The following is a 56,932-nucleotide window of genomic DNA, read 5'->3' as shown; positions in this document are numbered from 1 at the left end:
AGCGTGTCGCGATCGCGCGGTCGCTCGCGATGAAGCCGAAGGCGATCCTCTTCGACGAGCCGACTTCGGCGCTCGATCCGGAACTCGTCGGCGAAGTGTTGAGCGTGATGCGCACGCTCGCGCGCGAAGGCATGACGATGCTCGTGGTCACGCACGAAATGGGCTTCGCGCGTGAAGTGGCCGATCGCGTTTGCTTCCTGCACGCGGGGCTCATCATCGAGGAGGGCAGCGCGCAGCAAGTGCTCTGCTCGCCGCGCGAAGCGCGGACGCGCGAGTTTCTGCGTCATGTGCTGACGAACCGCGTCGAAGCCCCACACGCGCCAAACGGCGCGACAGGAGCAGTGGCATGAACGGACGATTCGTGCGGCTCGGCGAAACCGGCCGCGAGAAAATCAGGCTGACGATCGACGGCGCGCAGGTCGAAGCGCTCGCCGGCGATACGCTGCTCACCGCGATGCTCTGCTCGGTGCGGCACGTGCGCCAGTCGGAGTTCGGCGATGAAAAGCGCGCGGGCTTTTGCCTGATGGGCGCGTGTCAGGACTGCTGGGTCTGGACGCACGACGGCGAGCGGCTGCGCGCATGCACGACCGTCGTCGAGGCGGGCATGCGGATCGTGACGACTCAACCGGAGGCGCAATGGGTGAATCTCGTATCGTGATCGTCGGCGCGGGGCCGGCCGGCGTGCGCTGTGCCGAAACGCTGCTGGCGGCGGGCGTTCGCCCGGTCGTCGTCGACGAGGGCCGCCGCGATGGCGGACAGATCTATCGGCGTCAGCCGGAGGGCTTCACGCGACCCTATGCGAAGCTGTACGGCACCGAGGCATCGCGTGCCGAAAGCCTGCACCAGACGTTCGAGCGGCTGCGCGGACGGCTGGACTATCGGCCGCAGACGCTCGCATGGAACGTCGCGCAGGGCAAGCTGCATATCGTCAGAGAGGGCCATGCGAGCACGCTGCCGTACGATGCGCTGATCCTGTGCCCCGGCGCGACCGATCGGTTGATGCCCGTGAAGGGTTGGCAGTTGGCCGGCACCTACAGCCTCGGCGCCGCGCAGATCGCGCTGAAATCGCAGGCCTGCGCGATCGGCCGTCGTGTCGTCTTCATGGGTACCGGGCCGCTGCTCTATCTCGTCGCGAACCAATATGTTCAGGCGGGCGCTGAAGTGGCGGCCGTGCTCGATACGTCGAAGACGAGCGCGCGGCTGCGTGCGCTGCCGAAGCTGCTCGCGCGCTTCGACGTTCTACGCAAGGGTAGCGCGCTCGTCTCGTCGCTCAAGCGTTCGGGCGTGATGATCGCGAACGGCATCGAGCCGGTCGAAATCGTCGGCGATCCGACCGATGGCGTGCGAGGCGTGCGCTATCGCGCCGCAAACGGTAACGTCGAGCAGATCGATTGCGATGCTGTCGGGCTCGGCTATCACCTGCGTTCCGAGACACAGCTCGCCGACCTCGCGCGCTGCGCGTTCCGCTTCGACGCCACGACGCGCCAATGGGTACCGCGGATCGACGAACTCGGCCGCGCGAGCGAACAGGGCGTCTACATCGCGGGCGACGGCGCGCGCGTGCTGGGCGCGGATGGCGCCGAGATCGCGGGGCGGCTTGCCGCCTATGCAGCGCTGATCGACCTCGGTCACGAGGTCCCGGCCGCGACGCTCGAGACACTCAAGCGCGAACAGCGCAAAATGGACCGGTTCCGGCTCGGTCTCGTCGAGGCGTTCGCGTGGCCCGTCGAGCAGGCGGCGCGGCTCAGCGACGACACTATCGTGTGCCGTTGCGAGGGCATCACGGCGGGCGAGCTGCGCCGCGTCGTGCGCGAGGAGGGCGCGCAGGAAGCGAACCGCGCGAAGGCGTTCAGCCGGGTCGGAATGGGGCGCTGTCAGGGCCGCTACTGCGGCCACGCCGGCGCGGAGATCATCGCGGCCGCGGCGAACGTGCCGCTCGAACAAGTGGGGCGATTGCGCGGGCAGGCACCCGTCAAGCCGCTCTCGATCGCGACCGTGGAGGACGCCGAATGAATACTCATCGCGCGCAAGCCGATGTCCTGATCGTGGGCGGCGGCTTCATGGGCGCCGCGACGGCCTTTTTCCTGAGAAAGCGGGGCCGTTCGGTGATCCTGCTCGAACGGCAGCTCGTCGGACAGCAGGCGAGCGGCACGAACTTCGGCAACGTCCGCCGGCAGGGGCGCTTTTTGCCGCAGCTACCGCTCGCTAACCGCTCGCGTGAAATCTGGGGACGTCTGCCCGAACTGATTGAGCACGATGCCGAGTTCCTGATGTCGGGCCACGTGCGGGTCTGCTATCGCGAGGAACAGGCGGACCAGTTCGAGGCGTATGCGAAGGAAGCGGCGCACTACGGCCTGAAACTCGACCTCATGCGCGGCGACGCGCTTCATCAGCGCTTTCCGTTCCTCGGGCCCGAAGTGCTCGCCGGTTCGTACTCGCAAATGGACGGCCACGCCAATCCGCGGCTCGCGGCGCCCGCGTTCGGCCGCGCGGCGGCTCGGCTCGGCGCACGGATCGTCGAGAACTGCGACGTCGTGACGGTCGAGAAGGAGGGCAACGAATTTCGCGCGACGAGCGCGGACGGCCGCACGTTTCACGCACCGGTGCTGTTGATCACCGCGGGCGCGTGGGGAAACCTGCTCTCACAGCAGTTCGGCGAGGCGGTGCCGATCGCAGTGAACGGTCCGCAGATGTGCGTGACCGAGCCCGTGCCATACGCGCTGCAGCCGGTCGTCGGTGTGTCGTCGCCGCACACCGAGGAAATCGTCTACTTCCGCCAGGTCACGCGCGGCAACATCGTGATCGGCGGTTGCGCGCGTGCGCCGGCATTTCTCGACGAACGTCGCGCGAAGGTGCTGCCGCAGAACACGCTGCTGCAGTTCCGCCAGGCGCAGCGCGTTGCGCCGATGCTGCGCAAGCTCAATATCATTCGCGTATGGAGCGGCGTCGAGGGCTATATGCCCGACGATCGGCCGATCATGGGCGCGAGCGGCACGACGAGCGGCCTCTTTTACGCGTTCGGTTTCTGCGGGCACGGTTTCCAGCTCGGGCCGGGCGTCGGCGACACGATGGCCGAGCTCATCGATACGGGCGCGACCAGCACGCCGATCGAGCCGTTCGACATCCGCCGCTTCGCGACGGGCGCCGCCGCCGCGCATGGGGACGCGGCAGGCCACTCGACGACGCGGGCCGCGTGAGCGTTGCGCGCGTGACTATTGATGCTGCCGTGAGAACAGCGACTCGAGCGGATACTCGGTCTTGACGAACGGCGTCTTGATGATCACGTAGCTGAAATACTTCTCGATGCCGATGTCGCGCTCGAGCAGCCCTTCGATGACGCTTTGATAGTGGTTGACGCTGCGGGTGACGAACTTCAGCAGGTAGTCGTAGCCGCCGCTCGCCAGATGGCATTCGACGATCTCGTCGACGGGGCGGATCGCCGCCTCGAACTTCGCGAAGTCTTCGCGGCGGTGGTCGGCGAGCGTGACCTCGGTGAAGACGATCTGCACGTCGCCGAGCTTCTGCAGCTGGATATGCGCGCCGTAACCGACGATATAGCCGGCCTTCTCGAGCCGCTTCACGCGGATCAGGCAGGGGCTCGGCGAGAGCCCCACGGCGTCGGCCAGCTCGACGTTGGTGATGCGGCCTCTCTTCTGGAGTTGCGAAAGAATACGCAGGTCGATTCGGTCCAGTTTCGTGTCACCGCTCATTGTCATCTATCGGTCTGCCTGTCGAAGGATTCGCTTCGCACCGCACGTCGTGTCGAGCAGACCGATGTTATCACGCGCCCAAGCGCGTCCAGCGCCCGCCGGGTCAGGCCGCCGCGCGGCTCGCGGAGCGTAGCGCCGCCCGCACTTCCGCTTCGTCGAGCACTTCGTCGAGCGTGCGCTCGAGACGCGCGAAGAGCTCGTCGAAGTCCGCCTCGGTATAGCAGAGCGCCGGCGCGAAACCGAGAATGTTGTCGCCGAACGCGCGGAATATGAGGCGGTTGCGATAGGCGGCCGCGGCGATGCGCTCGGGCAGTTTCAACGAGGCATCGAAGCGCGCGCGCGAATCCTTGTCGGCCACGAGCTCCAAGGCGCCGAGCAGCCCGCGGTGCCGCGAGTCGCCGACGAGCGGATGTTCGAGCAGTCCGTCGAGCCCGGCCGCGAAGCGCGGCGCCTGCGCCTGGCCGTTCGCGAGCAGTCCTCCCTCGTGATAGAGGCGCAGCACTTCGAGCGCGATGGCGGCGCTGACCGGATGCGCGGAGTAGGTCTGGCCGTGACCGACGACCGCGGTATCGCGCGCGTCGCCGGCAATGCCCTGGTAGATCTCGTCGGATATCAGCACGGCACCCATCGGGGCATACCCCGAGGTCAGCCCCTTCGCGACCGTCATCAGATCCGGCTCGACGCCTTCCGCCTCGCACGCGAAGAGCGGGCCCGTGCGGCCGAAGCCGGTGATCACCTCGTCGGCGACGAACAGGATGCCAAGGCGTCGGCACGCGTCGCGCATCGCTTTCAGCCAGCCGGCCGGCGGCACGATGACGCCGCCGGAGCCCTGGATAGGCTCGCAGAAGAACGCGGCAACGTTGTCGGCGCCGAGTGCCGCGACCTTCGCCTCGAGCGCCGCGACCGATGTCGCGATAAGCGCTTGCGGGTCGTCGCCGTTCGGCTGCCGGTACGCGTACGGCGACGGCAGATGATGCTGATGCGGCAGCGGCAAGTCGAAGTGGCGATGGAACGCGGGCAACGCGGTGAGGCCGGAGCCGACCGACGACGAGCCGTGATAGCCGCGCTCGAGCGCAATCATCTGTTTTTTCGTCGGGCGGCCCGTCGCGTTGAAGTAATGCGTGACGAAGCGGACCGCCGAGTCGATCGCGTCCGAGCCGCCGAGCGTGAAATAGACGCGCCGCAGCGAAGCGGGCGCGAGCGAGACGAGCTTCTCGGCGAGCTCGATCGCGGGCTCCGACGAAAAATGAAAATAGGTGGTCGCGTAGGGCAGCTTCGTCATCTGCCGCGTCGCCGCATCGACGATGCTTTGTTGACCGTAGCCGACATTGACGCACCAGAGGCCCGCGAATGCGTCGAGCAACTCGTTGCCGTCGATGTCGCGCAGGTACGCGCCGTGGCCCGACTCGAGCACGGTGGCGCCGCGCGCTTCGTGCGCGCGATAGTTGATGACCGGGTGAATGAGGTGCTTGCGGTCGGCGTCGATGAGCGATGAACTGGTCATGATGGGATTTCCCCCCTTATGAGATGGCACTGGACTGCTCGATGGTAGCGAGAGCGGTGTGCGCACCGCTTTGCCAAAAAATCCCCGAAAGAGTGCGCGCGTCGCGTTTTGCATCCGATTGACAGCATTTTGTGCTGCGGCCGCTTAATAGCGGGGCGGGACGCGGGCACTGAAGCTCGTGAGGTCGTGGTGCCAAGCGGGCCGGGCGCGAAGCGCACGGAGGACGATGCCCGAAACGGTGTGGCGGCGGCCCGCGGGGTGGCTTGCGGGTAAGGGTCAACGCGAGGTATGGCAAAACATGCTGCAAAGCCTACTCAAAACCGTCATTTCGAATGGTCGGACCCAGCGATATGCGACATATGCCATTTTTTGCGGTGCTTAAATCGATTCATGCAGCAGCGTCGGACCGCGACCAGCACGCGTGATCCGTCGAAGACCAAAGCTGGAAATCCCACGTCCCATTCTTCGAGTGAGGAGCCGTTCTCATGTACGACGACGAAATCGAAAAAGGCGGTATGAGCCGCCGCGAAGCGTTGCGTTTGCTGGCCGCGGGCGGCATGGCCGCCGTTGGTGCGGGGGGCTTGCTGGCGGGCGCCAAGTCCGCGTTCGCCGCCCCCACGCCGAAGAAGGGCGGCAAGATCCGGGTCGCGTATGACTCTTCGTCGACGGCCGATACGCTCGATCCGGCGAAGGGCTCGACGGGCGCCGACTACATCCGCTTTTTCATGTTCTACAGCAGCCTGACGCAGCTCGATGCCTCGCTCACGCCGCAGATGAATCTCGCCGAGGCGATCGATACCAGCGACGCAAAGACGTGGGTGATCAAACTGCGCAAGGGCGCGACTTTTCACGACGGCAAGCCGCTCGCGCCGGCCGACGTCGTCTACTCGCTGATGCGCCACAAGAATGCCGCGGTCGGCTCGAAGGTGAAGACGCTCGCGGACCAGTTCGCCGACGCGAAAGAGACGGGTCCGAACGAGGTGACGCTCACGCTCGTCTCCGCCAACGCGGACCTGCCGGTGATCCTCGCGACGCCGCAATTCGTGATCGTCAAGGACGGCACGACCGACTTTACGACCGCGAACGGCACCGGACCCTACAAGGTCAAGTCGTTCAAGCCGGGCGTGTCGACGATCGGTGTGCGCAACGGCAACTTCTGGAAGACGGGCGGCGGCCCGTACCTCGACCAGATCGAACTGATCGGCATTGGCGACGGCGCGGCGCGCGTGAACGCGCTGCTCTCCGGCGACGTGCAGCTGATCGCCGCGGTCGATCCGCGCTCGACGCAGCGAATCGCGTCGACGGAGGGCTACGAGGTGAAGGAGACTAAATCGGGCCTCTATACCGACCTCATCATGCGCCGCGACAATCCGCTGTCGGGGAACCCCGACTTCGTGCAGGGCATGAAATACCTGTTCGACCGCGATCAGGTGAGGACCGCCGTGTTCCGCGGCTACGCGGTGATCGGCAACGATCAGCCGATTCCGCCGGGTCACCGCTATTTCAACGCGTCGCTGCCGCAGCGCCCGTTCGATCCCGACAAGGCGAAATTCCATTTCCAGAAGGCCGGCGCGATCGGTACGGCGCTGCCGCCGATCTACGCCACGTCCGACGCGAACGGCTCGATCGAGATGGGCGAGCTGCTTCAGCAGGCGGGCGCGAAGATCGGCGTCAACCTGACGATCAACCGCGTACCGGCAGACGGCTATTGGTCGAATCACTGGATGAAGCACCCGCTCGGCTTCGGCAGCATCAACCCGCGCTCGAGCGCCGACGTTCTCTTCACGCAGTTTTTCAAGTCCGACGCGCCGTGGAACGAGTCCGGCTGGAAGGACCCCAAGTTCGATCAGCTGCTCGCCGCCGCGCGCTCGGAAACCGACGACGCGAAGCGCAAGCAGATGTACGGCGACATGCAGGCCCTCGTGTCCGAGCAGTGCGGCATCGGCATTCCGACGTTCCTGAGCTTGATCGATGCGAACGACAAACGCTTGCAGGGGCTCGCTTCCATCCCGAGCGGCGCGATGATGGGCTTCATGTTCGCCGAGCACGTCTGGTGGAACGCTTGATCCGTCCGCGGCGTAACGGCGGTTACCGCGGCGCATGGCGACACGGTAGTCCGCCGGATTTCCGTCCGGTTCGCCGCATGTTCTGATGAGCGCTGCGACGGAGCGGGCCGGAGATCTTTGCGCGCCCGCGCCTCGCGTTACCCATTCCAGGAGGGCCCCGTAGATGAACCGGAACATCGTCGAGCTGATCATCCGGCGCATCGCGGTCACCGCGCTGACGCTGGTGATCGTCTCGGCCATCATCTTCGTGATCACCAACCTGCTGCCGGGCGATGCCGCGCAGGCTGCGCTCGGCCAGTCGGCCACGGCCGAGACGATCGCGGCGCTGCGCCAGCAGTTCGGGCTCGATCAGCCCGCGTGGCAGCGCTATCTGCACTGGCTCGTCGGCCTTCTGCACGGCAATTTCGGCGTCTCGCTGTCGAACAACCTGCCGGTGACCGAATTGATCTCGGGAAGGCTGCCGAAGTCGCTGACGCTCGCGGCGATCACGACGGCCGTCTCCGTGCCGATCGCGGTGTCGGCCGGCATCGTCGCCGCAGTGAAGCGCGAGTCGCTCGTCGATCGGATCGTGAGCCTCGGGACGCTCTCGCTCGTCGCGACACCCGAGTTCCTGATCGCGACCGTCGCGGTGTTCGTGCTCGCGGTGAAGCTGCACTGGCTTTCCGCGCTCTCGTATAGCGGCGAGATCGACAGCCTGCACGATTTTCTGCGCGCCTATGCGATGCCCGTCGTCACGCTGTGCGCGGTCGTCATCGCGCAGATGGCGCGCATGACACGCGCGGCGGTGATCGAGCAACTGAGCGCGTCGTATGTCGAGATGGCGATGTTGAAAGGCGCCAGTCCCGCCCGCGTCGTGCTCCGGCATGCGCTGCCGAACGCGATCGGACCGATCGCCAACGCCATCGCGCTGAGCCTCTCGTACCTGCTCGGCGGCGTGATCGTCGTCGAGACGATTTTCAACTACCCCGGCCTGGCGAGCCTGATGGTCGATGCGGTCAGCAACCGCGACTTCCCGCTCGTGCAGGCGTGCACGCTGATCTTCTGTCTCGGCTATCTGGTGCTCGTGTTGCTGGCCGACCTCTGCGCCATTCTTTCGAACCCGAGGCTGCGGATATGACGATGCTTCGACCGTTCTCTCAGCAACCGAGGCGGCAGCCCGCCCGGCCGGATGCCGTCGATCCCGTGCAGCGCAGCAGCGCGTTGCCGCCCGGCGCCGAGCCGCCGCGGCCGTGGGGCGGCGGTGCGCCGATGCCGCCGCCGCGTGAGCCCGCGCGGCGCCGCAGGTTGACTCAGCGCATGGGCCTCTCGACGGGCGGCTGGATCGGCTTCGCGATGGTGTGCTGCGCGCTCTTCGTCGCGGCCTTCGCGCCGTGGATCGCGCCGCATCAGGTAGGCGCGATCGTCACGAACGACGTATTCGCGGGCTTCAGCGCGAAGCTGCCGCTCGGCTCCGACTACCTCGGCCGCGACATGCTGACCCGCATCATCTACGGCACGCGGCTCACCGTCGTGCTGGCACTTGCGTCGGCGTTGCTCGCGGCGATGACCGGCACGACGCTCGGTCTTTTTGCCGCGGTGGCCGGCCGCCGCATCGACGAGACGATGAGCCGACTGCTCGATGCGATTACGTCGATACCATCGAAGATGTTCGCGTTGATGATCGTCGCCGCGTTCGGCTCGTCGCTGACGCTGCTGATCCTGACCGCGGCGATCAGCTACATGCCGGGCTCGTACCGGATCGCGCGATCGCTCGCGGTCAACATCGGCACGCTCGAGTACGTGCAAGTCGCGCGGGCGCGCGGCGAGAGCGCGCTCTACATCGCCTGCTTCGAGATGCTGCCGAACATGATTCACCCGATGCTCGCGGATACGGGGCTGCGCTTCACCTTCGTCGTGCTGCTCTTAAGCAGCCTGAGCTTTCTCGGTCTCGGCGTGCAGCCGCCCTATGCGGACCTCGGTTCGCTCGTGCGCGAAAACATCGCGGGGCTCGGTGAAGGCGTGCCGGTCACGATCCTGCCCGCGCTTGCCATCGCGGTGCTGACGGTCGGCGTGAACCTGCTGATCGACGGTCTGCCGCATCGGGGCGCGCGTCGCAAAGAGGCTGAGAATACGGAAGGAGGGCACTGAATGAGCGACGAACTCTCGAATCTCGCCGCCGAAGCCGCCTTCCGCGCGAGCGGCAATCTCGTCGAGGTGCGCGGTCTGCGCGTAGCCGGGCACCGGGCGGGCGAGCCGGACACGACGATCGTCCACGACATCGACTTCGACATCGCGCGCGGCGAAGTCCTCGCGTTGATCGGCGAGTCGGGCTCGGGCAAGACGACGATCGCGCTGTCGCTGATGGGGCATGCGCGCGGCGGCTGCCGCATCACGGGCGGCTCGATTCGCGTAGGCGACACGGACGTGCGCGCGCTGTCGGCGAAGGGGCTCGCCGCGCTGCGCGGTCGCAAGGTCGCCTATATCGCGCAGAGCGCGGCGGCCGCGTTCAATCCGTCGCGCTCGATCATGGATCAGGTGATCGAAAGCGCGCTGATCCACGGCACGCTCGGCAAGCGGGCCGCACAGGCGAAGGCGATCGAATTGTTCCGCGCGCTCGCGTTGCCGGAGCCCGAGACGATCGGCCGGCGCTACCCGCACCAGGTGTCGGGCGGCCAGTTGCAACGGCTGATGGCCGCGATGGCGCTGATTACCGACCCTGAGCTCGTGATCTTCGACGAGCCGACCACCGCGCTCGACGTCACCACCCAGATCGACGTGCTGCAGGCATTCAAGCGCGTGATTCGCCAGTACGGCATGACGGCCGTCTATGTGTCGCACGATCTGGCGGTGGTCGCGCAGATGGCCGATCGCATCGTCGTGCTGAGCGACGGTGAGATCCGCGAAGTCGGCGCGACCGAGCAGATCCTTCACGCGCCGGCGCACCCCTATACGCGCAGCCTCGTCGCCGCCGTGACGCCGGTGACCTCCGAAGGAACCGCGGCGCCAGAACCATCGCCCGCGCCGTTGCTCGAGGTGCGCCGCCTGACGGCGGGTTACGGTCGCAAGGATGCGAAGGGTTGGCCGGCGAAGGTGATCCTGAACGAAGTGGACCTCGTGATTCGCCGCGGACAGACGGTCGGTGTGATCGGCGAGTCGGGCTCGGGCAAGACGACGATCGCGAAGGTGATCGCCGGGCTCGTGCCCATCGCGGGCGGCAGCCTGCTGCTCGACGGGGAACCGCTGGCGGGCGACTTGAGCCGCCGCACGCGCGAGCAGTTTCGCCGTATCCAGATCGTCTTTCAGAACGCCGACACGGCGCTGAATCCAGTGCATACCGTCGAGCGCACGCTCGCGCGGCCGCTCAAGTTCTACCACGGCATGAAGGGCGAGGCGGCGCGTCGCCGCGTCGCCGAGTTGCTCGAGCTCGTGCGCCTGCCGTCCGCGCTCGCGCAGCGGCGTACGGGCGAGCTGTCGGGCGGGCAGAAGCAGCGCGTGAATCTGGCGCGCGCGCTCGCGGCCGAGCCCGACCTGATCCTCTGCGACGAAGTGACCTCGGCGCTCGATACGGTGGTCGGCGCGGCGATCCTCGATCTGCTGCGCGATCTGCAGAAGAAGCTCGGCGTCTCGTACCTCTTCATCACGCACGACATCGCGAAGGTGCGCGCGATCAGCGACGACATCGTCGTGCTGTACGCGGGCCGTTGCATCGAGACCGGCGATCGCGACGCGCTTTCGGCGCCGCCGTACCACCCGTACTCGCATCTGCTCGTATCGTCGGCGCCGGAGCTGCGCGCCGGCTGGCTGGACGAAGCGAGCGAGCGCTGTCACCAGACGCTCGCGCCGATCGGCTCGCCCGCCGATGACCCAGAACTATGCACGTTCCTCGCGCGCTGTCCGATGCGCATCGACGGTGTATGCAACCGCACGGCGCCGACTCCGCGAACGCTCGCGAACGGCGCGCAGGTGCTGTGCCACCGCGGTGAGGACGAGCTCGAGCGATACCAGACATTGCCGCTCGCGGACGGCACGACGGCGGACGCATTCGCGCCGCGCGTGACGGTGCAGCAGCAATAGTCGGCGTTTCATGCGACGACCCGCCGCACCGGCCGAGCAGGCCGCGGCCGTAGCGCTCGCTCCAGCAGGCTTTGACCGCCGCCCCGAGGCATCTATCTCGGGGCAGGCAGTGACTCGTCCGGCGCAGGTCCAGGCCGGTCATCTTGCGAGGGTATTCATCGATGGGCTTGAGAATCGGAGTGGACATCGGCGGTTCGTTCGCCGATTTCGCGGTACTGAACGATGCCACCGGCGAGCTGAAGACGCTCAAGGTCTTCTCGCGACCGGACAGCCCCGGCAGCGAAGTGCTGCGCGGAATGGAGCAACTGCGTGAGCGCGATGGCATCGTGCCCGCCGACGTCGTGTATTTCACGCATGGCACCACCGTCGGCGTCAATGCGGTCGTGCAACGCAAGGGCCTGCGGCTCGGGCTCATCACGACGCGCCACTTCGAGGATGTGCTCGATCTCGCGCGACTGAAGGGCCCCGACATGTACAGCCTGCTGTCGAAGCGGCCCGCGCCGCTCGTGCCGCGCGAACGCGTGTTCGGCGTGATCGAGCGGCTCGCGGCGGACGGCAGCGTCGAAACGCCGCTCGACGAGGCCAGCGTGCTCGAGGCGATCGAACGCCTGAAACGCGCACGTTGCGAGGGTGTCGTCATCGCGCTCTTGCATTCGTATCGCAACCCGCGGCACGAGCACGCGGTGAAGGCGATCGTCGAGTGCGAGATGCCGGGATTCTTCGTGTCGTGCTCGAGCGATGTGTGGCCGATCATCCGCGAGTATGAGCGCACGTCGACGGCGGTGATCGGCGGCTATGTGCAGCCGAAAGTGTCGCACTACCTGAGCTCGCTGCAGCGCGCGCTCGTCGAGACCGGCATCGGTGCCGACATGAAGGTGACCAAGTCCAACGGCGGCGTGATGAGTGCCGAAGCGGGCAAAAGCAACTGCGTGCAGATGATCCTGTCGGGTACCGCGTCGGGCGTGATTGGCGCCGCGCATGTGGCGCGGCAAAGCGGCCTGTCGCGCTGCATGAGCCTCGACATCGGCGGCACGACGGCGGACGTCGCGCTCATCGTCGACGGCGAGCCGCAATATGCGAGCGGCGAGTACATCGGCGACTTCCAGATCCATATACCGTCTGTGTCGGTCTCGTCGATCGGCGACGGCGGCGGCTCGATCGCGTGGGTCGACGATTTCGGCGTGCTGAAGGTCGGCCCCGAAAGCGCCGGCTCGAATCCGGGACCCGTCTGCTACGGCCGCGGCGGCACGCGCGCGACGATCACCGATGCGTTCGTGGTGCTCGGCGTGATCGGTAATGCGAGCCTCGGCTACGACTCCGTGAAGGTCAACCACGACGCGGCGCACCGCGCGATCGGCGCGCTCGCGCACAAGCTCGGCATCGATGTGTACGCCGCGGCCGAGGCGATCGTCGACGTGTCCGTATCGGGCATGTACGCGGGCGTAAGCCGTATCGTGTCGCGCTTCGGCATCGATCCGCGCATCTTCGCGCTGCTGCCGTTCGGCGGCGCGGGGCCGATGCTCGCCTGCTATTTCGCACGGGCGCTCGGCATGGAAAAGATCGTCGTGCCGACCGCGCCGGGCGTGCTGAGCGCGCTAGGCGGCCTGATTGCCGACACCCGCAACGACTTCGTGAAAACGACCTACTACGACCTCGATACGACGACGCTCGCACGCCTTGCCGACGACGTGCGCTCGCTCGAAACGGCGGCGCGCGACTGGATGCGCGCGCAGACCGGCAACGACATCGACGCGAGCGTCATCGTTTCTGCCGATATGCGCTACAAGGGCCAGTCGTTCGAAATCGACACGCCGCTCGAGATGAGCTGGCTCGTTGGCGGCGACACCGCTCCGCTCGCCGAGGCGTTCCATCGCGAGCACGAGCGCCTCTATGGCCACCGCGACGAGCGAGCGAAGGTGCAGGTGGTGGCGCTGCGGCTCGTGATCAGCGCGGCGACCCCGAAACCGAAGCTGGTGACGATCGAAGCGGACGATGCGCCGCCGGTCCCGGCGGGCACGATCCGCGTGTACATGGACGGTGCTTTCCATGACGCGGCGCTTTATCGTCGCGCGGACTTGAAGGCGGGGCAGCAGCTCGACGGCCCCGCGGTGATCGCGCAGGACGACTGCACGACGAGCGTACTGCCCGGCTTCCGCGGCCGCGTCGACGCCTATGGCAACCTCGTTTTCACGCATCGCCAATGAATCCGCACGGAGCATCGCATATGCAATTCGACAAGGCAGTGCTTCAAATCTTCGCGAACTACTGTGTCGCGGCCGCCGAGAGCATGGCCTACACACTCGTGCGTACCGCGCATTCCACGTTCGTGAAGGAGACCGAGGACTTCTCGTGCGCGATCACGACGCCCGAAGGTCTCACGTTCGCGTCGCCGAAGACGCTCGGCGCGACCTGGTATGTCGGCCTCGATTACAGCTCGGTGATCGGCATGATCGATCACTATGAGCCGGGCGACATCGGCATGACCAACGACGCTTACAGCGGCTTCGTCGCGACCCATACACCCGACATCGTGCTCTGGAAGCCGGTTTTTCACGAGGGCGAGATCGTCTGCTTCGTTGGCGGCCATATTCACAACACCGATATGGGCGGCGCGGTACCGGCCTCGCTTTCGCGCACGCTGACCGAGATTCAGCAAGAGGGCATCCGCTTTCCGCCGTGCAAGATCGTGCGCAAAGGGGTGGTCGATGAGTCGCTGATCCGGCTGATGGCCACCAACGTTCGTGTGCCGGGACAGAACACGGGGGACTTGCATGCGCAGCTTGCCTCGCTGCATACGGGCGAGCGGCGCGTGCTCGAGATCATCGAACGCTTCGGCATCGACGGTTTCAAGGCCGGCATGCAGGCGCTGCTCGACTATTCCGAGCAACAGGCGCGCACGATCCTGCGCGGCATTCCGGACGGCGACTATTTTTTCTCCGAGTTCGCCGACGAAGACTCGGTGAACGGCAAGCCGATGCGCGTTGCGCTGACCGCGCGCATCCGCGACGGCTCCGTGGAGATGGACTATACGGGCAGCGATCCGCAGTTGCAGTCGTCGCTGAACATGCCGACGGGAGGCCACGAGCGGCATGCGCTTGCGCTGGTCGGGCTCGTCTACGTGCTCTACACGCTGAACCCCGAGATCCTGCTGAACTCGGGGATGCTGCGCGTCGCACGTTGCATTTTGCCGGAAGGGACCGTCGTCAATGCGCTACCGCCCTCGGCTGTCGGCATGCGCAGCCTGACTTGCAAGCTCACGCACCTGCTGACCTTCGGCGCGTTTTCGCGAGCCGTGCCGGATCGCCTTGGGGCCTGTCCCGCGGGCGGCCTGTCGATTCTCAGCGTGAAGACGATGGACCGCCACGGCGCGACGGTCATGGCGTCGATCGGGCCGATCGGCGGCGGCGCGGGCGGCGGCCCTGGCGACGATGGCGAGGACGGCTCGGGGGCGAACAATGCGTTTTTGCGCAATACGCCCGTCGAGATCAACGAGGCCGAGGTGCCGATCCGCATCCTGCGCTACGGTGTCGCGCCGGGATCGGGCGGCGCCGGGCTGTACCGCGGCGGGCAGGGGCTCGTGATGGAATTCAAGGTGTTCGCGCCGAACACGCTCGTCACCGCGCGCAACCGCGACCGTACGCGCTTCGCGTCATGGGGCGTGCGCGGCGGGCATGCCGGCGCGAATGCGCGCTTTACGCGCAATCCAGACACGCCGCGGGCGGAAGAGCTCGACAACAACGATCTCGTTGTCTGTATGCCGGGCGACGTCATCCGCCTCGTCGGCGCGGGCGCGGGCGGCTATGGCCGGCCCGTCGATCGTGAGGCGTTGCGCGTACGCGACGATGTTTTGCGTGGGTATGTGAGCGCGGATGAAGCGCGCGACGTCTATGGCGTCGTGCTCGACGGCGACGAGCTCGATGCGGCCGGCACTGAGCGGCTGCGCGATGCGCTGCGCGCTCGGCTCGCGGACGTCGCGGTGCCGGCGTTCTCGTACGGTCCGTATCGCGAGGCGTTCGAGGCGAAATGGACGCACGCTCGTTATGCGGCGTTGACGTCGATCCTCGCGGGTGTGCCGGTGCAGTGGCGCTTCTTCATCAAGCATCGGCTCTTCGAAGCGCTCGATGCGCGGCTCGCCGCGTTCGCCTCGCAGGGCGCGCACGACGATGGCGGTGCCGGGCTCGTGCATGAACTCTTCGCGGACCTTTGCGTGAGCTACCCGCAACTGAACGCCGCGCTCGTTTGATGCCGTGCGCCAGGCCGTGGACAGGTGATTCGCGGGTCATTCTCCACCGCCCTGGACGCTCAAGCGGGGTGAGCCGCTGGATCGCACCTCGATACGCTGTCCGTCTATCGCCGTCGACGGACCGCCGGCCAACCCGTTGTGGAGCGACATCGTCACGCGGCCCTGCATCCAGCCGAACACCATCATGGAGCCAACGATTCCCAGCGCGACGACGGCGCGCGCGAACCCCGGGAGCAAGCCGTTGGCGGAGCGGAGACGCTCGGAGAACGTGAGCTTCTCCACGCGAACGATGCGTTCGGTGCCGACGACCAGCGTGTCAAACGTTGCTGGGGCGGACGGTGCGGGCTGTGGGGCGTCCGGCGGTGCGGTGTCCGGCGCCGCATGGGCTGCGGCAACGCTCGCCTCCGAGCGCAGCAGTTCGTCGAGCGTGGCGCGTCGCAGCGCGGACAGGCTGCCCGCCGCATGGTGAACCCAGCCGTCGACCATGCGCAGCCAGTCGCTGATGTTGCCGCGCACAGGGTCATTGAGGCCGAAGCGGCCCAACGCGGCGGACCAGCTTTCGATGCCGAGCGCAGCCAACACGGGCGCACCGGGGTGTACCTCCTCCGCCAATCGAAAGGTCTGAACCAATGCCCGCTGCAACGATTCCGCCGCGCGCAGGATATGTCCCACGCCTTTCTCGCTGATGGAGCCTCCGGCCGCCGCACGTTGCCTCCAGCGCGACAGGTACGCCTGCGCGTCGCGCACGTTGGCCTCGGTGTGCTCGGCATAGTGCAGTACGCTCAACAGGCCCTTGAGATAGTCTCGCCATTGCGTCGAAAGCGCAGCGGCGGCGGCAAGATGGGCACTGCGCACTGTCTTCAGGACGGTCTGCAGAGCGGTACGGACGGCCGCGCGCTCCGCATCCACGGCGGCGATCGCGGCCGGCAGCTCGGCGCGCCGCAGTACCCGATTCCGGTGGCGGATGATCCCGTCCGGGGCGTCAAATCGCCCGTCGCGCAGCGACGAGAGCAGGGCATGCTCGCGCTCGAGGCCGCGCAGTCGGTCGAGGTCCTGATTGATGGTGACGGGATAGAGCATGTCGAGATGCAGCGGACCGGCGAGCGTTACCGCTTCCGTCAGCGTGTCCGCCGAGCGCGCGTGTCGCGTCGCCGGAAATGCCAGGTAAATGCCCCGATACCGTGGCTCGAGGTGTTCCTGAGTGAACTGCTCGTCCAACTGCTTCAAAGAAACTTCCGGCTCGATCGCAGCATGCTCGGAGTCTCCGATCAGCCTGGCAGTCATCCGCTCACGCAACTCCTCGGCATTGTCGAACAACGCCCATGCGCTGCGCTCGTCGGCTGGAGCGGCCAAATAGGTCCGTTTGGCGTTTTCCTCGCGCTCGTGGTTTTGCGGGTGCGTGGCCCACATACGGGGCGGTTGTGCAAGCTCCCGGTTGAACACGCGAAAGGCAGCGGCCCCATCGGCCGGAACGCGCGGGCGCTGACCGTACGCCGGGTCGTCATAGATGCGACTGAGCCGGTCGGCCATCGCCTGGTGCACGATGAACACATCGCGTGGCGGGCGCTGATTGCCGAGTTCGCTGCGCACGAAGCCCAATGTCCGGTCCCAGGCATCGTCCGCGATTTGCAGCCGGTGCAGGGCGTGTACCAACGCGTCGCTGCCGGTCAGCGACACGGCCACGAGGTCGGCTTGCATTTCCATTTCGCGCGACAGTGCGCGCTGAGCCAGGATCACCAGGCGGAACGTGGTGTCGACAATGGCTCGCAACGCCCATACTACGAGGCTGAGCAGCCAGCCGATCCAGGAGATGCGGACATCGAGATTCGACAGACGACGCAGGAAGCGATCGAGCAGATCGCGCTTCGTGACGATGTGGGCCGCGATCTGCTGCGCGGTATAGACCCAGCGGCCCACAGCCATCGAGCGCTGCGCAAAATGCCCGAACTCATGCGCGCACACCGCCTTGAATTCGCTCAGGTTGAGCATGTTGACCAGTCCGAGCCCGATTTCCAGGTTCTTTTGCGAAGGCCGGATCAGGTTGAGCAGCGACAAGTCGTAGAACACGGCGGCGTTGACGCGGGCACTGACGAACACCTTATGCGGGCGGGGGGCGCCCGCATCGTCGGCAATCTGGTCGAGGAAGGCGATGAGGCGCGGCTGCTCAGTGCGCGTCAGCTCGACGCCACCGGCATACTCGCCTTTCCGAATGAAAAACAGCGCCTTGGTCAGGAACACCGCCAGGAACAGGCTGCCGCCGCAAGCGAGCCATTCCGGCAGACTCGCCGAAGCGCCATCCAGCGCCAGCCGCAACGCGCCCCTCAGGCCGGCAAAGGCAAACCATGCGGTCAGCGCGAAATAAAGCACGATAAACAGCAGCAGGCCGGCCACGGCCAACCATGCATTACGCTGATACGAAGCGGTCGGGCGCGTCAGTCCGGCCGGCACGTCGCTCGGCCCGGGAGGGTAAATGGTCTTCATCTTTGTTTTCTCGTTGCAGACTTGGCGGCGATGCGACGCCTGCCTCGCGCTTGATTATGACATCTGAATGTGAAAAGCAATCGATCCTGCCGAAGCCCGCGATTAAGGTATTTGTTAATTTGCACCGTTGCAACAGCCGATTCACAATCGATCGACAGCCCGGCTCGAACCGCTCCTCGTTGTATGTTGGAAACGTCGGATCAACAATTCGTCCCTAATGGAAAAAAGATGCGGCAGAATAGACCGCCATCCCGTTCCGGACGGACACGCAAACTTCAACGAAATGTGCATGACTGGGGGAAACGATGTTTATTTTCTGGGGCCGAAAACTCGTCTATCGCAAGCAGGGCTATGTGGCGGACTTCTGTCCAATCTGCCGAGAGCCCCGTGCATTCAAATTGCAACGTGTTGGTTCGGCCGGCCACGTGTACAACATTTCGGTGAGCGAGGGCCGATTGGTGGGGTATCACCGGAGTTGCCTGACTTGCCGCACGCCGGTCGAGAGCGATCTGTCCACCTATGCCAGCGTGGCGAAGGCCCGCGCGGCGTTGCCCGAACTGACGGCCGAGACTTACCCCAACCTGGAATCGGCTTGGCGCGATCGGCTTGCGCTGGAAGAGCGGGTGCGCACCGCATTACCCTCTCTGCAACCGGAAGAGCGCCAGGAATTGATTCGCGATCCGTTCATTGCGCTATCGACCAAGGTCGAGCGGTACTTCGCGTCGAGCCGTGTCAATTGGAGGGACATTCTGATGATACTGGTCGCGTTCGTCGTAATGATTATTGGATCGGTGACGGTCGGCATGATCGAGCCCGCGGATTCGAACTACGGCATTTACTTCTTCATTGCGCTGGGCTTCGCCATGGTGGTCTGGCAGATCAGAGCAACGACCCGGCGTTACATGGTGCGAGAGATCGTCCCGGCGCTCGCCTCGGCGCTCGCACCGTTGAAGCCGACGCGCGAGGAAATTGACGCGACGCTCAGCGAACTGCATAAGGCGCAACTCCGACTTGCGAGCAAACTGCCAGCGAAGGCCTTGTTTTCGAGGCTGGGGGAGGTTGGCAAGCCTACTGCGTCATAAGCACGCCTGGCGTCGACGGCGTGCTGCGCCAGGCGGTATCGTCCCCGCGTGCAAGACCCGACGGGGACGATCGAGGCTGAGTAAAGAGCGAATAACGCCCGTACCTAAACGATAGCCGCCGCTTGCCCGAGGGCGCGGATTCAGCGCTGCGGCGCGCCCTCCCATGCCGGCAGTGTCGCACCGTGATAGACGGTCAGGATCGCGGATGCAACGTTGGCTTGCTGATAGCTATCCACCAGCGCCTTCACCCAGGGCGCCTTTGCATCTTTCAAGTTGACCGCGATGAAATTTCGATAAGGATTGCGCTCAACCTTCTCCTGCGCGATGCGTTCCTGCGGAATCCGGATGCCGGCCTTGATCGCCCAGTCCGTGTTCACGACGGCTGCGTCCACGTCGTCGATTGCGCGGCCAACAATACCGGCGTCGAGTTCCTTTATCCGGATGTGCTTCGGATTGTCGGCGATATCGCGCGCTGTCGGCAGCAGGCCGACATCGGGCTTCAGCTTGATGAGTCCATTCGCTTGCAGCAACAGCAGCGCGCGGCCTTCGTTGCTCGGGTCATTCGGTACGGCGATCGTCGCGTTTTGCGGCAGCGCCGCGACCGATTGCACCTTGCGCGAATAAAGGCCGATCGGCTGCACATAGGTGAAGCCGACGGGCACGATCTCATAGTGGCGTGCTGCAATCTGCGCGTCGAGGTAGGGCTTATGTTGGAACGAGTTGGCGTCGAGATCGTGCTCAGCGAGGGCTTCGTTCGGCTGCGTGTAATCGGAGAATGTCGTGAGCTTGACGGTGACGCCGTGCTTCGCGGCATTGGCCGCGACCACGCGCCATACGTCCTCGTCTTCGCCCGACATGATGCCGACACGCACCGTTTGTCCATCCGCCAGCGCAGATTGAGCGCTCACGACCCCAAGAGTCAGGAGCAGGGACAGGAACGCGGCCTTGAGCGTCTTCGTTGTTTTCATACGCAATGTGATCGAAGTGAAGGTCACGAGATCGTAAAAAGACGCGTGTTGCGGCGCAAACAATATCGAGCGCTTTGGTTATCGCCGATTCGTGCAAACAGCGCAGCGCGAGCGACCGATACCACGATGCCGTCATGCCGCGATGGGGCCGCTCGCACGGCCCGCATATCGCTTATCGCTGCTTTAGAAATGAAAATTCGTTGTTTCGTCTTTGGGAGCGGGCAGCGCATCATCGCCTCTTGATGGCTATAGACGGCTTGCGGCGAATGAGCCGCGCAACGCAAAGGAGGCGCAATGGCAGCAGTGCTCGAAGAACGGCCGCTCCACGCAGTGCTCGAGGCAGCAGGTGTATCGGCTGCGGCAGCAGGGTTGGGTCATGCAGGCGGCGTGGCCCCGCGCGATGCGTGGGCCTTGTTTTCGGAGGGCGGCGCGGTGCTAGTCGATGTGCGAACCGCTGAGGAGCGCAAATTCGTTGGCTATGTGCCGGGCAGCGTACACGTGCCCTGGGCGACGGGGACGAGCCTCACGCGCAACCCGCGCTTCGTGCGCGAGCTCGAAGCGAAAACCGGCAAGGAAGCGGTCGTGCTGCTGCTGTGCCGCAGCGGCAATCGCTCGGCCCTGGCGGCCGAAGCCGCGGCGAAAGCGGGGTTTGCGCAGGCGTTCAATGTACTCGAAGGATTTGAAGGCGATCTCGATGACGCGCAGCACCGCGGCGGCAAGAGCGGCTGGCGTTTCCACGGGTTGCCGTGGATGCAGGACTAGGAGGACTCCTAAACGATCGTTGCAGTCCATACGTATTGCAGAGCCGTCTTGCTGGGCGCATTACCAGATCCAAGATCGGACCGTATCAGGCGTGAATTCTATCGGCCGCTCGCCGGCGATGAACAAATTGGAGTGAGGCGGTGGCCCTATTCGATATTGACGAAGTACTTGGATCGCTGCAGGCGGTCAGGCGGCGATGGCGCGACGAACAAAAGCGTGCCATTGAACCCGGCGGACGCGATTTGCCGTCACGCGATGCGCTTTCAGAAGTGATCACAACGCTGAAAGGCGTCCTGTTTCCCATGCGGCTCGGGCCGACCGATCTGCGTCAGGACAGCGAGAATTTCTACGTCGCGCATGCGCTCGACGCCGCGTTGCATGCATTGCTCGCGCAGGCGAAACTCGAGCTGCTCTATGTTGCGCGACGGGAGACGGGGGATGGCGAAGCCGCGCCCCAACGGGATTTCCTTCGGGGCGCCCCGCACGGGGACTTCCTATCGGTCGTCCCACACGGGGATTTCCTTCCGGTCGTCCCGCACGGGGACTCCCTTACGGTCGTCCCGCACGGGGACTCCCTTACGGTCGTCGACGCGCGCGCCATTGAGGCAGTGCAAGCCTTCGCGCAGCGACTCCCCGAGATTCGCGCGCTCCTCGACACCGATGTGATCGCCGCCTACCACGGCGATCCGGCGGCGGGCAGCGTCGACGAAGTCCTGCTTTGCTATCCGGGCGTGCTCGCCATGATCCATCACCGCTTGGCACACGAGTTGTACCGGCTCGGCCTGCCCTTGCTCGCGCGGATCGTCGCGGAGCTTGCGCATGCGGAGACGGGCATCGACATTCACCCGGGCGCGCGGATCGGCGCAGGCTTTTTCATCGATCACGGCACAGGCGTCGTAATCGGCGAGACAGCGATCATCGGTGAGCGCGTGCGTCTCTATCAGGCGGTCACGCTCGGAGCAAAGCGTTTTCCCCGGAACGCCGACGGTCACCTCGAAAAGGGACTCGCGCGTCATCCCATCGTCGAAGACGATGTGGTCGTCTACGCGGGCGCGACGATACTCGGCCGCGTCACGATCGGCAGAGGCGCGACGATCGGCGGCAACGTGTGGATCACGCACGACGTCGCGCCCGGCAGTCATGTCACGCAGGCCAGCCTGCGCAACGAATCTGCCCGTTCGCCTGACATCGCCGTGGGACTGACGATAGGAGCGCATGGATGACCGCGCTCGTCCGCAACTTCGGGGCGGCCGTGCGGGCGCTGCGCGAAGCCCATGCGTGGTCGCAGGAAGAACTTGCCGAGCATGCCGGGCTGAATCGCTCTTACGTCGGGGAAATCGAACGGGGGATGGCGATTGCCTCTATTGTGACCGTCGACAAGCTCGCACGCGCGTTCGGTGTCTCCATCGCGACGCTGTTGCCCGCGCCAAGTGTCGACAGTCTGCCCGTCCAAGACCACGGATAAATCCTGCCTGGCGCTCCGCGTTCAAATCGACGGATCCCGGCATGCACGTGCATGCTTGCATACGGACCGCCCCGCGCGTTGCGGGTTCGGCCGGACGGTGACGTCTATAGCATGTTGAGCGGTACGTTCGGGCTCTTGATAATTCTCAGCCGTTATAAGCATTCCCGTTTTTCTTCTATCGACCTGGAGCTTACCGAATGTCGACGATAGTGAGCGGCCCGACCGCGCTCGGCGATAACGCAGCACGGCAACTCGCCAATGCCACGAAGACCATACCTCAGCTTTCGACGATCACGCCGCGTTGGTTGACTCATTTGCTGCAATGGGTACCGGTCGAGGCGGGCATCTACCGCTTGAACCAGGTGAAGAACCCGGAGGCCGTGCGGGCCGCGTGCACGGCTCGCGAAGACGAGGGCACGCTGCCGACGACCTTCGTCCCCTACGAAGAAAACCCGCGCGAGTACTTCCTTAATGCGGTGAGCACCGTGCTCGACGTGCATACGCGCGTGTCGGACCTTTATAGCAGTCCGCACGACCAGATCAAGGAACAGCTGCGCCTGACGATCGAAACGATCAAAGAATTGCAGGAAAGCCAACTGATCAACAACCCCGACTACGGCTTGCTCGCGAACGTTGCTGACGACCAGCGCATTTTCCCGCTGACGGGCGCGCCGACGCCCGACGATCTGGACGAATTGCTGACGAAGGTCTGGAAAGAACCGGCATTCTTCCTCACGCACCCGCTTGCGATCGCCGCATTCGGCCGCGAATGTACGCGCCGTGGCGTGCCACCGCCGACAGTCAATCTGTTCGGCTCGCAATTCCTCACGTGGCGCGGCATCCCGCTGATCCCGTCGGACAAAGTGCCCGTCGCCGACGGCAAGACGAAGATTCTGCTGCTGCGCGTCGGCGACAAGCGCCAGGGCGTGGTGGGTCTTTATCAGCCGGGCGTCGCGGGCGAGCAGGGCCCTGGACTGTCGGTGCGCTTCATGGGCATCAACAACCAGGCGATCGCGTCATATCTGATCTCGCTCTATTGCTCGCTCGCAGTTCATTCGCCCGATGCGCTCGCGGTGCTCGAAGATGTGGAAATCGGCAAGTACCATGAATACCCCGATACCTACCGCTAACGGACGCGCGGGCGCTGCGCAGCCCGATGTTCCCGCCGCTTCCGCGCCGGCGGGTCTGCCCGACGCGGATACGCTCGCGCGTCTCGCGAACGCGTTCTTTTCGACGCTGCCCGGCGTGGCCGCGCCGCATGAAGATGCTTCAGCCGTGGGCGGGCTGCCGTCCGCGTGGCCTGCCGCAGCGCCCGTTCTTCCCGCGATGTCGAACGCGGCGCCGGCCGGCTCGCCGCTCGCAGGGCCGGGCGGCACAGGCACGGGCGTGCCCGGCGCATCGCTGCCGGCGGGCCGCGTGCCGGGCGGAAATCTGCTGCCCGCCGCGCCGACGCACGTGCTGACGCTTGGCAATCGCGCACCCGCGCTTGCACCGCATGCGGCAGCGCAGAACGGCTTGCCCGACAACATGGTGACGATTGCTCCCGCGCTGGAGCCGCGTGTCGGTGGGGCGGCGCTGGGCGTGCCGCCCTTGCACGCGCACGTACCGTCGTCCGCGGCCGTGGCGAACGGGGCGAACTCAATGACATCGCCGATTGCGGCGCGCGACACGTCTGCAGGACAACCGTCGCCGTACTATTTTGTCGGCACGCTGGAACAGGGTTGGCAACGTCCCGCTCAGGACATCGCCGTGCCGCCAGGTGCGCGCGTAACCCCGCAGTCGTTCGGATTGCCCGGAGAAGACGATCTGCGCTCGATGCTTTCGATTCACCGCTTTTCGACGAGCGCCGAGCCGTATCGCCACGAGCAGGGCACCGCGCCGTACTTCCTCGACGATGCCCACGCTACGCGCGATCCGCATGGCGTAGGTCCGGCGATGCCTGTTGCTCGTCCCCCGTTCGACGTCAACGCTATTCGCAGAGATTTTCCGATCCTGCAAGAGCGAGTGAACGGCAAGCAGCTCGTATGGTTCGATAACGCGGCAACGACGCAAAAGCCACAAGCCGTGATCGATCGTCTCGCGTATTTCTATGCGCATGAGAACTCGAACATCCATCGCGCCGCGCATGCACTCGCTGGGCGCGCGACGGACGCTTACGAGAAGGCTCGGGCCATCGTGCAGCGTTTCATTGGCGCGGCGTCGCCGGACGAGATCGTCTTCGTGCGCGGCACGACGGAGGCGATTAACCTGATCGCGAAGACGTGGGGCGCAAGCAACGTCGGTGAAGGCGACGAGATTATCGTGTCGCATCTCGAGCATCACGCGAACATCGTGCCGTGGCAGCAGCTCGCCGCGAAAACGGGCGCGAAGCTGCGCGTGATTCCCGTCGACGATTCAGGTCAGGTGCTGCTCGACGAATACCGCAAGCTGCTTTCAGCGCGGACGAAAATCGTTTCGGTCACGCAGGTGTCGAATGCGCTCGGTACGATTGTGCCGATAGGCGAGATCGTCGAGCTCGCGCACCGTGCGGGCGCCAAGGCGCTGGTCGACGGCGCGCAGTCGGTATCGCACATGCGCGTGGACGTGCAGGCGCTCGATGCGGATTTCTTCGTGTTCTCGGGCCACAAGATCTTCGGGCCGACGGGTATCGGCGTGGCGTACGGCAAGCGTGCCATTCTCGACGACATGCCGCCCTGGCAGGGCGGCGGCAACATGATCGCGGACGTGACGTTCGAGCGGACGGTGTTTCAGCCGCCGCCGAATCGCTTCGAGGCGGGCACGGGCAATATCGCCGATGCCGTCGGCTTGGGTGCCGCGCTCGAGTATGTCGAGCGGATCGGTATCGAGAACATCGCTCGCTACGAGCACGATTTGCTCGAGTATGCGACGAGCAGACTCAGTCCGGTGCCAGGGGTCCGGCTCGTCGGCACGGCACGCGACAAGGCGAGTGTGCTTTCCTTCGTGTTGAAGGGCTACGAGACCGAGGAAGTCGGCCGGGCGTTGAACGATGAGGGCATCGCGGTGCGCTCGGGGCATCATTGCGCACAGCCGATTTTGCGGCGTTTCGGGCTCGAAGCCACGGTGCGACCTTCACTCGCGTTTTACAACACGTGCGATGAAGTCGATGCGATGGTGTCGGTCATCCGGCAATTATCCGCTCGCAGCGGTTGACGAGGGCGGTCGTCGGCCACATCAATCATGGCCTATGGACTCATCCGCTCGATCGCTCGTCGGATTATCCTCGCACTGGGCGGATCCTGCGCGCACGCGCACGTCGGTGCGAAAAGCATATGAGAAAACGTTGCTTGGTGCGGCGCAGCGCGTTGGCTAGCATGCGTCGGTCCAATCATCATGCCCGAGTGCATCCGACATCATGTCTACCGTAGCTGCCGCTTCTCGCGCGCCACAGCCGTCCATCGATTCCGCATCTCAGCCAACGCTTCGAGCGCACCCAGCGCCGCTAGTCGTGCGCTCGGCCGAGGATGTCGCGCGGATCGTCGGTGAGGGTGCGGCAGCGCGGGGCAACGCCCGCATCGTCATCGCCATCGCATTGGGCGGCGTGTTCCTCGATGCCTACGACCTGACCTCGCTCGCCTACGGCATGAAAGACATCGCGCGGTCGTTCGCACTGAGCCCCACGCAAGTCGGCCTCGTGTCGGCCGCTATCACGTTCGGCGCGATCCTCGGTGCGCTCATAGGCGGCTATCTGACAGATCGCATCGGCCGTTACCGCGTTTTCATGGCCGACATGCTGTTTTTCGTCGTGGCCGCGATCGCGGCCGGCCTCGCGCCGAACGCATGGGTGTTGGGTGCGGCGCGCTTTCTCATGGGCTTCGGCGTCGGGCTCGATCTGCCGGTGGCAATGGCTTTGCTCGCGGAGTTCTCTCGCGTGGCGGGCAAGCGCAGCAAAGCCGCGAGTGTCGCCGCATGGTGCCCCGCGTGGTACGCCGCGACCAGCACTTGCTATCTGCTGATTCTGGGACTTTACGCGGTCCTTCCCGAACATCAGCTCGGTTGGCTGTGGCGCGTGACGCTCGCGTTCGGTGCGGTACCTGCGCTGGTGATCATTGCCGTGCGCAGCCGTTACATCAGCGAATCGCCATTGTGGGCCGCGAATCAGGGCGACCTCGAAGGCGCCGCGCGCATTCTCAAGCGCGCGTACGGCGTCGACGCGATCGTCGAGTCGGGCGATGAGCCGGCGCCCAAGCCGCGAACCGCGTCTTGGCACAATTACCGGGTGCTCTTCAGCGGGCCATATACACGGCGCACGGTGCTCGCCGCAACGATCGGCGCTGCGTCGTCGTTCGGCTACAACGCGATCGTCTACGGCCTGCCGATCATCATCGCGAGCTTCCTCAAGCAAGGACCGCTGACGACCATCGTCGCGGCGCTCGTCTTGAATCTGCTGTTCGCATTCGTCGGCGGCGTGATCGGCGTGCGTTTCGTGTCGCGCTTCGGCGCGTGGAAGATGACCGTCGCGGGCCATGCGCTGCAGTTCGTATCGCTCATTGGCCTCGCTCTGATCGGCCATCCAGGCAACGGCGTGCTCGTGGCGCTCGCCATCTTGCTGCTAGGCGGCTACCTGTTCGGCCAGGGATTCGGGCCGGGGGCGCATAGCATGAGCTTCGCTTCGCTTAGCTATCCGACATCGCTGCGCGGCATCGGCGTGGGGTTCAATCAGACGCTCGTGCGTTCAGCCTCCACGGCGTCGCTGTTCCTATTTCCGGTTCTCGCCGCGGCGCTCGGCACGAAAGTGTTCTGGATCATCGCGCTCGCGCCATTGACCTCGCTCGTCATGCTGTTCGCGATCCGTTGGGATCCAGTGGGCTACGACATCGATGCGGAAGACTATACTTCGGGAAGCCCGCGAGTCGTCGAGCTTCAGTAGCGGCATCAATGCACCAAAACTCAACCCGTGCCCATGCTCATGACGCATCGATCCTGTCGGTTCGCTACGCGAATCGCACGCACTGTTGCGCGCCCATCCCGGTATGCTTTGGCGTTTGGCGTACTCGTAGCGCAGGCAATCAGCCTCTTGATGCAACCTTCGACGGCTTTGGCCGCTCCTTCGGGAACGCTGGTGGTGTGCACCGAAGGCAGTCCCGCCGGCTTCGATCCCGGCCAGCATACGACGAGCACCGATTTCGACGCGAGCACCTATACGGTGTACAACGAGCTGGTGCAATTCAAACGCGGCACGCTCGATTTGGAGCCGGCACTCGCCACGAGTTGGGATGTATCGGCCGATGCGCGGACCTATACTTTTCATCTGCGAAAGGGCGTCAAATTCCAGACGACCGCGTGGTTCCGTCCGACCCGCGAATTCGACACCGACGACGTGCTCTTTACGTTCAATCGCATGCTTCATTCGGACGATCCGTTCCGTAAGGCTTATCCCGCCAGTTTTCCCTATTTCACTGACCTGGGCTTCGACAAGAACATCGACGGGATTGACAAAGTCGACGACTACACGGTGCGCTTCCGGCTGAAACAGCCTGATGTCATCTTCGTGCGCAATCTCGCGATGAGTTTCGCGTCGATTCTCTCGGCAGAATATGCCGCGAAGCTGAGCGCGACGCATCGCGAGGCCGATATCAACCAGCTGCCGGTAGGTACAGGGCCGTTCGTATTCCGCTCCTACCAAAAGGATGCACTGATCCGCTATGACGGAAATCCCGATTACTGGCGCCCGGAGGATGTCAAGCTCGCGCACCTGGTCTTTTCGATCACGCCTGATCCGGCCGCGCGTATTCAGAAGCTCTCAGGTGGCGAATGCCAGGTTTCAGTGTTCCCGCGTCCCAGCGATCTCGAAACGGTCAAGCGCAATCCTTCGCTCACACTGATATCGCGCGTCGGCTTCAACGTGGGCTTCGTTGCCTACAACACGCAACACTCGCCGCTCGATCGGCTCGACGTTCGGCGCGCGCTGGACATGGCCATCGATAAGCAAGCCATCATTCAAGCGGTGTTCTCGGGCAACGCGACGCTCGCGACAAACCCGATGCCGCCCGCGCAGTGGTCCTACGACGATCAACTGAAAGACGCGCCGCGCGATATAGCGAAAGCTAAGGCGTTGCTCGCGCAGGCTGGATTCCCGAATGGCTTCGAACTGTCGTTGTGGGCGATGCCCGTGCAGCGCCCATACAACCCGAACGCTCAGCTGATGGCGCAATTGATCCAGCAGGACTGGGCGAAGATCGGCGTGCGCGCAAAGATCGTCAGCTACGAATGGGGTGAGTACAATCGGCGCGCGAAGCAAGGGGGCGAGCATGACGCGATCCTCTACGGATGGTCGGGCGACAACGGCGACCCGGACAACTGGCTCGGGACCTTGCTGGGTTGCGATGCGGTGCACGGCAGCAACGTGTCGAAGTGGTGCGACAAGTCGTTCGATGCGCTGATCGACAAGGCGCGGGCGACGCCGAACGTCGATGAGCGCACGGCCCTGTATCGGCAGGCGCAGGTGATCTTCAAGGAACAGGTGCCTTATACGCCCATCGCCCATTCGATCGTCTCATTGCCTGTGTCGAAGCGGGTGAATGGAATGTTGCTTTCGCCGTTGGGGAGTCACCGGTTCGACGGCGTTTCGCTGAACTGATCGGCCGGCATGCGCGATGGCCCGCTGCAGACGCAGTGTGCTGATTTGGATTTCACCTTTTCTTCGTTGTACGTCGCGCCGATGCGAGGTAGCGTGGCGTTTCGGCCCTTGGTTCGGGAGAAACGACATGTCATCGTGTAGCACCCAGTGGCCCCCGCGAGTTGTCATCGTGCCGGGCCTGCATGGCAGCGAGGACGCGCATTGGCAAACATGGCTCGCGCGGCAGTTCGCCCGGCCGATCCGTATTACTCAGAGCGACTGGGGCAATGCCGACCTCCAAGCGTGGTCGGGGACGATACGGCGACAGCTCTCTGCCGAGCGGGGGCCTTTCGTGCTCGCCGCGCACAGCTTCGGATGCCTCGCCGCTGCACAAGCAATCGGGCAGGGGCTGCCGGATGTGGCAGGCGTCCTGCTGGTTGCACCGGCGAGCCCGACCCGCTTTGGCGTCGAGAACGAGCTGTACCGCTGGCGTCTGAACCTCGGGTCGATCGTCGTCGGCAGTGAGAACGATCCCTGGATGCCGGCCGACGGTGCGCGGGCGCTTGCGCGCGCCTGGGGCTCGGCGTTCATCAACCTCGGGCCCGCCGGACACGTCAACGTCGCATCGGGCTTTGGCCCCTGGCCCCGCGCGAAGTATTTCATCGATACGCTCATTCACTGGTCAGCGCCGCACTTCATCGAGCGCGAGGAGCCGCGCCGTGTGGACGAGGCGGACGAGGCGGACGAGCGCGAAGCGCCGACGAATCTGGTGCCAATCGGGATGGGGTAAACTCGGCGCCTGAGAATCACGAGGGATGCCGGCTGCTTCGCGCGGGTGATCTGCCCATGCTTCCGTCGTGGAATGGAAACGCATGGTCCCTTTACATAGCCTCGCCTCCTTTTTGCTCGCAGTGCTCCTGGTGCTCGCGATGCCAGGCCCGACCAACACGCTGCTCGCGACGGCGGGCTTGGACCATGGCTTTCGCCGATCGGCCCGGCTCACGATAGCCGAATGCGGCGGATACGTGATTGCAATCTCCATTTGGGGATTGTTCTTGCTCGAGGTCGCGCAAAAACTGCCCTGGCTTCCATGGACGATACGCTTAGCGAGCGCAGTGTATATCGGCTATCTCGCCGTTCGCATGTGGAGCGCGACGCTCGACCTGGCAGGCGGACATTCAAGAACCGTGGGCATGCGAGCACTCTTCGTTGCAACGCTATTGAATCCGAAAGCGGCTCTCTTCGGCGCAACGCTCTTCCCGCCGGAAGCGTTCGCCAGTGCGGCTGGCTATATCGAAGTCATGGGAGTCTTCATCGCCTTGCTCTTTCCGATTGGCTTGCTGTGGGTGGCATTCGGCGCGCAATTGAGAAAGGGGCAACTTGCATGGCTCGAGCCGACGTACCTCCTTCGAGGGGCGTCTATCGTGCTTGCCGCGTTTTCCATCACAGTGGCTTGGTCGGCAGTTCGCTAGCTGCTTCGAGCACGCGCACTTCCTGTTTCTTTCCCCTTGTCCGCTCGGTTGAGCACGAACGTCAGGTCGGCGGAGTGCGCTCTACGCACTGTGCTGGCCGGAGATGCAGTCCTGCAACGTTCGCCGCTGCATGCCTTGCGCGTCGAAGTTCGCTTCATCGAGCCATTCCTCGAAGCCTGCACGCAGCGGGGGCCATTCGCTATCGATGATCGCGAACCATGCCGTGTCGCGGTTGCGTCCTTTGTAGACGACAGCCTGGCGGAAGATGCCTTCGAAGGTGAAACCGAAGCGCGCCGCGGCGCTACGCGATGGGGCGTTCAGCGCGTCGCACTTCCATTCGAAGCGCCGGTAGCCGAGTTCGTCGAACACGTGCCGCATGAGCAGAAAGATCGCTTCCGTTGCCATGCGCGTCTTCTGCAGGCGCCGCGAAAACACGATGAAGCCGACTTCGATTGCGCCATTGGCCTTGTCGATACGCATCAGCGCGAGCGTGCCGATGGCCTTGCCTGTCGACCGGTCGATGACGGCGTAATGCAGCGGGTCGGGCGATGCGGCGAGGGCGGTGAGACAGTCGAGGTACGCTTCGCGGCTTTCGAATGGTCCGACCGACAGATAAGTCCAATCGCGCGCGTCGGGCGCGGCGCGATACGCATCGTACAGATCGTCCACGTGCCGCTCGACGTTCACCCGCTCGAGTCGGCAATAGCGTCCCGTTATCGGTTGATCGCCCGGTGCCCCGGCTGGTTGCCAGTTCGGCATCGGTTCGCCGATCGCCTGCCCGTATTCGTTGACTCGCTGCCCCACATCGTTCTCCGGTTACCTGCTTCATCATGTGCGCCAAGAACACAACATACGGGAAACGCGGTCACTTCGTAAGAGCCACAGCAAGTCGGTTCAATGGGACCAGCATCCGGCGCATTTGTTATCTTGCACCGTAGAAATGGCGGTACTGCCACGCGGCCTTGTTGATCAACTCGTCGTCCGGCCACGGGCCGTTTCCAAATCTGCCTATCGATAGCGGCGCTAGATCGATAGCAGGGGCACCGTCGATGATCCACGCGGCGAGCATTTCCCCCAATGCCGGGGCGATCGAGAGTCCCGCAACATTGCAGCCGCTCGCGAAGTAGAAACCCCGAACCGCGGGGGAAGGGCCGACGATGTGCTGGCCATCGGCTGTCATCGTTGGCAGCCCGCCACGATGCTCGCGGACCGCCGCCTTCAAAAGGATCGGCAGCTGGGACTCGACGTCCCGAGCGTAGTGCCACAGAATCTCTGCGTCGAGCGACAAATCCTTGACGTCAAAGTTGGGACCCAAGTCATCCACGTCGAAGAATTTCGGATTCTCTTCGTAGACTCCCCAGAGAAATCCTCCGTCGCAAGGCCTCATATACACCGCGGCATCCATAATTCGGACCATCGGTAATTCGGCTCGGGCATCGGACACGGGTTCGGTGACGAACAATTGCTGCGCTGTCGTCACAAGGGGAATTCGAATGCCGCTGGCTTCGGCCACTTGTCGCGTCCAGGCGCCGGCTGCATCGACGACGACTGGAGTTGCGATGTGGCCGCGTGCGGTATCGACCCCGGCCACTTGACCGTCTTCAATCAGGACGCGCGTCACTGCGGTATTCGGCAACAAGACCGCTCCGTTTGCCTCCGCTGCGCGAGCAAAGCCGACGGCCAGTTGGGCGGGATTGAAATACATGTCGTCGCCGATGCGCATCACTGCGGCGATCCCTTTTGGTTGCAGAAACGCGTTGAGCCGGTGGGCCGCATCGGCGGAGAGTTCGTCGACATCCAGGCCATGGCGCCGGCCGCGAAGGATGTCTTCTTGGATGACCTCGGCATCCACCGGACGGCGCGCTACCTTGAGGCTCCCCGAGTGCACCCAATCGAGCGGTTGACCGGAGTCCTCGGAGAATCGCCTGATCTTGTGCGCCGCCAGCTTGATCAGGTCGATCATCAAGTCGCTCTTGCGCAAGCAACTGACCATGCCAGCCGCTCGTGGTGACGTCTGTGAGCCGATTTCGAGACGCTCGACCAAAGCGACCCTGAGAGCGCCTCTCTTTGCGATGTGGAACGCTGTCGCCGCTCCTAGCCCGCCGGAGCCAATGACGATCACGTCTGCCGATTCGATCATCATGCTTCTCCTGTCGGCCCAGAGCTGGCGCTTCAGCGCTTGCTCTGGGCCCATCCGAAGCCGGCTGTCAGGCCAGCCGAGTCGCCTCGCGATCGACCGCCCGGCCAGGCTGGACGCTTCGACGTCGATCAGCCGTCGTTCTCCATGACAGCCTGTGGCGTGTTGCGAAAGCTGATGGCCATCCGGTTGAACGCGTTCATCAAACTGATCGCAATCGTAAGATCCACGATTTCCCGTTCGTCGAAAACAAGACGTGCGGCTTCATACGCTTCGTCGGGTATGCCGGTCTGCGCAACGCGCGTCACCGTTTCCGCCCAGGCGAGGGCGGCACGCTCGCGCTCGTCGAAGAGATTGCCCGCTTCGGCCCATGCCTGGACCAGCGTCAGCTTTTCGAGCTTCTGCCCTTTGGCGAGCAGCGCCCGCGTGTGCATATCGAGACAGTACGCGCAATTGTTGATCTGCGAAACGCGCAAATAGACCAAGTCGACCAGCACCTCAGGGAGATCGCTCTTTGCCACATACCCGTAAACGGCGCCGAGCGCCTTCACGCCCGCCGGCGCGATCTGTGCGTAATCGAGGCGTTTGCTCATTTCATTCTCCTTCCTTCAAGGGTTGAGTCAGGTTGCGATCGTTCGTATCGACGACGAATACGGCAAGCAGCTTGGCGGGCTCGGTGGCGCTGGCATTCCGGCTCACACGATGCACCGATCCGGGCTGCTCGTAGAAACTCTGGCCAGCGTGCAACACGCGCTTGGGTCCATCGTCCACCTGCGTTTCAATGGTTCCCGATACGACGTATGCATAAATGAACGCCGACTTGGCACGCATGTGTGGTGGTGACGCTGCGCCCGGGGCATAGTCGACGACGACCGCCACCATCGACTTGCCCGGAATATTGGAAATTGAATGCTGAAAATTCGGCGTCACTGTCTCGCCGGGAGTACGTGCCATGGCGGGCGCCGCGAGCGTGACGGCGATCGCGGCGGCCGTCGCGGCGCAAGCGGAGTAGAGGACGGATCGTAGCTTCATGTCAGTGGATCTCCTGGAAGTGCTTGTTATTCTGAGTTCGGTCTAGGCTAGAAAAAAGCACCAAGAATGAACAATTTTTCTGTACCATGCTTCGATGGTCATGCCGCTCTCCTTAAAGCTGGATCGGTTCGCGAAGACATCGCTGACCGACCAAATCTGCAAAGGCATCAGCGCCGCAATTGAAAGCGGGGTGCTCGTGCCGGGAGCACGCCTGCCATCTTGGCTCGATCTCGCGGCTCAATTGGGCGTCGCCCGCGGTACCGTGCGTGCCGCCTATGAGAAACTGTCTGATGCGCAACTCGTCGTCGCCTCGCGCGCCGGAGGAACGCGCGTCGCGGATCGGCCTCGCGTAGCGATGCAGCTGGATGAGGCGCCCGATCCCGGATCGTTCTTTGAAACGTACCTGGAGCTCACAGCGGGTCCCGCAATTTTTCAAATGGGCGTGCCCGCACGGGAAACGTTGCCTGCGAAGCTCTTCACGCGGGCACGGAACTACGGCGTGCTCGCCGAATCGAGCAGATCGACCCTATACCCCGATCCTCGCGGCGAACTCGAGTTGCGACGCGAAATCGCGGCGTACCTTGCGATATCGCGCGGCATCGTTTGCTCGCCGTCCCAGATCGTCATCACGAGCGGCTTCAGTGGCGGGCTTGGACTGACGCTTGGCGTACTCGGCCTGGAAGGACAAAAGGTATGGGTCGAAAACCCCGGGTTTCCGTTTACACGACATGGATTGGGGCTCGCGAGGTTGCGGCTCGCACCGATCCCTGTCGATGCCGACGGAATCAACGTCGACTATGGCCTGCAGTATGAACCCGATGCGGCGCTGGTTCTGGTTACGCCAGGGCAGCAGGCGCCGCTCGGCGTCACGCTTTCGCTTGAAAGGCGCCTGCGGCTTCTCCAGTGGGCCGCTCAAGAGCGCGTGTGGATCATCGAGGATGACTATCTGAGCGAGCTTCAACTGAAAGCGCGCGCGGCACCTGCGCTTGCCTCGCTTGACCGCGCCGGGCGCGTGATCCACATCGGATCCTTCAGCAAGACCATCAGCCCGGCATTACGCCTCGGCTTCCTGGTCGTTCCTCCAGCATTGGCATCGCGGTTTGCGGAAGTTACCGCTTGCCTTACTCCGGCGCCTTGGCCGTCGATACAGCTCGCAATGGCGCGATTCATGGGCGACGGGCACTATATGCGCCATCTGCGCCGCACAAAGCGTTTCTATTTGGCTCGACGCGAGGCATTGCTCGAGCACCTTCAGCGGCGCGGCATGGAGACGGTGACGCCCGGACTGGCCGTGCTTTTGCGATTGCCCGACGGTGCATCGGATATCTCGATCGCGAGGGATATGTTCCAGTTCGGACTGGCGCCGGCGCCGCTCTCTCCGTGGTACGCCGTACCGGCATCGGCGCGATCCGGTCTTTTGCTGGGCGTGGCAACGGCGCCCGAACGACATCTGGTACGTTCGTGCGACCAACTGCAGGCTGTCATCGAGCGCCACATCGGCCGATAGTCCGTGACCGCGGGGCGCGCCGCTCCTGCTCGCGCTCGACAGCAGGCTGCCTACGGCGGGCTGGCTCAACGTCGTCGGCTACGTTTCTTCCGCTTCGGTGGGGGAAGCGCAGCGGACCAAAAGGTCGCGATTTGGCGCTTTGCCTCTGCGGTAGCCCTGCCGCGAACCGACCCGAGCACCGCGTTAGCGCCGCTTAACCACATGCTCAAGAACGGATTCTTCTTTGTCCAAGGGTTTTTCATGCCATTACTCAGACGCCATATCCGGAAGCGCGCATCAACTGCCGCGACAGCTCGCTCTCCGGGCCTTCCGCGTCGAACTGCGCGCGAAGTCTCTCATCTTCCCTGCGGGTGATGCCGCGCTGCATGGCGACAATAAGCGCAAAAAGGGCCACGAAAAACATAGTTGTAAGCATCCCATTGCTCCTGGTAAGTCAGACCGGACATATGCCTGTCGACGGTCGAACGCGATCGCATCGCAAGTCACCGGTCTTCGTGCCTTATCCCAATGAGGCGCATAGCGCGGGCCTGAATGCGTTCAACGGAAGCTTGCCGAAGTCGGGTCGCAACGACATGCGAGTCGCCGACTTGAACCGCCTCACAACGGTTCTACGGTAGGCCAGTCACGCGCTGCACCATCGCGTAGAGTACCGACATCTGCAAGCCGCTCTTGAGTGCATAGTTCGGGTCGTATTGATTCGAGTAGCCCCACCAGTCGAAGCACGCGTTTGGGTTTGTCGGCCCCGGTGCCGACGATGGTATGGTGTCAGGATAGACGACCACCAGTTTGTTCGTGTCGGCCCATTCATCGATGCCGGCCTCGGTGACCCAGCGGTTGCCGATAAGCGATGCCTCCTGCAGACAGCCGTGGAGGGCGAGCACGAATCCGCACAAGTCCCCTTGCGCACAGGCTTTCGGAACGAACACGCTCCCCGTCGAGCTCATCGAAACGTTTTGCGATGCTCCGAACTCAGTTTGGTCGAACGTGGACAGCGTCCCCGAAAGCTTGCCGTCGTTGCGCGGTTTCAATGAGCCTAGGAACATCGTCAACCACGTCTTTACGGAATCGTAGACCACGCCGTTCACCGAACAGCGAATCATGTAGGGGCTGCCGAGCGTGCCGCATGCAAGCTCGCCGTCAGGCGATTCCCAGCCGTGCTCGGCGGGAAACGTATTATCGAAGCGAACATTGGCCCCGTAATGCTGGTATTCCGAGTTGAGGTCGGCCATCTCGAGCGGATTGACGACTTCGTCTTGCGTGCCAGACCAGAGATAGACGGGCTGCCCGCGCAGATTCATGGATGGATCGATGGTGCCGAGGGACGATTGCGTATCCAGATACGCCTCGGATTCCGTGAGCGTGCTGTTGTACGACGCCTGATTCGTCGGAAGCGTCAAACCGCCGCAGTTTGCCAAAGCTGTCGCGGCGCCTCCGGCGCCGGCACACCAGTACACCCCGCCAGCGTAAATCGCGGCCCCTTTGAAAGTCGCAGAGTGAGCAACGTGCATCTGCACGGCCGCGAAACCGCCAGACGAAATGCCGGCAACGAAGACCTTCGTCGGATCGATCTGGTAGCGCTGAAGTTTGATGACCTTCGATGCAGCATGGGCGGATGCGCCGACATCCGTACTGGCCGAATCCCCACCACCCCCGCACCCGGCGAGGGCGATCGCCAATACCATTGCGGACGCTAACCGTAGGCCTAACGCCATGGTTCTCATTGTCGTCTCCTCTTCAGCGCGCAATAAGCCAACAAGACAAGCAACGTCGTCGCTCCGCCCGTCGAACTACTGGCCGTCCCAGCCTTCCACCTTCGACTCGCCAATCGAAGCTGTCGCCAGTAGCTGATTGATGATTGCGGCGTGCGATGTGTAGCAAGAATCGCTCCTGTGGCGCAAGGCTGCTGCTGTCCCGAGTCCTGCCGTCAGCGATCGACAATCCCTGCCACGCAATCTCAGGACTACTGATCAAAACTGCTAATCTACGCGGCTGACGACGCAAATGTTCGGAGCGCGCCTGACAGGCGTGCTCGGTCCCTCATTGACCAGGATCGATTCACCAAACAGACGACGATGAGCACTCCCGCATCCTCTTTTGCGCCCGACCAGTCCCTGGACATGGTCATTTTCGGCGGCGCCGGCGACTTATCGGCGCGCAAGCTTCTTCCGGCGCTCTACATGGCGCACCTGCACGGCAGTCTGCCTGCCGACACGCGCATTGTCGCCGTCAGCCGCAGCGACTGGACACGCGAGCAGTACCTGAAGTTCGTCGAGGACCGTTCGCGGCCGTTCGTCGACACGCACGCGCTGGATCCACGGACCTGGGAGAGCTTCCTCGCCCGTTTCGATTACACCTGCGTCGACATCGGCGTCGCGGCTGACTACGAGCGTCTCGTCGCGGCGACGCGCCGCGACGCGTTGCGTGTGTTCTATCTTGCGACCGCATCGAGCCTGTTCGAAACGGTCTGCGACAACCTCGCCGCATATGGGCTCGTCGACGAGCGTGCGCGCGTCGTGCTCGAGAAGCCGCTCGGGCACGACCTGGCGTCCGCGAAGGCGATCAACGCGGCGGTCGGGCGTCACTTCTCGGAAGACCGGATCTATCGAATCGACCATTATCTCGGCAAGGAGACGGTGCAGAACCTGATGGTCTTGCGCTTCGGCAACTCGATCTTCGGGCCGCTATGGCAGGCACCGCATATCAAGAGCGTGCAGATCACTGTCGCGGAGTCCGTCGGCGTCGGAAGCAGGGCGGGGTTCTACGACGGAACGGGCGCGATGCGAGACATGGTTCAGAACCACCTGCTGCAGCTGCTCTGCATCGTCGCCATGGAGCCGCCGGTATCGCTCGATCCTGATGCGGTCCGCGACGAAAAGCTGAAAGTGCTGCGCTCGCTGCGGCCGATGACGGCGGAGACGATTGCGCGCGATACGGTGCGCGGCCAGTACGCTGCGGGCGCGGTGGACGGCGAGACGGTCAAGGGATATCAGGACGAGGCGGGCGTACCGGCGGGCAGTAGGACGGAAACCTTCGTCGCCTTGCGAGCACAGATCGACAACTGGCGGTGGGCTAACGTTCCGTTCTTTCTGAGAACCGGGAAGCGCATGCGGGAGCGACGCTCCGAGATCGTCATCGATTTTGCCGACATGCCTTTTTCGATCATTCCGCGCGGCCCATACGGTCACGCGAATCGCCTCGTGATTCAGATTCAGCCGGAAGAGTCGATCCAATTACAGATGCTCGCCAAGGAGCCGGGCAGCGGCATGCATGTCCTGCCCGTGAGCCTGAACCTCGATCTTCAGCAGGCGATGACCGGGCGCAGGCCCGAAGCGTACGAGCGCCTACTGATTGACGTGATCCGGGGACGACTGACGCATTTCATGCGGTGCGACGAACTCGAAGCGGCCTGGAGCTGGGCGGAGCCGATCCTCAACGAGTGGAAAGCACTCGGTGACAAGCCGCGCAGCTATTTCGCCGGCACCTACGGGCCAGCGGCATCGTCGGCGTTGGTTGCCCGCGAGAACATCGCTTGGGCCGAGGATGTCTGAGCGTCGTCGAGGCGGGTCACCAAGCGGCGTGAGCTTGGGCTCAGCCTCCTGACGCAAAACCGGGGTACAACGCCATTCCGCCATCGACGAAGAGCGTCGTGCCGATCACGTAATCCGCCGCATCCGACGCCAACCAAGCCGCTGCCTCGGCCACATCATCGGGTTCTCCGATTCGGTTGTAGGGAATGAGCTTCAACAGCCGGTCGGCCGCATCCTGCTGTTCCCACGCTGACCGATTGATATGGGTTTTGATGGCCCCCGGCGCAATCGCGTTGACGCGAATGCGTTGGGGCGCGACTTCCTGAGCGATGCTTTTGGTCAGCTGCATGATGCCGCCCTTGCTTGCGGCATAGTTCGCATGGCCAGCCCACGGTATCAACTCGTGAACGGAGCTGATAAAAATGATCTTTCCCGCGGCGGGCGAAAGTGAAGGATCGACGCGCTGACGAGAGAAATATCGGACGGCTTCCCGGGCGGCGAGGAAATAGCCCGTCATGTTCACATCGATTACCGCGCGCCATTGATCGAGCGTCATGTCGGCGATAGCCGCATCGCGTTGGATTCCGGCATTGGCCACCACGATGTCGAGCCGGCCGAAGCGGGCGGCACACTGCTCGAATAGCTGCTGCACCTCTGATTCGTCGGCGACATTGGCGCGTACGGCGAAGGCCTGGCCGCCCTCGGTCACGATGGAATGTACGACGTCATTGGCCCGATCGGGACTGCTGTGAAAGTTGACACAGACTGAGGCCCCGCATCGCGCCAGCTTCCGCGCGATGGCGGCGCCGATCCCTGAGCTCGAGCCCGTCACGAGCGCCGCCTGCCCCTTCAAGGTCATGTTGCTTTCGCCCATTTTGCGCCTCGCTTGCTGAACACTGCATGTAACCGATGTGGACTATCAGCTTTGTTCGCAACCTATGGGCCAGGGTGCCGTACCTCGTCATAGGCGTACAGGCACCCGGTTCGGCCCCTGCCGGACGTGATTCGGCGAGGAAGCAGCAGAACGCTTATCAAGCGCTGTAACCGCAGCGGGCTTCGAAACGAACTTACGGTGTGACCGCGCGAGCGCACTGCGACCCAGAGCGATGCCGGTACACGAGGTGCAGGACTATCCACTAGCGTTTGGCCGGCTCGCTCTAGGAACTGGTGCCGCGTTTCGGTGAAACGCCGCGGCCGGTGCCGCTCGTCGGGACGGCACAGGAGACTGATCATGAAAGCTTCGATTCATTTGAGCTCGCACGCAGTTCCGGTGCTTCGCGCCATGATTCCATTGCTTGCCGTTGGCGCATTCGCCGTACCGGTAGCGGCGCAGCAGCAGACCACCGTTACGCGCGCGCAGGTGCGGGCCGAGGTGGCCGAGCTGATCGGGGCCGGCTACAACCCGTCGGACCGGAATCATTATCCCGACAACCTGCAGATGGCCCAGCAGCGAGTCCAGGCGCAACACGGCGCAAGCGGGCAATCCGCTCCTCAGAGCGAGCCTGTCGCCGGTACTTCGGGCGCGGCGATGACCAACGAGGCGGTTGGAGGCGCGAAGAGCGGGACATCCATGTCGGGCGGCCCGCAATCCGACGTGATCTCGTCGACGTGCCACGGATTCCCTGTCTGCACGTCAGGTTTCATGGGGAGATAGCTGAACTTTTCCGGGCCTCAGTTCCGCTGACATCAGACCCATCGACAGCATGGCAATAGCCATGGCGAGAGGGTTACACTCGGGTGCAGGATTCACTTCTTTCGAATTGCACTCGATTGCACCGACCGACGCGCGCGTTGGCGCGTCGGTTCGGGTCCTGGGAGTTCCAGCTGATGAGGCCCGGTTTCCAACGTCCGGTCGCGGCCCTGTACTGCCTGATCGCCGTGCTGGTCGCTCTGCTTTCGGGCTGCAGCTTCACGCGCGTCGGACCGCCGGCGCCGATCGTGGAAGAGTCCGTCATGCTCGAGCCCGAGGTGGCGGCGAGCGCGCCGCCTTCGGCTGAGCCGGTCCAAGAGGCAAGCACGACCGAAGAAGCGAAAGCGCCCGCGCCAAAGAAGCCGAAGCACGTCATTTTCCATCCACGCAAGCCAGAGGAGGTTGCGCCGCCGGCCCCGCCACCGTCGCCGCCGCCGCCACCGGCACCTGTACCTCAGCCGCTCATCACGACACGGCTCATTGACCGCGCCAGCACGCGCGCGCTCCTCGGTACCGAAGTGCAAAAGCCCGACGGCAAGGTAGTCGGCCGAGCCGTCGACATGGTGGCCGACGCAAGCGGCAAACCAGTCCAGATCGTGGTGAACTTGCAGGGCTTTCTCGGTGTCGGCGATCGCAAGGCTAGCTTTCCATGGTCCGCGATTCGCGTGAATCCGGCCGCCAAGACCGCGCCCATCACGATCAACCCCGTGCCGGATCACCCGAACCCCGCCCCCACGCCCACTGCGCCGCAAGGCGGCCCGTTGCCCGCCACGCCGGCGGAGCTGCTCATCATCGACGCGACAGTGCAGCGCCCGAACGGTTCGCAGGTTGGCCGCGTGGTCGACGTGCTCATCGACGCCGCCGCGCACCCGCAAGCGGTGGTGCTCGATGTGAGCAGTGGGATAGCGCCGCGCCAGATGATCGCCGTCAACTGGTCGGCGCTGCATTTCGTCGCGAAGGAAAAGGCGCTGCATGCGCAAATCGACATGAACGAAGCGCAGGTCAAGGCCTCGCCGCCGTACGCTGCCGATAAGCCGGTACAGGCGGTATCGCCGTTCATCGCGGCCGCACCGCAATCGCCGCCTTCGCCTGCATCGCCCGCGCCGCTCGCCGGCGCCAGCGAGAAGGCAGCCGCCGTCGCGAGCAGTCCCAAATGAGGGGGCGCGAGGGCGGAGCCACACTGATCCGCTGTGCGAGCTGCGATATCCGCTGTAGCGGCACATGAGCCGCTAACGACGGGAATCTGCCTCTGCCTTCGATGGGCGAAGCATCATTGAGCAGGCGTTGAACGCGAAAAGGCCCGTTGTGAGTAGACGCGCGTACCGGGAATCGCCCGACACCGACGGAAGCGTTTGACACGATCGTCAAGGGAGTTCAGCCAAGCGAACGCGGCCCATCGCAGGGGCAAAGCCAGTCGTTATCCACACCCGAGCGCCGGCAAGGGCTGATTATGCGAGCACAAGCCGCGTCGCATCGCGAGGCGGCTTTGCTCGCGCACCCGGGCTTTACCGTCTGACCAATCCCATGATCAGCATGACGACGAAGATGACGACGAAGATGAAGAACAGGACTTTGGCAATGCTTGCCGCGCCGGCGGCGATTCCGCCAAAGCCGAATACCGCGGCAACGATGGCGATGATGAAAAATATCAGAGCGTAGTACAGCATGATGCTTCCTCCGTTCCGGTCCCATTCGATCGGGCGTACTTGATAAAGAGCAAGCGGTGTTCCCTCGTCGATTTGCCGTTTCGCAACCCGTGGAGCGCTGGCATAATGCCATTGATGCACCGCACATAATCGGGGTCGCACAATTTTTTTCCCTCCTTTTATCAGACCTTAATGCTGGTCTGAAGGTCTCGAAGTTTCGGAAGTTCTGGTAATGAAACCGGCAAGAAATTCGTGGTGGTCACGAATCGGCAGATACGTGACGTTCGGCGTGATCGCGGCGCTGCTTGCGGCAGCGCTGGTGTGGTTCCTATGGCAACAGCACGAGCGCCACATTCAAGGCCGTCCATCCTTGACGGGAATGGCGAATGAAATGCGAACCGATTCGTCGGCGTGGACGCGCGACGAAAAAGACGCGTCGACGGTGTTGCGCGATATCGAGCGGCACGATGTCGTTGCAATCGGCGCGGGCCGGAACGCGATTCTCGTTTCGACGACGGACGGCCGAAAGTATTTCGTCGCGGACCAAAACGCCGCCTTCGCGAGCGCCTTGATGCCCACGATCATGAAAGCGGCGAGCGACTCGTCGTTTCAACTGATCTTGCTGCCGGATGTCGACGTCGATATCGGCGCGGTGCGCTGGTCCGATGTCATCGACAGGACACGCGACGCATTGAGTCTGCTCTTGCCGGTTCTCATGATGGCCGGTCTTCTATGGTTCATGCGCCGCGAGGTGAAAGGCGGCGCGAGCCTGCTTCAGCAATCGCCCGAACTGAGCTTCGACGACGTCATCGGCGCCGGTGAAGCCAAAGCCGCGCTCGCCGACGTCAAGGCCTGGCTGACCGATCCGATGCAGTTCACCGGCATGGGGGTGCGCGCGCCCGGCGGCGTGCTGATGACGGGTGGTCCGGGTGTCGGCAAGACGCGCCTCGCACAGGCGCTTGCCGGCGAATGCGGGGCGAACTTCATCGCCATCACCGGAAGCTACTTCAGCGCGAAGTACTACGGTGTGGGTATCCAGAAAGTCAAGCACCTGTTCGAGCTCGCCCGCAAGAACGCGCCGACCGTCATCTTCATCGACGAAGCCGATGGTCTCGGCAAGCGCACCGATGCCGGCGCGGGTCCCGTCGAAGCAGAGAGCAATCGCATCATCAATCAGTTGCTGGCGGAGATGGACGGCTTCGAATCGAACGCGGGCGTGATCGTGGTCGCCGCGACGAACCACCCGGACAATCTCGACGAAGCGCTGCGCCGGCCGGGCCGTTTCGATCGCACGGTGCAGGTTCGCCTGCCCGACCTCCACGATCGCGTGCATATCCTGCGCTTTTACGCTACCAAGCTGAAGTCGAAGGCGGATGATCTCGATTTCGAGCAGCTCGCGCGGCTGACGACGGGCTTATCGCCCGCGGCGCTATCGACGATCGTCAATCAGGCGGGCCTGATTGCGCGTAAATGCGGTGACGACAAAGTGAGCTCGACGCATTTCATCGAGGCGATCAAGATTGCGCGCATCGGCGACGTGAACGGCGCTGAACGCGCGCTGTCGGACGACGAGCGTACGCGTATCGCCGTCCACGAAGCGGGCCATGGCCTCGTGGCTGCATTGCTCGGCACGGGCGTGCTCGAGGAGATTACGATCATGCCGAGAGGCGGCGCACTCGGCGTGGCGCTGGTGACCAAGCGCCAGGACAAGCACCTGTACCGCGAGACGGAAATGCGCAACGAGATCCAGGTGCTGCTCGGCGGGCGTAACGCGGAATTGCTCGTTCTCTCGGAGGCGTCGAGCGGTGCCGCGCAGGATCTGCAGGAGGCATCGCGGATCAGCCTCGACATGGTTTCAAAGTTCGGATTCAACGTCGACGGCAATCTGTTCAGCCTCGCGGCGCTCCCGCAGCAATATGCCGGTTTGCAGCTGAAGAATGCGATCCAGCACGCAAATACCCTGCTGAAGGAATTGAACGACGAATGCTACTCGCTGCTTCGCGCGAACGAACCGGTGCTCCGTGCGATTGCGGACCGGTTGCTCGAATGGGAGACGGTGGCAGGGGAGACCGTCTATCGCCTGATCGAAGACCATGCGGCAGCAGTGAAGGGAACGGAGCGAGTATTGACGGCGTAGTGCTGGTACGCGCTCACTTCTAACGCAGGTACGCGAAGACAGCCAGCGCGGTCATCACGGTAACGGCCCCGCCGATGCGCGTCGCGATTTGCGCGAATGGCATCAGCTCCATTCGGTTGGCGGCTGTCAGGATCGCGACATCGCCGGTGCCGCCGAGGCCGCTATGCGTTGCATTCACGATCGCCGCTTCCACGGGATACATCCCTACCATGCGTCCAACGAAGAATCCGGTCAAAGTCAGTGCAAGCACCGTCGACACAGCTGTCGCGATATTGATCCAGTGAAACGCGGTGATGATTTCGCCCCACGGTGTCATTGCGACGCTGATCGCGAACATCAGCGGATAGGTGACGGCCGTCGAGAAGAAGCCATACATGAAGCGCGCTCCACCCCGCACGCGTGGGGACACCACCTGAAAAAGCTGCGCTGCGACCACGAGCACCAGCATGACGACCGGAGCGGGCCAGCCGAACAGTTGATGGCTCAGCACGCCTAGTAGATAGAGTGCGATCGCCGTCGCACCCGCTGCGGCGACCGAACTCACATCGAATTCGAACGAAGGCGCGGCAGCTTTGGCGGTGCCCTCAGCCGATCCGGCGATGGTGAGTTGGCCATTCCCGGTCAGCTTGGGCTTGCGCGTGCCGAGGTAGCTAAGTAGACCCGCGCAGCAGATTGCAGCGATATTACCGAGCATGACGGCCGAGAGCACCTGCGCAAAGAGCGGTCCCTGTTCGACACCGAGAATCTGCGCATAGCCCGCGGATAGCGGAAGCGCGCCCTCGCCGACACCGCCCGCCATGATCGGCATGACGACGAAGAAAAGCGCGTGCTTTGCTTGCATGCCGAGCGCAACGCCCACGCCGGTCCCCACTAGCGCCGCGACCACGGAGCCGCTCGCAACCGGAATGAAGATGCGCACGAAGCCTTTGATCAACGTCTGCCGGTCCATGCTGAGTACGCTGCCCACGATGATCGCCGCGATGAAGAGATAGAGGAAATTGGAACTCTTCGTGAAGTCGGTGACCGCTTTGATGACTGGCGCGGGCATCAGCTTGTAGTAGACGAGCATCGACGGAATGAACGCTGCGAAAATCGATGTCGCGCCGATGTGGCGAATCCACGGAATGCGTTTTGCGAGTTCGGCGCATGCGAAACCGCCGACCGCCACCAGCGCAATACCGGTGGGCAGGTCCGAAGCGAGCTTGCCCTTTGACGTCATCGCGGCGAGCACGGCCAGTAGCGCGAAAAACACCGGTACGGGCAGAGCGCCGATGCGCGTGTCGAACAGGCCCCACCAGCGCTCCGTCAGCGATTTTCGATGGGCCTCTGCCGGTGTGGGTTGAGTCGTCGCTGATTCCATACGTCTGTCTCCGTTCGATTTATTCATGCGTGTCCGTTAGACCAGCAGCAACAGCGCCATGCCGTAGACCACCGTGCCGAGCAGAAAAGTCATCACGGTGAGGCCAAGTACCTCGAACGCCATCGCTGATCTCCTCACAGCACCGCGCGCTTTGCGCGCAGCGACTCGATGGCCTCGTCGGTCCAGCCGAACTCGCGCAAGAGCGCTTCGGAGTGCTGGCCGAATGCGGGCGCGGCTGCTGGATCGCGTCCAGGCGTTGTGCCGAACCGAATAGGATGCTTGATGCCGCGATAGCTGCCGATGCCCGGATAGTCGAAGCGGGTCACCATGTCTTCCGCCAACACTTGCGGGTCTTCGAACATGTCTTCGACACTGCGCGCGGCCGCACAGGGGACGGCGTCGCCGAAGTGCGCTTCCCATTCAAGCGCGGTGCGCGCCTGCAGTGCAGCGTGCAACTGCGGAACGATTTCGTCGCAATGCAGCGCGCGCTTGCGCACGGAGTCATAGCGTTCGTTCTGCGCGAGCGATTCGAGGCCGGTCTTCTCGCACAGCGATTGCCAGAAATGCGGCGTGTTGGCCGAAATGTACAGATAGCCTTCGCGTGTCGGATGGATGCCGGTGATGCCGCCAGAACGCATGTCGCGGCTGACGTCCTTCGGTTCGCCCTGGGCCCAGATCATGCGAGCCGACTGCATCGCCAGCGCGCTGCGCAACAGAGATACGCCGACATATTGCCCGGCGCCGCTGCGCTCGCGCTCGAAAAGCGCCGACGACACACCCGCCGCGACGAGGGCGGCAGCGTAGTAATCGACCACCGATCCGTACAGAATCTCGGGCGGTCCGCCGCGCTTGCCTTGCAGCGTGCACATGCCCGTCATCGTTTGCAGCACCTGGTCGTAGCCGGCCTTGTCCTTGTTCGGCCCGGTGTCGCCGTAGCCGGTCACCGCGCAATAGATCAGGCGCGGATTGACCGCGCGCAACTGCTCATAGGCGATACCAAGCCGCGCGGGCACGCTCGGGCGAAAGTTGTGGACAAGCACATCGGCGGCTTCAACAAGGCGCATCAGCACCGCGAGCGCCTCCGGCTGCTTGAGATCGAGCACGAGGCCACGCTTGCCGCGATTCACTCCGAGGAATGCGCGGCTTTCTGCTTCGAGCGTCGACGGATATTTACGCAAATTGTCGCCCGTGGGCGGTTCGATTTTGATGACGTCGGCGCCCTGATCGGCGAGCAGCGTGCATCCGTATGGACCGGCGATATACGCGCTCAGATCGAGCACGCGCACGCCCGTGAGCGGGTCCGCGCTCGCGGCACTGGAGTGATTGGCCGATGCTTGCATGTGATTCTCCATCTGATCGAGCGAGTCAGCGTGCCTGCGCATCTCAGATTTCGGCATGCGCGCTTGCGAGTGCGAGGCGCTGTTCGCCCGTCAGCAAGCCGAGCCGCTGCGCCTGGGCGACGAGCGCGCGTGCGCGTTCGACGAAGGGAGGATCGATCATCCGGCCGTCGACCACATAGGCGGCGATGCCTTTCGATTCGGCGTCGCGCGTCGCTTCGACGACACGCACGGCATGCGCGATGTCTTCGTCAGAGGGCCGAAAGACCTCGTTCGCGAGCGCGATCTGTCTCGGGTGAATGCAACTCTTGCCGAGAAAGCCCATCGATCGCGCAAGCTGCGCCTCGGTGCGGAAGCCGGCTTCGTCCTTGATATTGGCGAATGCCGAGTCGTAGGCGAAGACGCCGGCTTCACCCGCCGCCATACGCAATCCGAACATGGCCTGCTGGACTGCGGCCACGTCACCGCGACCGACGCCGAGCGGCTCGAAGAGATCGCCGAGACCCAGTTGCAGCCCCGCGACGCGCGGATGGGCGCTCGCCAGTTCCGCTGCGTGACGAAACGCCTTCGGCGACTCGATGTTAAGCAGCAATTTGATGGGCCTGCTGATGCCCTTCGCCTGCTCCGCCCGGTCAATCGCCGATGCGGCCGCACGAACGTCATCGACCGTCTCGGGCTTCGGAAGGTTGATGTATTCCAGCGCTTCCTGGACGACGGCTTCGATGTCGGCAGCGAAATGCGGCGTGTCGAACGCATTCACGCGAACGATCAGCACTTTCGTATGGCCGATGATCTCGTTCGAGCGCAGCAGTTCGCAAAGCGCATCACGCGCCTGCTGCTTGCGTTCGGCGGCGACTGAATCCTCCAGATCGAAGGACAGCGCATCGGCGGCGCTCGCGAACGCCTTGGCGAAAAGCTCCGGACGCGATGCCGGCACGAAGAGCTTGCTTCTCATGTGTCTCCAGTCCTTCGTTTTACATCTCGAAGCAAGTCTAAGACCGTTGTGGATTTAGATCATCTATCTATATCTATCTTCAAACAACAGATAAACTATCTTCATGGACATCGATTTTCTCGCCAATTTGCTGCTCGTGGTCGATAGCGGTTCAATGGCCGAAGCGGCGCGCCGTGTCGGCGTGACGCCGGCGGCCGTCGCCCAGCAAATTCAAGCGCTCGAGCGAGAACTGGGCGTACCGCTATTCGTGCGCGCGGGGCGCACGGTCATTCCCACGGAAGCCGGGCATCGCGTGATCGACAAGGCGCGGGGACTCGTGCGTGAGTGCTCGGAACTCAAGGCCTTCGCGCTGGAAGGCGAAGCAGCGGGTGAATTGCGGATCGGCACGATTACCACGGCGCTCCTAAGCCTCTTGCCCGACGTGCTTGCAAACTTCGCGGCTGCGTTTCCTCGAGCCAAGGTACTGATCCGTGCAGGGACGTCGATGGAGTTGTATGAAACACTGCAGCGCGGCGACCTTGATGTGGCAATCTGCCTTCATCTAGCGTTTGCGCTCCCCAAGGCTTATGACTGGCATCTGTTGCGCGAGGAGCCGATTGTCGTACTGGCGCCCTTGCGAATGAAGGACCGGGAACCGCACGAATTGCTGCGCCGTGAGCCATTTATTCGCTATGACCGTTCGCTCGGCGGCGGCAAGCAAGCTGATCAATACCTCCGCGCGGCGAAAATCGTTCCGCACGAGTTGTTCGAACTGAATTCGCTGATGGCCATCGCGATGATGGTCGACCGTGGGCTCGGGGTGTCGCTCGTGCCGGACATCATCTCGCCTTTGACAGCCGGGCTCGCCATCGCAAAGATGGTATTACCGACCAAGACGGAACCGCGGCGCTTTGGTGTGCTTTGGCACAGGGCATCGCCTCGCGCACGTTTGATCAACGGGCTTCTTGAATGCGCCGAAGACGTATTGGCACGAGAAGGAGGGCGCGGGAAACGCTGATCTTTGCGCCGCATTGCGGTTGTGACGGTACAGAGAATCTCGTTCAGAGATGAGGGAGGGGCTTTCGAGTCGGCCTGGGCGGCAGCCTCCAAACCGCCAGGCACTACGTGGGTAAAGGTCCGCGTGGTGAGCGTCGATGGAAAAAAGGCAAAGTTCGACTCTGTCGGGAAGGCATCGAAGAGACGAACGTTATTAAACCGCTATGGTTTTGCCTGATTGGCAGTCATCAGTCGCGCGCCAACGCCCGCTCCATGCCAGCAATAGCGGTCTCGACGTATGCCCTGAAGCTGGAGTCCATGGCGGCGTCTATGCCGTTCTGCCAGCGAACGATAAACGACCTGTTGGCCATTGCCGGGAGATACCTCGCCAGCGTCGGAAACTCGAGCGCCCGGATCGAGCTCACCTTCTCCTGTAGTTGCGCTGCCCATCCCGCCGGATCGTCCGTCGGCATGGATGCGAATTCAAGCGTCGAAAAGCCGACCATCGTTGCGATAACCACGTTATACATGTCGACAATCTGATCATCCTTAAATCCTGCCGCAACCAGCACAGTAAGAATCCTATCGATCATGCCGGGGCTCAAGCTCGCGTTCGCGACGAGGTGCCCGCCGAGGAGCTGGGCGACGTTCGGGTGTCGGCGGATTACCTCGCGGCAACGGGAAAACAACTCCCTAAGCCAGTCCTGCCACGACAACTTGCCGGGTTCGGGCGCAACGTCAGCCATGGTGGCTTCGACAACCGAGGCCAGCAGGTCGTCACGCGTCGCAACGTGCCAGTACACCGCGGACGGATAGACGCCGAGCGATCGCGCCACATCGCGCAAGCTGAATCCCATTAGCCCGTTGCGATCGATCTGCTCAATCGCCGCAGCAATGATTCTTTCCTTGCTGAGCCCGGAAGCCGTAGTCCCGCCTTTCTTTCTGCGCGTTCGCGACGCCTGGGAAGCCGCGTCGGCACGAGCACGACCAGTACCTTCGCCAGTGCCGCGGGCCTTTGCGACGGTGCCCGTTTTCCCCACGCGGGTCGCCTTGCGAGCAGATGTCGTCATTTTCAGTTCGTTGCCTAAACGGGATTGTGTGCTGAACAAGGCTTCATTGTAGACCGGACAATCGCCCCCACCGACTTTTGCCGCCGGTGGCTCACGACCGGTCTGTGCTCTCGACCGGCACATCGAGGCTTGCAACTTTCATTGTACGCTGTACAATGAAACGTAGTTCATCGTGTTATACATATTTGCCGTGACTCCGTCCGGTGGCCGCGATGCCATGCACAGGGACATCTCGATGGAAAACTCCAAGTCGTCAAGCTTTTCCACGCTTGCCGAGGCGATCAATGGCGCGGTCGAGCGTTTCGCCGAACGCAATCCGCGAAGCGCGCTTCAGCACGAGCGGGCCGTTCAGGTCATGCCTGGCGGCAACACGCGGTCGGTGCTCTTTTACAGTCCATTTCCGCTCGCCATCGCCCGCGGTGAAGGTTGCCGTGTCTGGGATGCGGACGGTCACGAATACATCGACTTCATCGCGGAGTTCACAGCGGGTCTCTACGGGCACTCAAACCCTATCATCCGTGAGGCCATCGATCGGGCGCTCGATACCGGCATCAATCTGAGCGGACATAACCTGCTGGAGTCGGAGCTTGCTCGTCTGATCTGCGATCGCTTTCCGGCGGTCGACGTAGTGCGGTTCACGAACTCGGGTACCGAAGCGAATCTGATGGCGATCGCCGCTGCACGGGTCCATACCCGCCGTGACAAGGTCATCGTCTTTGCTGGCGGGTACCACGGCGGGGTGCTGACGTTCGCGAACGGCAACAGCTCGGTTAACGTCCCCCACGACCTGTTGATCGGCCGCTACAACGATCTGGCGAGCGCGCAGCGCCTCTTTGAATCGCATCCCGACGAGGTAGCTGCCGTCGTCGTCGAGCCGATGCAGGGAGCGGCCGGTTGCATCTGTGGTGAACGGGAATTTCTGGCCGGGCTGCGGGCGCTTGCTTCGAAGTACGGCGCGCTCCTGATCTTTGACGAGGTCATGACTTCGCGGCTGGCCCCGGGGGGACTCCAGGAAGCGTTAGGGATCGAGCCGGACCTCACGACGCTGGGCAAGTACATCGGAGGCGGCATGTCTTTCGGTGCGTTCGGCGGTCGCGGATTCATCATGGATCAGTTCGATCCGCGCAAGCCAGGCGCCACGCCGCATGCCGGCACGTTCAACAACAACGTTCTGAGCATGGCGGCCGGCGCAGCAGGTCTAGCCAAGCTGTACACCGCGGACGTCGCGCGGGAAATGAACGCTAGCGGCGATCGGCTGCGCGAGCAACTGAACGCGATTTGTGTGCAGCACAACGTGCGTCTCCAGTTCACCGGGAGAGGGTCCCTCATGAATCTTCAGGTGGGCAGGCACGCAATACGATCCGTCGAAGACCTGCTACAAGATGGCAATGGCATCAAGGATCTCTTCTTTTTTCACATGCTTGAACAGGGCATCTATCTCGCGCGCCGTGGCTTTATCGTTTTGAGCATGCCAATTACCGAGAAGGAAATCGGGCTTCTGTTGTTGGGCTTCGATAACTTTGTCGAGCGCTACGCAAGCGTGCTCGCCTGAAGGCAATTGTTTGGCGCACAGGGCAGTGCGTTTTTGTAAGGAGCGTTGGAATGGAAGATACGGCTGGACAACGTCTCGTAGGAGACACGCCTCGCGGCGGAAGCGTCATGAGTTTCTACCTCCCGAAGCGCGCGGCTCGACCTCCGCGCATCGCGCGGGGCCGAGGTATTTACCTGTATGACGAGCGCGGCAACCGGTATCTTGACGCAACGTCGGGTGCTGTCGTGAGCAACCTGGGCCATTCCAACGCACGCGTCGTTGCCGCGATGGCGGAGCAGGCCCACCGCGTCACCTTTGCGTATCCGCGCTTTTTCGAGAGCGAGCAAAACGTGCGGCTGGCCGGCAAGCTCGCTGAACTTGCCGGCGAGGGCTTCGACCGCGCGTTCTTTGTCTCGGGGGGATCGGAGGCCAACGAGGCAGCACTGAAGCTCACAAGGCAATACGCAGTCGCCTGTGGGCAGCCGACTCGCTGGAAGGTGATCTCCCGCGATCCGAGCTACCACGGTTCGACGCTGGGCGCGATGGCCGTCACGGGCGACTCGTTTACCGAATCGATCTACGGCCCGATGATGCGGCAGATGCCCAAGATTCCGGCGCCGTTGACCTACCGGTTGCCAGCCGGCGTGACGGCTGAGGAACATGTCGCCGCTTGTGCCGAGGCGCTCGAGCAGCGGATCATCGATGAAGGGGCGGAAACGGTGCTCGCGTTCATTATCGAACCGGTCGGTGGCCTGTCGAGCGGCGCGCTCGTGTCGCCTCCGTCGTACTACCGGCGGGTCCGCGAGATCTGTGACCGGCACGGCCTGCTGCTCATTCACGACGAGATCATGTGTGGTGCGGGGCGCACGGGCGCATTCCTGTCCTCGCACCATTGGGCGGATGCGCGTCCGGACATCGTGACGCTGGCCAAAGGCCTTGCCGCGGGCTACACGCCTTTTGGCGCGCTGCTCGCGCCAAACCGGATCGTCGAGACGATCGCCGCGCAAGGCGGTTTTGTCCACGGCCACACTTACTTTTCGAACCCGTTCTCGTGCGCTGTTGCCGAAGCCGTTATCGACGAGGTGGTGGAACAGCGTCTCGTCGAACGCGCTGCGAGGATGGGCCAGTATCTGGAGCGCCGACTTCGCGAACTGCAGCAAGCCAGCCGTCTCATCGGCGACGTGCGCGGCAAAGGCTTGCTAATGGCGATCGAACTCGTCGCGGACAAGGAGACGCGGCGTCAATTGCCGCCGACTATGAATGCGCCGGCCCGTCTGACGAACTATGGACTCGCGCACGGCATCGCGCTTTATAACCGGCGTGCCAACCGCGGGCAGTTCGGCGATATCCAGCTTGTGGCGCCGCCGCTGATCATCACCGAGCCGGAAATCGACGATCTGGTCGAGCGGCTCGGGCGATCGCTGCTCGATTTCGAGCGCGATCTCAAGCGTGAAGGCGCGCTTGACTGACATACGACCGGCGCTTCACGAGTTGAGACGCCGGATGGGAAAAGCAACATGAACATTGCACGCTCATTCGAATCGCAAAAGCTCGTTCGCTTTCAGCATTGCGATCCGGCAGGCATCGTCTTCTATCCGCAGTACTTCGTGCTCTTCCACGAGCTGATCGAGGACTGGTTCAACGATGGACTACGCGTGAATTACGCGGAATTCATTGCCATCCAGAAGCTAGGTGTGCCGACCGTACACATGGAAGTGGATTTCGTCGCTCCCAGCAAAATCGGCGAGAGGCTGCGCATGCAGCTGGCCGTGAAGCGGATCGGCACGCGCTCCATCGTGCTTTCACTCGCAGCATTCGCCGATGACGCGCTACGCGTACAGATCCAGCAGACGATCGTTCTGTTCTCGCTCGAGCGGCGCGAATCGGTCGCGATTCCGGATGATCTTCGTCAGCGCCTTTCGCTGTTTCTGGCCGAAGAGACCACGCAGTAGCACCACTCGTTGTGACCGACGCTCATGGCGGCCCGAAACAATCCAACTTTTCACGGAGACACCGAAATGGCTACGAACAAGGTTATCGTCCTCGTCGCACCGACCGGAGGGATGGCATTCAAGTCACAGAACCCTTACTTGCCTACGCAGCCGGACGAGATCGCAAGAGACGTGTATGACTGCTACAACGCCGGCGCGAGCATCGTGGCCGTGCATGCGCGGCGGCCTGACGACGAGGCGACGTGCAACGCCGACATCTATCGCAACATCAACGAAATGATTCGCGCCAAATGCGACATCGTGATCAACAATTCGACGGGCGGTGGCGTTCATGGCGACATGGTGCGGCAGATCGACGGAGGGATGTGGGATACCGTCTGGGAAGAGCGTCTGAAGGGCATGGAAGCCGGTGCCGAGATGTGCACGCTGGACGCCTGCACATTCGTGGCGAGCTTTGGGGGCAGGGAAGTCCTGCTCAATACCTCATCGTCGCGATGCCAGTTTTTGGCGGAGGAAATGAGGAAGCGCGGGATCAAGCCAGAGTGGGAAGTCTTCAGCCCGACGCATATCGTTCAGGACGCCACCACGTTGATCCAGATGGGGCTCGACGAGCCACCGTATGTATTCAACCTGGTGATGAATGCGCATCGAGGTTTTCAGAATGCGATGCCTTATAACCCGAAGTCCTTGCAGTTCATGGTCGATCTGTTGCCAAGGGACAGCATCTTCTGTGTGAGTGGCATCGGGCCGGCGCAACTACCCGCGGGCGTCAACTCGCTGCTGCTCGGCGGACAGATCATTCGCGTGGGCCTTGAAGACAATCTTTATTATCGCCAGGGCCAACTCGCGCGCAACGTCGAACTGGTAGAGCGCACGGTGCGGATTCTGCGTGAAATGGACTATGACGTCGCGACGCCTGCGGAAGCCCGCCAGATCATGGGGCTGCCGCGCAACGATACCTGGGCGAGACCGTACTTTTCCGTCGCGTAGCCGGTTGGTGGTAGCTATGAATCGTAATCGGTGATAGAACGTACCGGGAGTCGCCGTGACTCGTTGACGTACTCGTTTTGGACGACTCATAAATAGCGGTGACGTTGCGTGAACGCGACGCACGTCGACATTGGGACGCCGGTGCCTTGATGCGAAGCGGAGGCTTGGGCAATGAGCGATGGGTAGCCAGCGGCTCCCCGCCGTACGCACTCGATATCTCGGAGCAGACCGAGATCTAGCGCGGTCATACTGGCCGCACGAAACGACGCGGCATCCGAGTTCATGCGGCTGCGCGACGGCAACGCAAGGCAGAAGCGGCAGGCCAGGATGACTCTATCTGCCGTTTCGGCAGTCGTTTCTCGAAATGCCCGAGCGCGAATCCATCATGTTGCCGATTGCCACTGCTGCCGACGTGCGAGCGCGTGCCCACCAATCTGCCGAGTGATGTTGCAGTTTGCCTACGATGCACCGACCGGCGCGTCATTACGGGATGATACAAATCCTAGAATGATAGTTGCTGTTATCCGAGACTTTGTATCAATGCCAGTGCCCCGGACACAACGCGAGATCGCACGCGCCTTGCTGGAGGCGCAGGGGATCGTGCGTCTTTCTGAGTTTCGGGATGCGGGTATAACTGCAGCGACAGTGAGCCGCATGGAGCGAGCCGGGGAAGTGCTCCGCCTTGATCGCGGACTTTATCAGCTGCCGGACGCTGCGCTCGATGCAAACCATACGTTGGCGGAGGTCGCGAAGCGGCTACCCAAAGGCGTGGTTTGCCTTGTGTCTGCGCTTGCATATCACGGGCTCACCGACCGTCTTCCGAGCAAGGTATGGATGGCGATCGGTGTGAAAGACTGGGCGCCCACGGCTGGGGACACGCCTCTGCGCATCGTTCGTTTCACTGAAAGCCTCCTTACTCAGGGGGTAGAGAGCCACGTAATCGAAGGGGTCCCCGTTAAGGTATTCGGCGTTGCCAAGACCATCGCGGACTGCTTCCGACACCGGAACAAAGTCGGCATTCCGGTGGCGATCCAAGGGCTGCAGGAGGCACTTCATCAACGCAAGGCAACTCCCGGTGCAATCGCTCGCGAGGCGGAGCGTGGGGGCGTCGCTACGGTGATTCGGCCATATCTGGCGGCACTGACCGCCAATGGCTAAGGAGCTTAGGAATATTGCGGCGTCGGTCCGCGCGAGATTGCTGCAGCATTCGAAGGCGAACGGCCAGAGCTTCGATCTGGTGCTCACGCGTTTTCACTCTGGAACGCCTTCTGTTTCGGCTAAGTCGATCCCGCCACGCTGATCGTTTCGTGCTGAAGGGGGCCATGCTATTGATGAGCTGGTTCGATGATCCCTACCGTGGGACGCGTGACCTCGACCTGCTGGGTTTTGGCGATTCGAATCCAGGGCAGATGGTCGACACATTTCGCGAAATTCTCTGCCAAGCTGTCGATGACGGCGTTGCCTTTGACGTCGACGCACTTCGCGTCGATCGCTACGCCAGCGCACCGACTTCCTGATCGAACAGGGGCTGGTCGAGCGAGGCGGGCAGCGCGTTGTCCTCGCGCGCAACCTGCTGGCAACGCTGCGCCGGCGCGAGCTGGCGCAGGCCGCGAAGGACATTGCCACCGAAACCGGCCTGGAGCATCGCGCCGTCGCGGACGGGCAGCGCGTGGCCGGCATCTATCGGCGCGGCGTCATGCTCGCTAGCGGGCGCTACGCGATGCTGGATGACGGCATGGGTTTCTCGCTGGTGCCGTGGAAGCCGGTGATCGAGCAGCGATTGGGGCAGTAGCTCGCCGCGACGGTACGCGGCGGTGGCGTATCTTGGGACGTCGGGCGGCAGCGCGGAATGAGTCGTTGATCCCCTTGTTTCATGCAGCCGGCGTCGCCGGCTGGCCGCTGTCCTCTTGTCCTTCACTCTCGCTCGTAGCACGTGCAGCCTCAATGGCTGGAAGATTCTTCTGAGCCCATGAGGACAACGCACTTAACGGCTCGATGAGCGAGCGACCAACGTCTGTGAGTTGGTATTCGACCTTCGGCGGCACCGTGGGATAGACGGTTCGCTTAACCAGCCCGTCCTGTTCAAGCCCACGCAGTGTCAGCGTCAGCATCCGATGCGATACGCCGTCGATCAAGCGCAGCAGCGCATTGAAGCGCATGGGACCGTTCGACAGGCCGCCGACCACCATGATCGTCCACTTGTCCCCGATCCGATCCAGCACCCGAACCAGCGCTTTGCACCGTGCATGGTCATCGTGCGCGTCGGCCGGGGCCATCTTCTCCGCTGTCTGGTTCTTCGCCATCACTTCTCACGTCGCCTCACTAGGAACATTCGTGTTCGTTACGCACCTGCCTGTTCATTCTTGCGAACTTAACCGATTGGGTGCACATTTGCACGAACAAATTGTTCGTACCGATATAAAGGTTACCAAAATGAAGATTGGCATCAGTGGAGCAAGCGGTCACCTTGGGCAAAAAGTGCTCTCGCGCCTGACGCAACACGGCGGCGGCCACCACTTGGTCGGGGTCTCGCGCTCCCCACAGACCGTGTCGGGAAGGGGCGAAGGCCGGTTCGGCGATTACGACAAGCCGGATTCACTTGTTGAAGCCTACGTGGGGCTGGATCGCCTGCTCATCATCCCTAGCGCGGAGCTTGCGCCGGGCGTGCGCGGCCGTCAGCTCCGTGCGGCTATCGAAGCCGCC

At 63.3% G+C, this 56,932-nt stretch carries 51 protein-coding genes and 1 pseudogene (2 of these 52 cut by a window edge); 34 read left to right on the top strand and 18 right to left on the bottom strand.

Going from position 1 to position 56,932, the window contains the following annotated elements; all coding sequences use genetic code 11:
• The 4 genes in view from C9I57_RS04260 to C9I57_RS04245 are tightly spaced (each overlapping or abutting the next) and all read left to right on the top strand, a layout consistent with a single transcriptional unit that may run on beyond the window.
• Positions 1-350 carry the 3' end of an amino acid ABC transporter ATP-binding protein gene (locus tag C9I57_RS04260; protein ID WP_107149413.1) on the top strand. The gene continues 427 nt to the left of window position 1, outside the view, so 350 of the gene's 777 nt are visible here — the last part of the coding sequence; its start codon lies off the left edge, out of view; its stop codon occupies positions 348-350.
• Positions 347-658, top strand: coding sequence for a (2Fe-2S)-binding protein (locus C9I57_RS04255; RefSeq protein WP_107149412.1), 312 nt, complete (start codon positions 347-349; stop codon positions 656-658). The genes C9I57_RS04260 and C9I57_RS04255 overlap by 4 nt, the downstream gene beginning before the upstream one ends.
• On the top strand, positions 637-2,013 hold the full coding sequence (locus tag C9I57_RS04250; protein ID WP_107149411.1) for an NAD(P)/FAD-dependent oxidoreductase: 1,377 nt from the start codon (positions 637-639) through the stop codon (positions 2,011-2,013). The genes C9I57_RS04255 and C9I57_RS04250 overlap by 22 nt, the downstream gene beginning before the upstream one ends.
• Positions 2,010-3,197: an NAD(P)/FAD-dependent oxidoreductase gene (locus tag C9I57_RS04245; RefSeq protein WP_107149410.1), complete on the top strand. Its 1,188-nt coding sequence runs from the start codon at positions 2,010-2,012 to the stop codon at positions 3,195-3,197. Before C9I57_RS04250 ends, C9I57_RS04245 begins: the two co-directional genes overlap by 4 nt.
• Before the next feature lie 15 nt (positions 3,198-3,212).
• Here C9I57_RS04245 and C9I57_RS04240 read toward each other — a convergent pair whose 3' ends face one another.
• Both C9I57_RS04240 and C9I57_RS04235 read right to left on the bottom strand, forming a co-directional pair.
• Positions 3,213-3,710 carry an Lrp/AsnC family transcriptional regulator gene (locus tag C9I57_RS04240; RefSeq protein WP_026229281.1) on the bottom strand — a complete coding sequence of 166 codons (498 nt, stop codon included), beginning with the start codon at positions 3,708-3,710 and terminating at the stop codon, positions 3,213-3,215.
• A 103-nt stretch (positions 3,711-3,813) separates the two neighbouring features.
• Entirely contained in the window at positions 3,814-5,214 is a 1,401-nt protein-coding gene (locus C9I57_RS04235) for an aspartate aminotransferase family protein (RefSeq protein WP_107149711.1), read from the bottom strand.
• A gap of 485 nt (positions 5,215-5,699) precedes the next feature.
• Here C9I57_RS04235 and C9I57_RS04230 point away from each other — a divergent pair, with 485 nt between their 5' ends.
• The 6 genes from C9I57_RS04230 (at position 5,700) to C9I57_RS04205 (ending at position 15,576) form a co-directional block, all read left to right on the top strand.
• Positions 5,700-7,280, top strand: a complete 1,581-nt coding sequence (locus tag C9I57_RS04230; RefSeq protein WP_107149409.1) for an ABC transporter substrate-binding protein — start codon at positions 5,700-5,702, stop codon at positions 7,278-7,280.
• 163 nt (positions 7,281-7,443) lie between these two features.
• Positions 7,444-8,397, top strand: coding sequence for an ABC transporter permease (locus C9I57_RS04225; RefSeq protein ID WP_107149408.1), 954 nt, complete (start codon positions 7,444-7,446; stop codon positions 8,395-8,397).
• On the top strand, positions 8,394-9,407 hold the full coding sequence (locus tag C9I57_RS04220) for an ABC transporter permease (RefSeq protein WP_107149407.1): 1,014 nt from the start codon (positions 8,394-8,396) through the stop codon (positions 9,405-9,407). The genes C9I57_RS04225 and C9I57_RS04220 overlap by 4 nt, the downstream gene beginning before the upstream one ends.
• On the top strand, positions 9,408-11,333 hold the full coding sequence (locus tag C9I57_RS04215; RefSeq protein ID WP_107149406.1) for an ABC transporter ATP-binding protein: 1,926 nt from the start codon (positions 9,408-9,410) through the stop codon (positions 11,331-11,333).
• A 161-nt stretch (positions 11,334-11,494) separates the two neighbouring features.
• Complete coding sequence (locus C9I57_RS04210) at positions 11,495-13,537, top strand: hydantoinase/oxoprolinase family protein (protein ID WP_107149405.1); 2,043 nt, start codon at positions 11,495-11,497, stop codon at positions 13,535-13,537.
• Positions 13,538-13,557: 20 nt separating this feature from the next.
• Positions 13,558-15,576: a hydantoinase B/oxoprolinase family protein gene (locus tag C9I57_RS04205; protein ID WP_107149710.1), complete on the top strand. Its 2,019-nt coding sequence runs from the start codon at positions 13,558-13,560 to the stop codon at positions 15,574-15,576.
• A 36-nt stretch (positions 15,577-15,612) separates the two neighbouring features.
• Here C9I57_RS04205 and C9I57_RS04200 read toward each other — a convergent pair whose 3' ends face one another.
• Positions 15,613-18,057, bottom strand: coding sequence for a M48 family metallopeptidase (locus C9I57_RS04200; protein ID WP_107149404.1), 2,445 nt, complete (start codon positions 18,055-18,057; stop codon positions 15,613-15,615).
• A 425-nt stretch (positions 18,058-18,482) separates the two neighbouring features.
• On the opposite strand from C9I57_RS04200, the gene C9I57_RS04195 reads away from it, so the two are divergent.
• Complete coding sequence (locus C9I57_RS04195; RefSeq protein ID WP_146166169.1) at positions 18,483-19,139, top strand: hypothetical protein; 657 nt, start codon at positions 18,483-18,485, stop codon at positions 19,137-19,139.
• 140 nt (positions 19,140-19,279) lie between these two features.
• On the opposite strand, the gene C9I57_RS04190 is transcribed toward C9I57_RS04195, so the two are convergent.
• On the bottom strand, positions 19,280-20,107 hold the full coding sequence (locus C9I57_RS04190) for a MetQ/NlpA family lipoprotein (protein WP_107149402.1): 828 nt from the start codon (positions 20,105-20,107) through the stop codon (positions 19,280-19,282).
• A 294-nt stretch (positions 20,108-20,401) separates the two neighbouring features.
• Here C9I57_RS04190 and C9I57_RS04185 point away from each other — a divergent pair, with 294 nt between their 5' ends.
• From C9I57_RS04185 to C9I57_RS04145, 9 genes are all read left to right on the top strand, one after another.
• Positions 20,402-20,869, top strand: coding sequence for a rhodanese-like domain-containing protein (locus C9I57_RS04185; RefSeq protein WP_107149401.1), 468 nt, complete (start codon positions 20,402-20,404; stop codon positions 20,867-20,869).
• A gap of 140 nt (positions 20,870-21,009) precedes the next feature.
• Positions 21,010-22,092 (top strand): serine O-acetyltransferase EpsC, encoded by a 1,083-nt coding sequence (gene epsC / locus C9I57_RS04180; RefSeq protein ID WP_107149400.1) that lies wholly within the window; start codon positions 21,010-21,012, stop codon positions 22,090-22,092.
• Positions 22,089-22,334 (top strand): helix-turn-helix domain-containing protein, encoded by a 246-nt coding sequence (locus C9I57_RS04175; RefSeq protein ID WP_107149399.1) that lies wholly within the window; start codon positions 22,089-22,091, stop codon positions 22,332-22,334. Before epsC ends, C9I57_RS04175 begins: the two co-directional genes overlap by 4 nt.
• Before the next feature lie 197 nt (positions 22,335-22,531).
• Entirely contained in the window at positions 22,532-23,464 is a 933-nt protein-coding gene (locus C9I57_RS04170) for a family 2A encapsulin nanocompartment shell protein (RefSeq protein ID WP_107149398.1), read from the top strand.
• Positions 23,439-25,505, top strand: coding sequence for a family 2A encapsulin nanocompartment cargo protein cysteine desulfurase (locus C9I57_RS04165; protein ID WP_107149397.1), 2,067 nt, complete (start codon positions 23,439-23,441; stop codon positions 25,503-25,505). Before C9I57_RS04170 ends, C9I57_RS04165 begins: the two co-directional genes overlap by 26 nt.
• A 202-nt stretch (positions 25,506-25,707) precedes the next feature.
• Positions 25,708-27,222, top strand: a complete 1,515-nt coding sequence (locus C9I57_RS04160) for an MFS transporter (RefSeq protein WP_107149396.1) — start codon at positions 25,708-25,710, stop codon at positions 27,220-27,222.
• A 150-nt stretch (positions 27,223-27,372) separates the two neighbouring features.
• Entirely contained in the window at positions 27,373-28,932 is a 1,560-nt protein-coding gene (locus C9I57_RS04155; protein WP_146166168.1) for an ABC transporter substrate-binding protein, read from the top strand.
• Positions 28,933-29,059: 127 nt separating this feature from the next.
• Positions 29,060-29,701, top strand: a complete 642-nt coding sequence (locus C9I57_RS04150; protein WP_107149394.1) for an RBBP9/YdeN family alpha/beta hydrolase — start codon at positions 29,060-29,062, stop codon at positions 29,699-29,701.
• An 82-nt stretch (positions 29,702-29,783) separates the two neighbouring features.
• Entirely contained in the window at positions 29,784-30,383 is a 600-nt protein-coding gene (locus C9I57_RS04145) for a LysE family translocator (RefSeq protein ID WP_107149393.1), read from the top strand.
• A gap of 81 nt (positions 30,384-30,464) precedes the next feature.
• Here C9I57_RS04145 and C9I57_RS04140 read toward each other — a convergent pair whose 3' ends face one another.
• The 4 genes from C9I57_RS04140 to C9I57_RS04125 form a co-directional block, all read right to left on the bottom strand.
• Entirely contained in the window at positions 30,465-31,187 is a 723-nt protein-coding gene (locus tag C9I57_RS04140) for a GNAT family N-acetyltransferase (protein ID WP_107149392.1), read from the bottom strand.
• Positions 31,188-31,305: 118 nt separating this feature from the next.
• Positions 31,306-32,526, bottom strand: coding sequence for an NAD(P)/FAD-dependent oxidoreductase (locus tag C9I57_RS04135; protein ID WP_258187491.1), 1,221 nt, complete (start codon positions 32,524-32,526; stop codon positions 31,306-31,308).
• A 125-nt stretch (positions 32,527-32,651) separates the two neighbouring features.
• Positions 32,652-33,113, bottom strand: coding sequence for a carboxymuconolactone decarboxylase family protein (locus C9I57_RS04130; protein ID WP_107149391.1), 462 nt, complete (start codon positions 33,111-33,113; stop codon positions 32,652-32,654).
• Position 33,114: 1 nt separating this feature from the next.
• A complete protein-coding gene (locus C9I57_RS04125; RefSeq protein WP_107149390.1) occupies positions 33,115-33,552 on the bottom strand; it encodes a cupin domain-containing protein in 438 nt (145 codons plus the stop codon).
• A gap of 100 nt (positions 33,553-33,652) precedes the next feature.
• Here C9I57_RS04125 and pdxR point away from each other — a divergent pair, with 100 nt between their 5' ends.
• Positions 33,653-35,059, top strand: a complete 1,407-nt coding sequence (pdxR, locus tag C9I57_RS04120; protein WP_440130176.1) for a MocR-like pyridoxine biosynthesis transcription factor PdxR — start codon at positions 33,653-33,655, stop codon at positions 35,057-35,059.
• Positions 35,060-35,309: 250 nt separating this feature from the next.
• Here the strand turns inward: pdxR and C9I57_RS32625 are convergent, their stop codons facing one another.
• The gene (locus C9I57_RS32625; RefSeq protein WP_181321741.1) at positions 35,310-35,462 is read right to left on the bottom strand and encodes a hypothetical protein; all 153 of its coding nucleotides are present in this window, start codon (positions 35,460-35,462) and stop codon (positions 35,310-35,312) included.
• Positions 35,463-35,667: 205 nt separating this feature from the next.
• Complete coding sequence (locus tag C9I57_RS04115; RefSeq protein ID WP_107149388.1) at positions 35,668-36,780, bottom strand: extracellular catalytic domain type 2 short-chain-length polyhydroxyalkanoate depolymerase; 1,113 nt, start codon at positions 36,778-36,780, stop codon at positions 35,668-35,670.
• A 351-nt stretch (positions 36,781-37,131) separates the two neighbouring features.
• On the opposite strand from C9I57_RS04115, the gene zwf reads away from it, so the two are divergent.
• The gene (gene zwf, locus C9I57_RS04110) at positions 37,132-38,607 is read left to right on the top strand and encodes a glucose-6-phosphate dehydrogenase (protein ID WP_107149387.1); all 1,476 of its coding nucleotides are present in this window, start codon (positions 37,132-37,134) and stop codon (positions 38,605-38,607) included.
• 40 nt (positions 38,608-38,647) lie between these two features.
• On the opposite strand, the gene C9I57_RS04105 is transcribed toward zwf, so the two are convergent.
• The gene (locus C9I57_RS04105) at positions 38,648-39,460 is read right to left on the bottom strand and encodes a glucose 1-dehydrogenase (protein WP_107149386.1); all 813 of its coding nucleotides are present in this window, start codon (positions 39,458-39,460) and stop codon (positions 38,648-38,650) included.
• A 357-nt stretch (positions 39,461-39,817) separates the two neighbouring features.
• Here C9I57_RS04105 and C9I57_RS04100 point away from each other — a divergent pair, with 357 nt between their 5' ends.
• Complete coding sequence (locus tag C9I57_RS04100; RefSeq protein ID WP_107149385.1) at positions 39,818-40,240, top strand: DUF4148 domain-containing protein; 423 nt, start codon at positions 39,818-39,820, stop codon at positions 40,238-40,240.
• Between the two features lie 173 nt (positions 40,241-40,413).
• Positions 40,414-41,433, top strand: a complete 1,020-nt coding sequence (locus C9I57_RS04095) for a PRC-barrel domain-containing protein (RefSeq protein ID WP_181321722.1) — start codon at positions 40,414-40,416, stop codon at positions 41,431-41,433.
• A gap of 348 nt (positions 41,434-41,781) precedes the next feature.
• On the opposite strand, the gene C9I57_RS04090 is transcribed toward C9I57_RS04095, so the two are convergent.
• A complete protein-coding gene (locus tag C9I57_RS04090; protein ID WP_107149707.1) occupies positions 41,782-41,943 on the bottom strand; it encodes a DUF1328 family protein in 162 nt (53 codons plus the stop codon).
• A 211-nt stretch (positions 41,944-42,154) separates the two neighbouring features.
• Between C9I57_RS04090 and C9I57_RS04085 the strand changes: the two genes are divergently transcribed.
• Positions 42,155-44,059 carry an AAA family ATPase gene (locus tag C9I57_RS04085; RefSeq protein WP_107149384.1) on the top strand — a complete coding sequence of 635 codons (1,905 nt, stop codon included), beginning with the start codon at positions 42,155-42,157 and terminating at the stop codon, positions 44,057-44,059.
• A gap of 19 nt (positions 44,060-44,078) precedes the next feature.
• Here the strand turns inward: C9I57_RS04085 and C9I57_RS04080 are convergent, their stop codons facing one another.
• The 3 genes from C9I57_RS04080 to C9I57_RS04070 form a co-directional block, all read right to left on the bottom strand.
• Positions 44,079-45,419, bottom strand: coding sequence for a 2-hydroxycarboxylate transporter family protein (locus C9I57_RS04080; RefSeq protein ID WP_107149383.1), 1,341 nt, complete (start codon positions 45,417-45,419; stop codon positions 44,079-44,081).
• A 134-nt stretch (positions 45,420-45,553) separates the two neighbouring features.
• Entirely contained in the window at positions 45,554-46,759 is a 1,206-nt protein-coding gene (locus C9I57_RS04075) for a CaiB/BaiF CoA transferase family protein (RefSeq protein WP_107149706.1), read from the bottom strand.
• A 43-nt stretch (positions 46,760-46,802) separates the two neighbouring features.
• Positions 46,803-47,711, bottom strand: a complete 909-nt coding sequence (locus C9I57_RS04070; RefSeq protein ID WP_107149382.1) for an HpcH/HpaI aldolase/citrate lyase family protein — start codon at positions 47,709-47,711, stop codon at positions 46,803-46,805.
• A gap of 103 nt (positions 47,712-47,814) precedes the next feature.
• Between C9I57_RS04070 and C9I57_RS04065 the strand changes: the two genes are divergently transcribed.
• Positions 47,815-48,708, top strand: coding sequence for a LysR family transcriptional regulator (locus tag C9I57_RS04065; RefSeq protein ID WP_107149381.1), 894 nt, complete (start codon positions 47,815-47,817; stop codon positions 48,706-48,708).
• 226 nt (positions 48,709-48,934) lie between these two features.
• Here C9I57_RS04065 and C9I57_RS04060 read toward each other — a convergent pair whose 3' ends face one another.
• Both C9I57_RS04060 and C9I57_RS33125 read right to left on the bottom strand, forming a co-directional pair.
• Complete coding sequence (locus C9I57_RS04060) at positions 48,935-49,756, bottom strand: TetR/AcrR family transcriptional regulator (RefSeq protein WP_107149380.1); 822 nt, start codon at positions 49,754-49,756, stop codon at positions 48,935-48,937.
• A 253-nt stretch (positions 49,757-50,009) separates the two neighbouring features.
• Positions 50,010-50,210 carry a hypothetical protein gene (locus tag C9I57_RS33125; protein ID WP_258187534.1) on the bottom strand — a complete coding sequence of 67 codons (201 nt, stop codon included), beginning with the start codon at positions 50,208-50,210 and terminating at the stop codon, positions 50,010-50,012.
• Between C9I57_RS33125 and C9I57_RS04055 the strand changes: the two genes are divergently transcribed.
• The 7 genes and pseudogenes from C9I57_RS04055 to C9I57_RS04025 form a co-directional block, all read left to right on the top strand.
• The gene (locus C9I57_RS04055; RefSeq protein ID WP_258187525.1) at positions 50,136-51,308 is read left to right on the top strand and encodes an aspartate aminotransferase family protein; all 1,173 of its coding nucleotides are present in this window, start codon (positions 50,136-50,138) and stop codon (positions 51,306-51,308) included. The genes C9I57_RS33125 and C9I57_RS04055 overlap by 75 nt on opposite strands.
• A 107-nt stretch (positions 51,309-51,415) precedes the next feature.
• Complete coding sequence (locus C9I57_RS04050) at positions 51,416-52,756, top strand: aminotransferase family protein (protein ID WP_107149705.1); 1,341 nt, start codon at positions 51,416-51,418, stop codon at positions 52,754-52,756.
• A gap of 48 nt (positions 52,757-52,804) precedes the next feature.
• Positions 52,805-53,239 carry an acyl-CoA thioesterase gene (locus C9I57_RS04045; RefSeq protein WP_107149378.1) on the top strand — a complete coding sequence of 145 codons (435 nt, stop codon included), beginning with the start codon at positions 52,805-52,807 and terminating at the stop codon, positions 53,237-53,239.
• Between the two features lie 66 nt (positions 53,240-53,305).
• Positions 53,306-54,229: a 3-keto-5-aminohexanoate cleavage protein gene (locus C9I57_RS04040; RefSeq protein WP_107149377.1), complete on the top strand. Its 924-nt coding sequence runs from the start codon at positions 53,306-53,308 to the stop codon at positions 54,227-54,229.
• A 282-nt stretch (positions 54,230-54,511) separates the two neighbouring features.
• Complete coding sequence (locus C9I57_RS04035; protein ID WP_308835664.1) at positions 54,512-55,387, top strand: type IV toxin-antitoxin system AbiEi family antitoxin domain-containing protein; 876 nt, start codon at positions 54,512-54,514, stop codon at positions 55,385-55,387.
• 164 nt (positions 55,388-55,551) lie between these two features.
• On the top strand, positions 55,552-55,746 hold the full coding sequence (locus C9I57_RS33120) for a nucleotidyl transferase AbiEii/AbiGii toxin family protein (protein ID WP_258187524.1): 195 nt from the start codon (positions 55,552-55,554) through the stop codon (positions 55,744-55,746).
• Positions 55,722-56,090 (top strand): annotated as a pseudogene (locus C9I57_RS04025) (DUF3363 domain-containing protein); the annotation flags it as partial. The gene C9I57_RS33120 and the pseudogene C9I57_RS04025, both read left to right, overlap by 25 nt.
• A gap of 10 nt (positions 56,091-56,100) precedes the next feature.
• Here the strand turns inward: C9I57_RS04025 and C9I57_RS04020 are convergent.
• Complete coding sequence (locus tag C9I57_RS04020; RefSeq protein WP_107149704.1) at positions 56,101-56,505, bottom strand: winged helix-turn-helix transcriptional regulator; 405 nt, start codon at positions 56,503-56,505, stop codon at positions 56,101-56,103.
• Between the two features lie 157 nt (positions 56,506-56,662).
• On the opposite strand from C9I57_RS04020, the gene C9I57_RS04015 reads away from it, so the two are divergent.
• Positions 56,663-56,932, top strand: the 5' portion of a protein-coding gene (locus tag C9I57_RS04015; RefSeq protein WP_107149375.1) for an SDR family oxidoreductase. The gene runs 579 nt beyond the window's last position; the window shows 270 of its 849 coding nt (coding positions 1-270); the start codon lies at positions 56,663-56,665; its stop codon lies beyond the right edge, outside the window.

Origin of the sequence: Trinickia symbiotica, assembly GCF_003028655.1 — a bacterium.
GTDB classification, from domain to species: domain Bacteria; phylum Pseudomonadota; class Gammaproteobacteria; order Burkholderiales; family Burkholderiaceae; genus Trinickia; species Trinickia symbiotica_A.
Note: the sequence above shows the minus strand (reverse complement) of the source record. Positions and strands in the feature narration are given on the sequence as shown.

What these genes read in the sequence shown, in the direction of transcription:
- C9I57_RS04205 (WP_107149710.1), top strand. Translation starts at nt 13,558, where the DNA reads ATGCAATTCGACAAGGCAGTGCTTCAAATCTTCGCGAACTACTGTGTC.
- C9I57_RS04115 (WP_107149388.1), bottom strand. Translation starts at nt 36,780, where the DNA reads ATGAGAACCATGGCGTTAGGCCTACGGTTAGCGTCCGCAATGGTATTG.
- C9I57_RS04255 (WP_107149412.1), top strand. Translation starts at nt 347, where the DNA reads ATGAACGGACGATTCGTGCGGCTCGGCGAAACCGGCCGCGAGAAAATC.
- C9I57_RS04080 (WP_107149383.1), bottom strand. Translation starts at nt 45,419, where the DNA reads ATGGAATCAGCGACGACTCAACCCACACCGGCAGAGGCCCATCGAAAA.
- zwf (WP_107149387.1), top strand. Translation starts at nt 37,132, where the DNA reads ATGAGCACTCCCGCATCCTCTTTTGCGCCCGACCAGTCCCTGGACATG.
- C9I57_RS04020 (WP_107149704.1), bottom strand. Translation starts at nt 56,505, where the DNA reads ATGGCCCCGGCCGACGCGCACGATGACCATGCACGGTGCAAAGCGCTG.
- C9I57_RS04100 (WP_107149385.1), top strand. Translation starts at nt 39,818, where the DNA reads ATGAAAGCTTCGATTCATTTGAGCTCGCACGCAGTTCCGGTGCTTCGC.
- C9I57_RS04185 (WP_107149401.1), top strand. Translation starts at nt 20,402, where the DNA reads ATGGCAGCAGTGCTCGAAGAACGGCCGCTCCACGCAGTGCTCGAGGCA.
- C9I57_RS04125 (WP_107149390.1), bottom strand. Translation starts at nt 33,552, where the DNA reads ATGAAGCTACGATCCGTCCTCTACTCCGCTTGCGCCGCGACGGCCGCC.
- C9I57_RS04090 (WP_107149707.1), bottom strand. Translation starts at nt 41,943, where the DNA reads ATGCTGTACTACGCTCTGATATTTTTCATCATCGCCATCGTTGCCGCG.
- C9I57_RS04230 (WP_107149409.1), top strand. Translation starts at nt 5,700, where the DNA reads ATGTACGACGACGAAATCGAAAAAGGCGGTATGAGCCGCCGCGAAGCG.
- C9I57_RS04065 (WP_107149381.1), top strand. Translation starts at nt 47,815, where the DNA reads ATGGACATCGATTTTCTCGCCAATTTGCTGCTCGTGGTCGATAGCGGT.
- C9I57_RS32625 (WP_181321741.1), bottom strand. Translation starts at nt 35,462, where the DNA reads ATGTTTTTCGTGGCCCTTTTTGCGCTTATTGTCGCCATGCAGCGCGGC.
- C9I57_RS04225 (WP_107149408.1), top strand. Translation starts at nt 7,444, where the DNA reads ATGAACCGGAACATCGTCGAGCTGATCATCCGGCGCATCGCGGTCACC.
- C9I57_RS04210 (WP_107149405.1), top strand. Translation starts at nt 11,495, where the DNA reads ATGGGCTTGAGAATCGGAGTGGACATCGGCGGTTCGTTCGCCGATTTC.
- C9I57_RS04095 (WP_181321722.1), top strand. Translation starts at nt 40,414, where the DNA reads ATGAGGCCCGGTTTCCAACGTCCGGTCGCGGCCCTGTACTGCCTGATC.
- C9I57_RS04220 (WP_107149407.1), top strand. Translation starts at nt 8,394, where the DNA reads ATGACGATGCTTCGACCGTTCTCTCAGCAACCGAGGCGGCAGCCCGCC.
- C9I57_RS04175 (WP_107149399.1), top strand. Translation starts at nt 22,089, where the DNA reads ATGACCGCGCTCGTCCGCAACTTCGGGGCGGCCGTGCGGGCGCTGCGC.
- C9I57_RS04130 (WP_107149391.1), bottom strand. Translation starts at nt 33,113, where the DNA reads ATGAGCAAACGCCTCGATTACGCACAGATCGCGCCGGCGGGCGTGAAG.
- C9I57_RS33120 (WP_258187524.1), top strand. Translation starts at nt 55,552, where the DNA reads ATGCTATTGATGAGCTGGTTCGATGATCCCTACCGTGGGACGCGTGAC.
- C9I57_RS04135 (WP_258187491.1), bottom strand. Translation starts at nt 32,526, where the DNA reads ATGATGATCGAATCGGCAGACGTGATCGTCATTGGCTCCGGCGGGCTA.
- C9I57_RS04070 (WP_107149382.1), bottom strand. Translation starts at nt 47,711, where the DNA reads ATGAGAAGCAAGCTCTTCGTGCCGGCATCGCGTCCGGAGCTTTTCGCC.
- C9I57_RS04155 (WP_146166168.1), top strand. Translation starts at nt 27,373, where the DNA reads ATGCAACCTTCGACGGCTTTGGCCGCTCCTTCGGGAACGCTGGTGGTG.
- C9I57_RS04145 (WP_107149393.1), top strand. Translation starts at nt 29,784, where the DNA reads ATGGTCCCTTTACATAGCCTCGCCTCCTTTTTGCTCGCAGTGCTCCTG.
- C9I57_RS04245 (WP_107149410.1), top strand. Translation starts at nt 2,010, where the DNA reads ATGAATACTCATCGCGCGCAAGCCGATGTCCTGATCGTGGGCGGCGGC.
- C9I57_RS04160 (WP_107149396.1), top strand. Translation starts at nt 25,708, where the DNA reads ATGTCTACCGTAGCTGCCGCTTCTCGCGCGCCACAGCCGTCCATCGAT.
- C9I57_RS04165 (WP_107149397.1), top strand. Translation starts at nt 23,439, where the DNA reads ATGAATACCCCGATACCTACCGCTAACGGACGCGCGGGCGCTGCGCAG.
- C9I57_RS04035 (WP_308835664.1), top strand. Translation starts at nt 54,512, where the DNA reads ATGCGGCTGCGCGACGGCAACGCAAGGCAGAAGCGGCAGGCCAGGATG.
- C9I57_RS04040 (WP_107149377.1), top strand. Translation starts at nt 53,306, where the DNA reads ATGGCTACGAACAAGGTTATCGTCCTCGTCGCACCGACCGGAGGGATG.
- C9I57_RS04215 (WP_107149406.1), top strand. Translation starts at nt 9,408, where the DNA reads ATGAGCGACGAACTCTCGAATCTCGCCGCCGAAGCCGCCTTCCGCGCG.
- C9I57_RS04060 (WP_107149380.1), bottom strand. Translation starts at nt 49,756, where the DNA reads ATGACGACATCTGCTCGCAAGGCGACCCGCGTGGGGAAAACGGGCACC.
- C9I57_RS04240 (WP_026229281.1), bottom strand. Translation starts at nt 3,710, where the DNA reads ATGAGCGGTGACACGAAACTGGACCGAATCGACCTGCGTATTCTTTCG.
- C9I57_RS04045 (WP_107149378.1), top strand. Translation starts at nt 52,805, where the DNA reads ATGAACATTGCACGCTCATTCGAATCGCAAAAGCTCGTTCGCTTTCAG.
- C9I57_RS04170 (WP_107149398.1), top strand. Translation starts at nt 22,532, where the DNA reads ATGTCGACGATAGTGAGCGGCCCGACCGCGCTCGGCGATAACGCAGCA.
- C9I57_RS04085 (WP_107149384.1), top strand. Translation starts at nt 42,155, where the DNA reads ATGAAACCGGCAAGAAATTCGTGGTGGTCACGAATCGGCAGATACGTG.
- C9I57_RS04050 (WP_107149705.1), top strand. Translation starts at nt 51,416, where the DNA reads ATGAGTTTCTACCTCCCGAAGCGCGCGGCTCGACCTCCGCGCATCGCG.
- C9I57_RS04075 (WP_107149706.1), bottom strand. Translation starts at nt 46,759, where the DNA reads ATGCAAGCATCGGCCAATCACTCCAGTGCCGCGAGCGCGGACCCGCTC.
- C9I57_RS04150 (WP_107149394.1), top strand. Translation starts at nt 29,060, where the DNA reads ATGTCATCGTGTAGCACCCAGTGGCCCCCGCGAGTTGTCATCGTGCCG.
- C9I57_RS04105 (WP_107149386.1), bottom strand. Translation starts at nt 39,460, where the DNA reads ATGGGCGAAAGCAACATGACCTTGAAGGGGCAGGCGGCGCTCGTGACG.
- C9I57_RS04250 (WP_107149411.1), top strand. Translation starts at nt 637, where the DNA reads ATGGGTGAATCTCGTATCGTGATCGTCGGCGCGGGGCCGGCCGGCGTG.
- pdxR (WP_440130176.1), top strand. Translation starts at nt 33,653, where the DNA reads ATGCCGCTCTCCTTAAAGCTGGATCGGTTCGCGAAGACATCGCTGACC.
- C9I57_RS04235 (WP_107149711.1), bottom strand. Translation starts at nt 5,214, where the DNA reads ATGACCAGTTCATCGCTCATCGACGCCGACCGCAAGCACCTCATTCAC.
- C9I57_RS04190 (WP_107149402.1), bottom strand. Translation starts at nt 20,107, where the DNA reads ATGAAAACAACGAAGACGCTCAAGGCCGCGTTCCTGTCCCTGCTCCTG.
- C9I57_RS04200 (WP_107149404.1), bottom strand. Translation starts at nt 18,057, where the DNA reads ATGAAGACCATTTACCCTCCCGGGCCGAGCGACGTGCCGGCCGGACTG.